Source organism: Nocardioides sp. (genome assembly GCF_036493135.1).
Lineage (GTDB): Bacteria > Actinomycetota > Actinomycetes > Propionibacteriales > Nocardioidaceae > Nocardioides.
Genome location: NZ_DASXQG010000001.1, coordinates 1 through 55595, shown reverse-complemented (window position 1 = coordinate 55595; position 55595 = coordinate 1). Strand labels below are relative to the sequence as shown.

The 55595-nt window shown below is 70.8% G+C and carries 61 protein-coding genes, 2 tRNA genes and 2 pseudogenes (1 of these 65 running past the window's edge); 55 read left to right on the top strand and 10 right to left on the bottom strand.

Annotated features, from left to right (window positions below; genetic code table 11):
• Positions 1–83 carry the 5' portion of a pentapeptide repeat-containing protein gene (locus tag VGJ24_RS00325; protein ID WP_331498432.1) on the bottom strand. Its footprint begins 532 nt before the window's first position, so the window shows 83 of its 615 coding nt (coding positions 1–83); its start codon is at positions 81–83; the stop codon falls past the left edge of the window.
• 62 nt (positions 84–145) lie between these two features.
• Between VGJ24_RS00325 and VGJ24_RS00320 the strand changes: the two genes are divergently transcribed.
• From VGJ24_RS00320 to VGJ24_RS00270, 11 genes and pseudogenes are all read left to right on the top strand, one after another.
• Positions 146–955, top strand: a complete 810-nt coding sequence (locus tag VGJ24_RS00320; protein WP_331498431.1) for a fumarylacetoacetate hydrolase family protein — start codon at positions 146–148, stop codon at positions 953–955.
• Positions 952–2430 carry a glutamate--tRNA ligase gene (gene gltX / locus VGJ24_RS00315; protein WP_331498430.1) on the top strand — a complete coding sequence of 493 codons (1479 nt, stop codon included), beginning with the start codon at positions 952–954 and terminating at the stop codon, positions 2428–2430. Before VGJ24_RS00320 ends, gltX begins: the two co-directional genes overlap by 4 nt.
• Positions 2427–3398 carry a CPBP family intramembrane glutamic endopeptidase gene (locus VGJ24_RS00310; RefSeq protein WP_331498429.1) on the top strand — a complete coding sequence of 324 codons (972 nt, stop codon included), beginning with the start codon at positions 2427–2429 and terminating at the stop codon, positions 3396–3398. Before gltX ends, VGJ24_RS00310 begins: the two co-directional genes overlap by 4 nt.
• A 77-nt stretch (positions 3399–3475) precedes the next feature.
• Positions 3476–3547, top strand: a tRNA-Gln gene (locus tag VGJ24_RS00305).
• Between the two features lie 78 nt (positions 3548–3625).
• A tRNA-Glu gene (locus VGJ24_RS00300) sits at positions 3626–3698 on the top strand.
• A 48-nt stretch (positions 3699–3746) separates the two neighbouring features.
• A pseudogene (locus VGJ24_RS00295) lies at positions 3747–3970 on the top strand (integrase core domain-containing protein); the annotation flags it as partial.
• 170 nt (positions 3971–4140) lie between these two features.
• Positions 4141–5094, top strand: coding sequence for an alkaline phosphatase family protein (locus tag VGJ24_RS00290; RefSeq protein WP_331498428.1), 954 nt, complete (start codon positions 4141–4143; stop codon positions 5092–5094).
• A gap of 59 nt (positions 5095–5153) precedes the next feature.
• On the top strand, positions 5154–5750 hold the full coding sequence (locus tag VGJ24_RS00285) for a biotin transporter BioY (RefSeq protein WP_331498427.1): 597 nt from the start codon (positions 5154–5156) through the stop codon (positions 5748–5750).
• Between the two features lie 72 nt (positions 5751–5822).
• Positions 5823–7316: an AlkA N-terminal domain-containing protein gene (locus tag VGJ24_RS00280; protein WP_331498426.1), complete on the top strand. Its 1494-nt coding sequence runs from the start codon at positions 5823–5825 to the stop codon at positions 7314–7316.
• A gap of 1 nt (position 7317) precedes the next feature.
• A complete protein-coding gene (locus VGJ24_RS00275) occupies positions 7318–7797 on the top strand; it encodes a methylated-DNA--[protein]-cysteine S-methyltransferase (RefSeq protein ID WP_331498425.1) in 480 nt (159 codons plus the stop codon).
• Positions 7798–7824: 27 nt separating this feature from the next.
• On the top strand, positions 7825–8214 hold the full coding sequence (locus VGJ24_RS00270; protein WP_331498424.1) for a VOC family protein: 390 nt from the start codon (positions 7825–7827) through the stop codon (positions 8212–8214).
• A 127-nt stretch (positions 8215–8341) separates the two neighbouring features.
• Here VGJ24_RS00270 and VGJ24_RS00265 read toward each other — a convergent pair whose 3' ends face one another.
• Positions 8342–9064: an IclR family transcriptional regulator gene (locus tag VGJ24_RS00265; protein ID WP_331498423.1), complete on the bottom strand. Its 723-nt coding sequence runs from the start codon at positions 9062–9064 to the stop codon at positions 8342–8344.
• 78 nt (positions 9065–9142) lie between these two features.
• Here VGJ24_RS00265 and leuC point away from each other — a divergent pair, with 78 nt between their 5' ends.
• The 3 genes from leuC (at position 9143) to VGJ24_RS00250 (ending at position 12224) form a co-directional block, all read left to right on the top strand.
• Complete coding sequence (gene leuC, locus VGJ24_RS00260; protein ID WP_331498422.1) at positions 9143–10549, top strand: 3-isopropylmalate dehydratase large subunit; 1407 nt, start codon at positions 9143–9145, stop codon at positions 10547–10549.
• Positions 10549–11148: a 3-isopropylmalate dehydratase small subunit gene (leuD, locus tag VGJ24_RS00255; RefSeq protein WP_331498421.1), complete on the top strand. Its 600-nt coding sequence runs from the start codon at positions 10549–10551 to the stop codon at positions 11146–11148. The genes leuC and leuD overlap by 1 nt, the downstream gene beginning before the upstream one ends.
• A gap of 281 nt (positions 11149–11429) precedes the next feature.
• Complete coding sequence (locus tag VGJ24_RS00250; RefSeq protein ID WP_331498420.1) at positions 11430–12224, top strand: HU family DNA-binding protein; 795 nt, start codon at positions 11430–11432, stop codon at positions 12222–12224.
• 64 nt (positions 12225–12288) lie between these two features.
• Here VGJ24_RS00250 and cofC read toward each other — a convergent pair whose 3' ends face one another.
• Positions 12289–12897 carry a 2-phospho-L-lactate guanylyltransferase gene (gene cofC / locus VGJ24_RS00245; protein ID WP_331498419.1) on the bottom strand — a complete coding sequence of 203 codons (609 nt, stop codon included), beginning with the start codon at positions 12895–12897 and terminating at the stop codon, positions 12289–12291.
• 116 nt (positions 12898–13013) lie between these two features.
• Here cofC and VGJ24_RS00240 point away from each other — a divergent pair, with 116 nt between their 5' ends.
• Together VGJ24_RS00240 and VGJ24_RS00235 are read left to right on the top strand one after the other, a co-directional pair.
• Positions 13014–13814, top strand: coding sequence for a lysophospholipid acyltransferase family protein (locus tag VGJ24_RS00240; protein WP_331498418.1), 801 nt, complete (start codon positions 13014–13016; stop codon positions 13812–13814).
• Complete coding sequence (locus VGJ24_RS00235) at positions 13811–14812, top strand: NAD(P)H-dependent glycerol-3-phosphate dehydrogenase (protein ID WP_331498417.1); 1002 nt, start codon at positions 13811–13813, stop codon at positions 14810–14812. The genes VGJ24_RS00240 and VGJ24_RS00235 overlap by 4 nt, the downstream gene beginning before the upstream one ends.
• 53 nt (positions 14813–14865) lie before the next feature.
• On the opposite strand, the gene VGJ24_RS00230 is transcribed toward VGJ24_RS00235, so the two are convergent.
• Complete coding sequence (locus VGJ24_RS00230) at positions 14866–15933, bottom strand: trans-sulfuration enzyme family protein (protein WP_331498416.1); 1068 nt, start codon at positions 15931–15933, stop codon at positions 14866–14868.
• A 60-nt stretch (positions 15934–15993) separates the two neighbouring features.
• Here VGJ24_RS00230 and VGJ24_RS00225 point away from each other — a divergent pair, with 60 nt between their 5' ends.
• Positions 15994–17124, top strand: coding sequence for a D-alanine--D-alanine ligase family protein (locus tag VGJ24_RS00225; RefSeq protein ID WP_331498415.1), 1131 nt, complete (start codon positions 15994–15996; stop codon positions 17122–17124).
• A gap of 11 nt (positions 17125–17135) precedes the next feature.
• Here VGJ24_RS00225 and VGJ24_RS00220 read toward each other — a convergent pair whose 3' ends face one another.
• Positions 17136–17624, bottom strand: coding sequence for a DUF3515 domain-containing protein (locus VGJ24_RS00220; RefSeq protein WP_331498414.1), 489 nt, complete (start codon positions 17622–17624; stop codon positions 17136–17138).
• 44 nt (positions 17625–17668) lie between these two features.
• Positions 17669–17905 (bottom strand): Lrp/AsnC ligand binding domain-containing protein, encoded by a 237-nt coding sequence (locus VGJ24_RS00215; protein WP_331498413.1) that lies wholly within the window; start codon positions 17903–17905, stop codon positions 17669–17671.
• A gap of 144 nt (positions 17906–18049) precedes the next feature.
• Between VGJ24_RS00215 and VGJ24_RS00210 the strand changes: the two genes are divergently transcribed.
• Positions 18050–19000 (top strand): thiamine-phosphate kinase, encoded by a 951-nt coding sequence (locus VGJ24_RS00210; RefSeq protein ID WP_331498412.1) that lies wholly within the window; start codon positions 18050–18052, stop codon positions 18998–19000.
• A 63-nt stretch (positions 19001–19063) separates the two neighbouring features.
• On the opposite strand, the gene rpmB is transcribed toward VGJ24_RS00210, so the two are convergent.
• Positions 19064–19249 (bottom strand): 50S ribosomal protein L28, encoded by a 186-nt coding sequence (gene rpmB, locus VGJ24_RS00205; RefSeq protein ID WP_331498411.1) that lies wholly within the window; start codon positions 19247–19249, stop codon positions 19064–19066.
• A gap of 196 nt (positions 19250–19445) precedes the next feature.
• Here rpmB and VGJ24_RS00200 point away from each other — a divergent pair, with 196 nt between their 5' ends.
• The 23 genes from VGJ24_RS00200 (at position 19446) to VGJ24_RS00090 (ending at position 44027) form a co-directional block, all read left to right on the top strand.
• On the top strand, positions 19446–21080 hold the full coding sequence (locus tag VGJ24_RS00200) for a DAK2 domain-containing protein (RefSeq protein ID WP_331498410.1): 1635 nt from the start codon (positions 19446–19448) through the stop codon (positions 21078–21080).
• A gap of 12 nt (positions 21081–21092) precedes the next feature.
• Positions 21093–23339: an ATP-dependent DNA helicase RecG gene (locus VGJ24_RS00195; RefSeq protein WP_331498409.1), complete on the top strand. Its 2247-nt coding sequence runs from the start codon at positions 21093–21095 to the stop codon at positions 23337–23339.
• Between the two features lie 37 nt (positions 23340–23376).
• On the top strand, positions 23377–23952 hold the full coding sequence (gene rsmD / locus VGJ24_RS00190) for a 16S rRNA (guanine(966)-N(2))-methyltransferase RsmD (RefSeq protein WP_331498408.1): 576 nt from the start codon (positions 23377–23379) through the stop codon (positions 23950–23952).
• 24 nt (positions 23953–23976) lie between these two features.
• Positions 23977–24450 (top strand): pantetheine-phosphate adenylyltransferase, encoded by a 474-nt coding sequence (coaD, locus tag VGJ24_RS00185; RefSeq protein ID WP_331498407.1) that lies wholly within the window; start codon positions 23977–23979, stop codon positions 24448–24450.
• Between the two features lie 173 nt (positions 24451–24623).
• On the top strand, positions 24624–25148 hold the full coding sequence (locus VGJ24_RS00180; RefSeq protein WP_331498406.1) for a DUF177 domain-containing protein: 525 nt from the start codon (positions 24624–24626) through the stop codon (positions 25146–25148).
• A gap of 61 nt (positions 25149–25209) precedes the next feature.
• On the top strand, positions 25210–25395 hold the full coding sequence (gene rpmF, locus VGJ24_RS00175; RefSeq protein WP_329650805.1) for a 50S ribosomal protein L32: 186 nt from the start codon (positions 25210–25212) through the stop codon (positions 25393–25395).
• A gap of 16 nt (positions 25396–25411) precedes the next feature.
• Positions 25412–26143: a ribonuclease III gene (gene rnc / locus VGJ24_RS00170; RefSeq protein WP_331498454.1), complete on the top strand. Its 732-nt coding sequence runs from the start codon at positions 25412–25414 to the stop codon at positions 26141–26143.
• Between the two features lie 12 nt (positions 26144–26155).
• Entirely contained in the window at positions 26156–27016 is an 861-nt protein-coding gene (mutM, locus tag VGJ24_RS00165; RefSeq protein WP_331498405.1) for a bifunctional DNA-formamidopyrimidine glycosylase/DNA-(apurinic or apyrimidinic site) lyase, read from the top strand.
• Between the two features lie 90 nt (positions 27017–27106).
• Positions 27107–27313, top strand: coding sequence for a hypothetical protein (locus VGJ24_RS00160; RefSeq protein ID WP_331498404.1), 207 nt, complete (start codon positions 27107–27109; stop codon positions 27311–27313).
• A 220-nt stretch (positions 27314–27533) separates the two neighbouring features.
• On the top strand, positions 27534–28784 hold the full coding sequence (locus VGJ24_RS00155; protein ID WP_331498453.1) for an MFS transporter: 1251 nt from the start codon (positions 27534–27536) through the stop codon (positions 28782–28784).
• 2 nt (positions 28785–28786) lie between these two features.
• Positions 28787–29656: a DUF6576 domain-containing protein gene (locus VGJ24_RS00150; RefSeq protein WP_331498452.1), complete on the top strand. Its 870-nt coding sequence runs from the start codon at positions 28787–28789 to the stop codon at positions 29654–29656.
• A gap of 158 nt (positions 29657–29814) precedes the next feature.
• Entirely contained in the window at positions 29815–33363 is a 3549-nt protein-coding gene (smc, locus tag VGJ24_RS00145; protein ID WP_331498403.1) for a chromosome segregation protein SMC, read from the top strand.
• Between the two features lie 88 nt (positions 33364–33451).
• Positions 33452–33892: an acyl-CoA thioesterase gene (locus VGJ24_RS00140; protein WP_331498402.1), complete on the top strand. Its 441-nt coding sequence runs from the start codon at positions 33452–33454 to the stop codon at positions 33890–33892.
• Positions 33889–34287, top strand: coding sequence for a DUF1801 domain-containing protein (locus VGJ24_RS00135; RefSeq protein WP_331498401.1), 399 nt, complete (start codon positions 33889–33891; stop codon positions 34285–34287). The genes VGJ24_RS00140 and VGJ24_RS00135 overlap by 4 nt, the downstream gene beginning before the upstream one ends.
• 68 nt (positions 34288–34355) lie before the next feature.
• Positions 34356–34625: a hypothetical protein gene (locus VGJ24_RS00130; RefSeq protein WP_331498400.1), complete on the top strand. Its 270-nt coding sequence runs from the start codon at positions 34356–34358 to the stop codon at positions 34623–34625.
• A gap of 178 nt (positions 34626–34803) precedes the next feature.
• A complete protein-coding gene (gene ftsY, locus VGJ24_RS00125; RefSeq protein WP_331498399.1) occupies positions 34804–35931 on the top strand; it encodes a signal recognition particle-docking protein FtsY in 1128 nt (375 codons plus the stop codon).
• Entirely contained in the window at positions 35928–36731 is an 804-nt protein-coding gene (locus VGJ24_RS00120) for a hypothetical protein (protein ID WP_331498398.1), read from the top strand. The genes ftsY and VGJ24_RS00120 overlap by 4 nt, the downstream gene beginning before the upstream one ends.
• Before the next feature lie 56 nt (positions 36732–36787).
• Positions 36788–37765 (top strand): hypothetical protein, encoded by a 978-nt coding sequence (locus VGJ24_RS00115; protein WP_331498397.1) that lies wholly within the window; start codon positions 36788–36790, stop codon positions 37763–37765.
• 147 nt (positions 37766–37912) lie between these two features.
• A complete protein-coding gene (locus VGJ24_RS00110; RefSeq protein WP_331498396.1) occupies positions 37913–39223 on the top strand; it encodes an ammonium transporter in 1311 nt (436 codons plus the stop codon).
• Positions 39220–39558: a P-II family nitrogen regulator gene (locus tag VGJ24_RS00105; RefSeq protein ID WP_331498395.1), complete on the top strand. Its 339-nt coding sequence runs from the start codon at positions 39220–39222 to the stop codon at positions 39556–39558. Before VGJ24_RS00110 ends, VGJ24_RS00105 begins: the two co-directional genes overlap by 4 nt.
• Complete coding sequence (locus VGJ24_RS00100) at positions 39542–41764, top strand: [protein-PII] uridylyltransferase (protein WP_331498394.1); 2223 nt, start codon at positions 39542–39544, stop codon at positions 41762–41764. The genes VGJ24_RS00105 and VGJ24_RS00100 overlap by 17 nt, the downstream gene beginning before the upstream one ends.
• 137 nt (positions 41765–41901) lie before the next feature.
• Positions 41902–43470, top strand: coding sequence for a signal recognition particle protein (gene ffh, locus VGJ24_RS00095; RefSeq protein WP_331498393.1), 1569 nt, complete (start codon positions 41902–41904; stop codon positions 43468–43470).
• A 197-nt stretch (positions 43471–43667) separates the two neighbouring features.
• Positions 43668–44027, top strand: a complete 360-nt coding sequence (locus VGJ24_RS00090) for a hypothetical protein (protein ID WP_331498392.1) — start codon at positions 43668–43670, stop codon at positions 44025–44027.
• A gap of 27 nt (positions 44028–44054) precedes the next feature.
• On the opposite strand, the gene VGJ24_RS00085 is transcribed toward VGJ24_RS00090, so the two are convergent.
• Positions 44055–45221: an ROK family protein gene (locus VGJ24_RS00085; protein WP_331498391.1), complete on the bottom strand. Its 1167-nt coding sequence runs from the start codon at positions 45219–45221 to the stop codon at positions 44055–44057.
• Positions 45222–45288: 67 nt separating this feature from the next.
• Between VGJ24_RS00085 and VGJ24_RS00080 the strand changes: the two genes are divergently transcribed.
• Positions 45289–45486, top strand: a complete 198-nt coding sequence (locus VGJ24_RS00080) for a glycoside hydrolase family 3 C-terminal domain-containing protein (protein WP_331498390.1) — start codon at positions 45289–45291, stop codon at positions 45484–45486.
• A gap of 18 nt (positions 45487–45504) precedes the next feature.
• Here the strand turns inward: VGJ24_RS00080 and VGJ24_RS00075 are convergent, their stop codons facing one another.
• Positions 45505–46104, bottom strand: coding sequence for a GtrA family protein (locus VGJ24_RS00075; protein WP_331498451.1), 600 nt, complete (start codon positions 46102–46104; stop codon positions 45505–45507).
• Positions 46105–46166: 62 nt separating this feature from the next.
• Between VGJ24_RS00075 and VGJ24_RS00070 the strand changes: the two genes are divergently transcribed.
• From VGJ24_RS00070 to VGJ24_RS00020, 11 genes and pseudogenes are all read left to right on the top strand, one after another.
• Positions 46167–47237: an amidohydrolase family protein gene (locus tag VGJ24_RS00070; RefSeq protein WP_331498389.1), complete on the top strand. Its 1071-nt coding sequence runs from the start codon at positions 46167–46169 to the stop codon at positions 47235–47237.
• Positions 47234–47989, top strand: a complete 756-nt coding sequence (locus VGJ24_RS00065; protein WP_331498388.1) for a putative protein N(5)-glutamine methyltransferase — start codon at positions 47234–47236, stop codon at positions 47987–47989. Before VGJ24_RS00070 ends, VGJ24_RS00065 begins: the two co-directional genes overlap by 4 nt.
• Before the next feature lie 191 nt (positions 47990–48180).
• The gene (gene rpsP, locus VGJ24_RS00060; protein ID WP_331498387.1) at positions 48181–48777 is read left to right on the top strand and encodes a 30S ribosomal protein S16; all 597 of its coding nucleotides are present in this window, start codon (positions 48181–48183) and stop codon (positions 48775–48777) included.
• Between the two features lie 2 nt (positions 48778–48779).
• Positions 48780–49022, top strand: a complete 243-nt coding sequence (locus tag VGJ24_RS00055) for an RNA-binding protein (protein ID WP_331498386.1) — start codon at positions 48780–48782, stop codon at positions 49020–49022.
• Positions 49023–49186: 164 nt separating this feature from the next.
• A complete protein-coding gene (gene rimM, locus VGJ24_RS00050; RefSeq protein ID WP_331498385.1) occupies positions 49187–49744 on the top strand; it encodes a ribosome maturation factor RimM in 558 nt (185 codons plus the stop codon).
• Positions 49745–49762: 18 nt separating this feature from the next.
• Positions 49763–50434: pseudogene (trmD, locus tag VGJ24_RS00045) on the top strand (tRNA (guanosine(37)-N1)-methyltransferase TrmD); the annotation flags it as partial.
• A 132-nt stretch (positions 50435–50566) separates the two neighbouring features.
• Positions 50567–50932: a GNAT family N-acetyltransferase gene (locus tag VGJ24_RS00040; protein WP_331498450.1), complete on the top strand. Its 366-nt coding sequence runs from the start codon at positions 50567–50569 to the stop codon at positions 50930–50932.
• Positions 50933–51135: 203 nt separating this feature from the next.
• Positions 51136–51486, top strand: coding sequence for a 50S ribosomal protein L19 (rplS, locus tag VGJ24_RS00035; RefSeq protein WP_331498384.1), 351 nt, complete (start codon positions 51136–51138; stop codon positions 51484–51486).
• 45 nt (positions 51487–51531) lie between these two features.
• Positions 51532–52329, top strand: coding sequence for a signal peptidase I (gene lepB, locus VGJ24_RS00030; protein ID WP_331498383.1), 798 nt, complete (start codon positions 51532–51534; stop codon positions 52327–52329).
• Positions 52326–53099, top strand: coding sequence for a ribonuclease HII (locus VGJ24_RS00025; protein ID WP_331498382.1), 774 nt, complete (start codon positions 52326–52328; stop codon positions 53097–53099). Before lepB ends, VGJ24_RS00025 begins: the two co-directional genes overlap by 4 nt.
• Positions 53096–53404 carry a DUF2469 domain-containing protein gene (locus VGJ24_RS00020; RefSeq protein ID WP_331498381.1) on the top strand — a complete coding sequence of 103 codons (309 nt, stop codon included), beginning with the start codon at positions 53096–53098 and terminating at the stop codon, positions 53402–53404. The genes VGJ24_RS00025 and VGJ24_RS00020 overlap by 4 nt, the downstream gene beginning before the upstream one ends.
• Before the next feature lie 6 nt (positions 53405–53410).
• On the opposite strand, the gene VGJ24_RS00015 is transcribed toward VGJ24_RS00020, so the two are convergent.
• A complete protein-coding gene (locus tag VGJ24_RS00015; RefSeq protein ID WP_331498380.1) occupies positions 53411–54349 on the bottom strand; it encodes a hypothetical protein in 939 nt (312 codons plus the stop codon).
• A 210-nt stretch (positions 54350–54559) separates the two neighbouring features.
• On the opposite strand from VGJ24_RS00015, the gene VGJ24_RS00010 reads away from it, so the two are divergent.
• Both VGJ24_RS00010 and VGJ24_RS00005 read left to right on the top strand, forming a co-directional pair.
• Complete coding sequence (locus tag VGJ24_RS00010; protein WP_331498379.1) at positions 54560–55057, top strand: TadE/TadG family type IV pilus assembly protein; 498 nt, start codon at positions 54560–54562, stop codon at positions 55055–55057.
• Positions 55054–55595, top strand: a 542-nt coding sequence (locus VGJ24_RS00005; RefSeq protein ID WP_331498378.1) for a TadE/TadG family type IV pilus assembly protein, incomplete at its 3' end; no start/stop codon positions are given. The genes VGJ24_RS00010 and VGJ24_RS00005, both read left to right, overlap by 4 nt.

Sequence of the window (55595 nt, the reverse complement as noted above, 5' to 3'; positions counted from 1 at the left end):
CGCACCGCGCCGATCTCCGCGCCGTACCAGTCCTCGTCGCGGATGCTCTCGCCCTCCGCGCCCCGCTCCAGCACGTCGCTCATGCCCATCAGGGTAAGCCGGTCGGATGAGGGTCCGAACGGTCCCGATGGATAGGCTCGGGTCCGTGCGTATCGCGAGGTTCACCACGGGCGAAGACCCGGCGTACGGCGTGGTCAGCGGCGACCTGGACGAGTTCGGCCAGCCCGCCGGGGACAGCGTCGTCGTCGAGCTGTCCGGGGACCCGCTGTACGCCGGCATCCAGCCGACCCAGACCGAGCACCTCCTCTCGGACGTCCGTCTGCTCGCGCCGGTGATCCCCCGCAGCAAGGTCGTGGCGATCGGCCGCAACTACGGGGGCCACGCCGCCGAGCTCGGCAACGAGGTGCCCGATGAGCCGCTGATGTTCCTCAAGCCCAACACCTCGGTGGTGGGTCCGGGCGACCAGGTCCGCTACCCGCCGCAGAGCGAGCGGGTCGACTACGAAGGCGAGCTCGCGGTCGTCGTCGGTCGCATCTGCCGGGACGTCCCGCCGGAGCAGGCGACCGACGTGATCTTCGGCTACACCATCGCCAACGACGTGACGGCTCGCGACCTGCAGAAGAAGGATGGCCAGTTCACGCGCGCCAAGGGCTTCGACACGTTCTGCCCGCTCGGGCCGTGGATCGAGACCGACCTCGATCCGCAGGACTTCATGGACGGCGTCGGCATCCAGACCCATCTCAACGGCGACCTGGTGCAGGACGGCTCGACCAAGGACATGGTCTTCGACATCCCGACCCTGGTCGCCCACATCACCAGCGTGATGACGCTGCTTCCGGGTGACGTGATCCTGACCGGTACGCCCGAAGGCATCGGCCCGATGCAGCCCGGCGACGAGGTCGAGGTGTCGATCGCCGGGCTCGGCGCCTTGACCAACACGGTGGTGAAGCGATGAGTGACCCCGTCCTCGGCGACACGCAGCCGTCGGATGTCCGCGTCCGGTTCCCACCCAGCCCGACCGGCAACCTCCACGTCGGCAACGTGCGCAGCGCGTTGTTCAACTGGGCCTTCGCCCGCCACTACGGCGGCACCCTCGTGCTGCGCATCGAGGACACCGACCTGGCCCGCAACACCGTCGAGGGCTACCGCTCGATCATCGACTCGCTGAACTGGCTCGGCATCGACTGGGACGAGGGACCGGAGGTCGGCGGCGACAACGGCCCCTATCGTCAGTCCGAGCGATTTCCGATCTATGCCGAGGTCGCGCAGGCGCTCCGCGAGGAGAGCCTGGCCTACGACTGCTACTGCAAGAACGACGAGGTCGACGCGCGACGCAAGGCCAGCGGCTCCAAGAACCAGGGATACGACGGATTCTGTCGCGAGCTCGACCCCGACCAGCTGGCCGTGTGGCAGGCCGAGGGGCGGATGCCGGTGCTGCGTTTCCGGATGCCGTCCGAGCCGATCGTGTTCGACGACCTGGTGCGTGGCGAGGTGGGGTTCCTGCCGGAGAACGTGCCGGACTTCGCGATCCTGCGCGCCAACGGTGACCCCTTGTACACGCTCGTCAACCCGCTCGACGACGCGATGATGGGGATCACCCACGTGCTCCGCGGTGAGGACCTGCTCTCGTCGACCCCGCGGCAGATCCCGCTCTACGAAACGCTGCACCGGCTCGGCGTCGGGAACGGTCCGCCGCGCTTCGGACACCTGCCGATGGTGATGGGCGAGGGCAACCGCAAGCTGTCCAAGCGCGACCCGGGGTCCGGTCTGCTGGAGTACGTCGACCGTGGCTTCCTGCCCGAGGGGCTGCTGAACTACCTCGCGCTGCTCGGCTGGGGCATCGCCGAGGACCGCGACATCTTCACGATGCAGGAGATGGCCGAGGCGTTCGACATCCAGCGGGTCAACCCGAACCCCGCGCGCTTCGACATGAAGAAGCTCGCGGCGGTCAACAGCGCTCACATGCGGCGGATCTCCCTGCCCGACATGACCGAGCGGGTGATCCCGTTCCTGGCCGAGGCCGAGCTCGTCGACGAGCCGATCACCCCCGACCAGCGCCGGTTGCTCGACGCCGCGATGCCGTTGGTGCACGAGCGCATCAACACGCTGTCGGAGTCGGTGCCGATGCTCGGGTTCCTCTTCGTGGACGAGGACTCGTTCAGCCGGACCGACGAGATCGACGACGCCGGCCGCGACGTGGTTCGCGCGGCGTACGACGCACTGTCCGGGCTCGGCGAGTGGACCACGGCCGCGATCGAGGGCGGACTGCGTGCGGCGCTGGTCGAGGGGTTGGGACTCAAGCCGCGCAACGCCTTCGGCCCGGTCCGCGTCGCGGTCACCGGGAGCCGGGTCAGCCCTCCGCTCTTCGAGTCACTCGAGCTGCTCGGCCGCGAACGCTCGCTCAAACGCCTGCAGTCGGCGCTGACATGACTCTTCCCGGGTCGACCTGGCTCCGGGGCCCGGTCGCCCCGGACGGTCTGGCGTACCACCGGATCCAGGAGGCGGGCCGCCCCGGCGTGTGGCGGCCACTCGTCGGCATCGTGCTGATGTTCCTCGGGTTCGTCCTGTTCGGCGCGGTGATCGCGACGATCGTCTTCCAGGCCGTCTACCTGGTCACCGGTCAGGGCGCCGTCGACGTGGCCCGGCTCGCAGACCTGACGAAGCCGACCCCGGCGGGGCTGGCGTTCCTCAACGTCGCGCTCGCGACGTTCATCCCGCTGGCCATGCTGACCACCAGATTCGTGCACGGCATCGCGCCACGATGGCTGGCCTCGGTCCGGCCCCGCATCCGGTGGCGCTACCTGTTCGCCTGCCTCGCCGTCTCGGTCGTCGCGCTGATCGCGACACTGGTCGTCGGCGCGGTGCTGCCCGGCCAGGACGGCGACGTGAGCGGGCACGCCAACAGCTTCACCACGACGACGTTCCACTACGTGCTGGTGATCCTGCTGCTGACGCCGTTCCAGGCGGCCGGCGAGGAGTACGTCTTCCGTGGCTACCTCACCCAGGCGTTCGGCGGGATGTTCCACTCGGCCTGGGTGGCGGTCCTGCTCCCGGCGTTCCTGTTCGGACTCGCCCATGGTCTCGGCCAGAGCCCACCGGTCTTCTTCGACCGGTTCGCGTTCGGGGTCGTCGCCGGGATCCTCGTGATCCGCACCGGCGGACTCGAGGCCGGCATCGCGATGCACGTGCTCAACAACTTCCTGGCCTACGGCATCGCACTCACCTACAGCGACATGGCCTCGACCCTGAACCCTTCCGGTGGGAGCTGGTGGAGCATCCCGGTGACCCTCACCCAGTCACTGGTCTACCTCGTGCTGGCGGTCGCCGTGAGTCGCCGGATGGGACTGGCGACCACCACCAGCGCGCGCGTTTTGGAGGCCCCACGGAGCCGCGTGTAAGGTTTCCCGGCGGTCGACCGAGCACCCCGCGACCCGCTCTCCAGGGGGCGGCTGAGGCGCGAAAGCCGGTCAATCATTGGGGTATGGTGTAATTGGCAGCACGGCTGATTCTGGTTCAGTTAGTCTAGGTTCGAGTCCTAGTACCCCAGCGAAATTCCCGGCCCAGGCCGGGATTTTGAACGTCCGGGGGCCTTCGATACAGTCACTCGTCGCGTCTTCGCGCGCTTGCCCCCGTTGTGTAGTGGCCTAGCACGCCGCCCTCTCAAGGCGGTAGCGCCGGTTCGAATCCGGTCGGGGGTACAAGTCGGAAAAGCGTGTCCTGACAGCGGAAACGCTGGGCGGGGCCGCGATCACGGGTCCAGTACTTGTCCGTGGCCTAACTCCGGGCACCTCGCGACAGCGGCCATCAAACCCTCGACCGGTGCCGTCGGGTCCTCGCACGACAACGCGCTCGCAGAGTCGGTGATCGGGCTCTACAAGCCGAGCTGATCAAGCCGAGGCGGCCGTGGAAGGGCGTCGATGACCTCGAGGTCGTCACCGCCCAATGGGTCGATCGGTTCAACCACCGCCGTCGCGAGGTGCCGGTGCCTCGGCACATCCGGCGTCGTTCGTGATGACTTTGAACCCGACCGAAGCGGAATGACTCGCCCGGCGCCTGGTCGGCTGATCGTCACGCACGCTGCACTGTGATGGCCGGTCGATGCGACCTGCCGTTTTGGTCTTCGCGGGTACCGTCCCGCGCATGACGCTGGGTCGGGCTCCGGTGCTCGCGGTCGTGCTGGGGTTCGTGCTCGCCGGCTGCGGCGGCGCGCACAGCTCGAGCGTCGCGTCGACGGACTTTCCGTCCCCGACCCACCACTCGCCGGGGTCAACCGGTACGCCGACGCCATCCAGTCCGACCACGCACGCGGCATCGGCGGGGGCCACCAAGCTCCTCGTGTTCATGATCGAGAACAGCTCGCTCTCCGAGATGCAGTCGCAGATGCCGTGGACCTCCCAGTTGGGCACGACGTACGGCTATGCGACCGACTTCCACGCGATGACCCACCCGTCGCTGCCGAACTACCTCGCCATCGCAGGCGGATCGACGTTCGGCGTCCAGGACGACCTCAGCCCGCCGGACCACCCGCTCAGCGGTGCCTCTGTCTTCGGCGAAGCGCTCGCCCACGGACTCACCGCGCGCGTGTACGCCGACGACATGCCGGCCCCCTGCACCCTCACGAACGCAGGGCAGTACGCCGTGCGGCACAACCCCTGGACCTACTTCACCTCCGAGCGCGGCGAGTGCCAGACCTTCGACACCAGCCTCGACCGCTTCCCCCACGACGTACGCACCGGTCATCTGCCCGACGCCGGGATGGTGGTGCCCGACCTCTGCGACGACGCGCACAACTGTTCGCTGGCGACCGCCGATGCGTTCATCCGCCAAGGGGTCGGGCTCGCGATGTCGGGGCCGGACTTCCGCTCCGGTCGGCTCGCCATCGTCGTCACGGCCGACGAGGACGACCACACGCAGGGCAACGTCATCCTCACGATCCTGGTTCACCCGAGCGTGCGCGGTGTCGTCGCGAAGAGCCCGCTCTCCCACCTGTCGCTGTCGCGGCTCTACAGCCAGGTCCTCGGTCTGCCGCCCCTGCGGCAGGCGGCCACCGCTCCGTCGATGGCGAAGGCGTTCGGGCTCGCCCTCGGGCGTTGAGGCGTCCGTCCGTCGGGCCCCGGGTGACCGACGAAGCCCGGGTTCCCTAGGATCCGACCATGTCCTCCACCGCGCTCGTCCCGTCGCTCGTCCGCCCCAGCAGTCGTGCCGTCAGCCTCGTCGCCGACGCGGTGCTCGTCGCGATCGGCGTGGCCCTGATCGGGCTGTCGGCACAGGTCACCTTCCACCTGCCGAACACACCGGTCCCGTTCACCGGCCAGACGTTCGCGGTCCTGCTCGTCGGAGGGGCGTACGGCGCAACCCGCGGCTTCGCCACGATGGCGGCGTACCTGGTCGTCGGTGGCCTCGGGTACGGCGTCTTCGCCCAGCACGCGTCCGGGTGGGACGTCCTCAAGTTCACCTCGGCCACCGGCGGCTACCTGGTCGGCATGCTGGTGGCGGCCACCCTCGTCGGCTGGCTGGCCGACCGCGGTTGGGACCGCAGGGCGATGCGTTCGCTGCCGGCGATGATCCTCGGCAACGTCGTGATCTACGCCTTCGGCTTCTTCTGGCTCAAGCACGCCCTGGACGTGACCGCGAGCCAGGCCTGGACCCTCGGCGTCCGGCCCTTCCTGCCCGGCGACGCGGTCAAGATCCTGCTGGCCGCCGGTCTGCTCCCGGCCGGCTGGAAGCTCGTCGACGCGGTACGCCGCTGAGTCGGCACCGGCTGCGGCGGTCGTGTCCGATTCCCGCCAGAGACTGTCGGTGCCATCGGCCATGATGGGGGCATGACCCCGACGACCTCGCCGATGCACCAGGACTTCGAGTCCTGCTACCGCGCGGTGAAGAGCCGCGACCGCAGGTTCGACGGTGTGTTCTACACCGCGGTCCGCACGACCGGCATCTACTGCCGGCCGTCCTGCCCCGCGCGCACCCCGGCGTTCCACAACGTCACGTTCCACCCGACCGCCGCGGCCGCTCAGGCCGCCGGCTTCCGCGCCTGCAAGCGGTGCCTCCCCGATGCCACCCCTGGCAGCCCCGACTGGGACGTCGCCGCCGACGCCGCCGGCCGTGCGATGCGGTTGATCGGTGACGGCGTGGTCGACCGCGAGGGCGTCGACGGCCTCGCCCGCCACATCGGGTACACGCCCCGTCACCTCTCGCGGCTCCTCACCCAGGAGCTCGGCGCCGGCCCGCTCGCGTTGGCCCGGGCCAAGCGCGCCCAGACCGCACGCGTGCTGCTCGAGACCACCGACCTCGGGGCGGCCGATGTCGCCTTCGCATCCGGGTTCAGCAGCGTCAGGCAGTTCAACGAGACGGTCCGCGAGGTCTACGCCGCGACGCCGACCCAGCTCCGTGGCGGCCGCGGCAAGAACACCCAGAGTGGCGCCCTCCAGCTCCGGCTCGCCGTACGCACGCCGTTCGCGGGTCGCGCGCTGCACGAGTTCCTGGCCACGCGTGCCGTCTCGGGCGTCGAGGTGACCAGGGACACGACGTACTCCCGCACCCTCCGGCTCCCGCACGGCATCGGCACCGTCGAGCTCGAGCTCGCCGACCACGACGAGGACGGGTCGACAGCGTTCGTGCCCGCGACCTTCCGGCTGTCCGACCTGCGCGACCTCACCGCCGCCGTCGAGCGGGTACGCCGCCTGGTCGACGCCGACTGCGACCCGGTCGCGATTAGTGACGCGTTCGCGGGCGACCCGGTGCTCGGTCCGCTGGTGCGTCGGCGGCCCGGCCTGCGGGTGCCCGGTCACGTCGACGGAGACGAGCTCGCGGTGCGGGCCGTGGTCGGCCAGCAGGTCACGGTCGCGGCCGCACGCACCGCGGCCGGCCGCCTCACCGAGCAGTACGGCGAGCGTCTCGCGTCTCCGGTCGACGGGCTGACCCATCTCTTCCCCGCGGCCGCGCGGCTGGCCGAGCTCGAGCCCGAGTCCTTGCCGATGCCGCGGGCACGCGGTCGGGCGCTCATCGCGGTGTGCCGCGCGCTGACCGACGGCGTGCTGCGTCTCGACCGCGGCGCCGACCGCGACGACGTACGCCGTCAGCTGCTGGAGGTGCCCGGCATCGGGCCCTGGACCGCCGACTACATCGCGCTCCGTGCCCTCGGCCACCCCGACGTCTTCCTGCCCACCGACATCGGCATCCGCGACGCGCTCCGCCTGCTCGGACGCGACCCTGCGGAGGCCGACGACCTCGCCGAGCGATGGCGGCCATGGCGCTCGTACGCGCAGCTCCATCTCTGGCACACGCTCACTTCGAGCACAACGAAAGGACACTGACATGTGGACCGTCATGAACTCGCCCGTGGGCGACCTGCGCATCGTCGAGCACGACGGGGCGATCACCGCCATCGAGTTCTCGCCGTTCCGTGACCACGACGGGCGGCCGCGCGGTGACCGCGACGACACCAACGCGGTGCTCGTCGAGACGGTGCGCCAGCTCCGCGCCTACTTCGACCGCGACCTCAAGGAGTTCGACCTGCCGCTCGACCCGGGCGGCAGCGAGTTCCAGCGATCGGTGTGGACGCAGCTGCTCGAGATCGGGTACGGCGACACCGCGTCGTACGGCCAGATCGCCAAGCGCCTCGGCAAGTCCAACGCCGCCTCACGCGCGGTCGGCCTGGCCAACGGCAGCAACCCGATCCCGATCGTCATCCCGTGCCACCGGGTGATCGGGGCCGACGGAACCCTGACCGGGTACGCCGGAGGCATCGAGCGCAAGCAGGCCCTGCTGGAGATCGAGCAGGACGCGCTCTTCTGACGGCAGGTGGTCTGTCACGATGACCCGATGACGTTCTCGAGCCCGATGGTCAACATCTACACCCGCGATCTCCCGGCGGCCCTCGCCTTCTACGGCGGGCCGCTGGGGTTCGCGGAGACCTTTCGTGCTCCCGACAGCGACGCGCCGGACCACGTCGAGCTACGGCTCGACGGAGTCATGATCGCGATCTCGAGCGCGGAGGCCGCGATGCGCGTGCACGGCATCGACGCGTCCCCCGGGAGCGGCGGGTTCCAGCTCGTCCTCTGGAGCGACGACGTCGACGCGTCGTACGACGAGCTGGTCGCGGCCGGCACTCCGTCGGTCACGCCGCCCCATGACACGGGGAACAACAACCGCAACGCCGTGGTCGCCGACCCCGACGGGAACCTCGTCGAGCTGGTGTCGAAGCGGCTCTGAGCCGAAGTGGGGCTTGTCCGCCGTCGAAGTGGGCTCTCTCCGGCGGCGAGGTGGGACCACACAACCTTGATCCCCCACTTGGGCGCGGGAGAGCTCCCACTTGGGCGCGGGAGAACTCCCACTTCGGCTACTCGGCGGCAGCGCGCCGCAACGACTCGGACAACCGTTCCGCAGCGGCCACGACCGCCGGCGCATGCATCCGGCCCGGCTGTCGGGACAGGCGCTCGAGAGGCCCGCTGACGGACACCGCCGCCACGATCTTCCCCGAGGGGGAGCGGACCGGGGCGGACACCGAGGCGACACCCTGCTCCCGCTCGCCGACCGACTGCGCCCAGCCGCGCCGGCGAATGCCCGACAGAGCAGCGGCCGAGAACGCGGCGTTCTGCAGACCGCGGTGGATGCGCTCGGCGTCCTCCCACGCCAGCAGCACCTGGGCGGCGGAGCCGGCACGCATCGTCAGCTGCGAGCCGACCGGGATGGTGTCGCGCAGACCCGACGGGCGCTCGGCGGCCGCGACGCAGACGCGGTAGTCGCCTTGGCGGCGCCAGAGCTGCGACGACTCTCCGGTGATGTCGCGCAGTCGCGCCAGGACGGGGCCCGCCGTCGCGAGCAGCCGGTCCTCGCCGGCGGCGACGGAGAGCTCCGCCAGCCGCGGGCCGAGCACGAACCGCCCCTGGAGGTCGCGTGCGACCAGACGGTGGTGCTCCAGGGCGACCGCGAGGCGGTGCGCAGTCGGCCGGGCGAGGCCGGTGGCGGTGACCAGCCCGGCCAGGGTGGCCGGTCCGGACTCGAGAGCGGTGAGCACGAGGGCGGCCTTGTCGAGCACGCCCACGCCGCTGGTTGTGTCCATATGGCAATATTGCCGTCTCAGATCATGGGACGCAAGTTGTAGGGTCGAGGTCGATTCGAGGAGCACGGAGGAGGAGAGATGGGCAGGACCCTGGCCGAGAAGGTCTGGGACGAGCACGTGGTCCGGTCCACCGAGGGCGAGCCAGATCTGCTCTACATCGACCTCCATCTGATCCACGAGGTGACCTCACCCCAGGCGTTCGACGGACTCCGCCTCGCGGGCCGCCCGGTACGTCGTCCGGACTTGACCCTGGCGACCGAGGACCACAACGTCCCGACTCTCGAGTGGGACCAGCCGATCAAGGACCCGGTCAGCCGCACCCAGGTCGAGACGCTGCGAAGGAACGCCGAGGAGTTCGGCGTCCGGCTCCACCCGCTCGGCGACCTCGACCAGGGGATCGTGCACATCATCGGGCCCCAGCTCGGGCTCACACAGCCCGGTATGACCATCGTCTGCGGCGACTCCCACACCTCGACGCACGGCGCGTTCGGGGCGCTCGCGTTCGGCATCGGGACCTCCGAGGTGGAGCACGTGCTCGCCACGCAGACCCTGCCCCAGGCGCGCCCGAAGACGATGGCGGTCACCGTGACCGGTCAGCTGCCAGCCGGCGTCACCGCCAAGGACCTCGTCCTCACCCTGATCGCCCACACCGGCACCGGCGGCGGCCAGGGGTACGTCGTGGAGTACCGCGGTCCGGCCATCGAGGCGCTGTCGATGGAGGCCCGGATGACGGTCTGCAACATGAGCATCGAGTGGGGTGCCAAGGCCGGGCTGATCGGCCCCGACGAGACGACGTTCGGCTATCTGATGGGCCGGCCCGAGGCGCCGACGGGGGCCGACTGGGATGCCGCGGTCGAGCACTGGAAGACCCTGGTCACCGATGAGGACGCCGGGTTCGACCAGGAGATCGAGCTCGACGCGAGCACCATGACGCCGTTCGTCACCTGGGGCACCAACCCGGGTCACGGCGTACCGCTCGCGGGCTCGGTGCCCGACCCGGAGAGCTACGACAAGGAGAGCGACCGGGTCGGTGCCCGCAAGGCCCTGGAGTACATGGGGCTCGAGGCCGGTACGCCGATGCGTGAGATCCGGGTCGACACCGTGTTCGTCGGCTCGTGCACCAACGGCCGGATCGAGGACCTCCGCACCGCTGCCGGGATCATCAAGGGCCGCAAGGTCGCCGACGACATCCGCCTGCTCGTCGTCCCCGGCTCCGTTCGCGTCCGGTTGCAGGCCGAGGACGAAGGTCTCGACGTCGTCTTCAAGGAGGCCGGTGCCGAGTGGCGGGGTGCCGGTTGCTCGATGTGCCTCGGCATGAACCCCGACCAGCTCGCTCCCCAGGAGCGGAGCGCCTCGACGTCCAACCGCAACTTCGAGGGCCGGCAGGGCAAGGGCGGGCGCACCCATCTCGTCTCGGTCCCCGTCGCCGCTGCCACGGCGATCCGCGGCACGCTGAGCTCGCCCGCCGATCTGGAGCAGATCTGATGGAGGCGTTCACCAGCCACACCGGCATCGGCGTCCCACTGCGTCGCAGCAACGTCGACACCGACCAGATCATCCCGGCGGTCTACCTCAAGCGCGTCACCCGCACCGGTTTCGAGGACGGACTGTTCGCGGCCTGGCGCAACGACCCGTCGTTCGTGCTCAACCAGAAGCCGTACGACGTGGGCACCGTGCTCGTCGCCGGCCCGGACTTCGGCACCGGCTCGTCTCGCGAACATGCCGTGTGGGCGTTGCAGAACTACGGCTTCAAGGTCGTGCTGTCGCCGCGCTTCGGTGACATCTTTCGCGGCAACGCCGGCAAGGCCGGGCTGTTGGCAGCACAGGTCGACGACAAGGTCGTGCTCCGACTCTGGGACCTGCTCGAGGCCGAGCCCGGGACGACGATCAGCGTCGACCTCGACGAGCGCACCGTGCGCGCCGGCGACGGACCCGATGCGATCGAGGACTCTTTCGACATCGACGAGTACACGCGATGGCGACTGCTCGAAGGGCTCGACGACATCTCGCTGACGCTCGCCCACGAGGACGACATCGCGACGTACGAATCGGGACGTCCGAGCTGGAAGCCCGCAACGCTCTGACACGGAATCGCGCGAATCCCGCTCAACAGAAGGGATTTCGCAGACCCGATGCGGGGCCGCCGCAACGGAACGTCTACGACAATCGGGCGAGAGTCGGATGTTCGGAGCAACCGACGCCACGGTCGCAGTTCGCCGAAAAGGGCGCAGTTGAGCCGGAAACGCAACGGAAAAAACCTTCGACAGACCCGGCGTGGTGATTGTGACGAACGCCGCGAGTACCTAGCGTTCGTCGAGAAGCCGGGCAAAAGGGCCGGCCACAATCGTTCATTGGAAGGGAAGCCGTGAACAAGTCACAGCTCATCGACGCACTCGCCGCGCGTTACGAGGGGAACCGCAAGCAGGCGCAGCACGCTCTGGACTCTGTCCTGGACACGATCACGCGCGAGGTGGCCAGGGGAGAGAAGGTCGCGATCACGGGATTCGGCTCGTTCAAGAAGATCGAGCGGAAGGCTCGCATGGTCCGTAATCCGCGGACCGGTGCTCAGATCATGGCCAAAGAGACGTCGGTGCCGAAGTTCACCGCCGGGGCCGAGCTGAAGAACGTCGTCTCTGGTGCCAAGAAGCTGCCGAAGCTGACGTTGGCCGCGTCGACGTCGACGGCGAAGAAGGCGACGGCCTCGGCGAAGAAGGCCGCGGCCAAGAAGGCCACCGCGAAGAAGACGACGGCGAAGAAGACGACGGCGAAGAAGACCGCCAAGAAGGCCGCACCGGCCAAGAAGGCGGCTGCCAAGAGGACGACGGCCAAGAAGGCTCCGGCCAAGAAGACCGCCGCCAAGAAGACCGCCGCCAAGAAGACGGCCGCCAAGAGGACCACTGCCAAGAGGACCGCCGCCAAGAGGACGACGGCGAAGAAGACGACGGCCAGGAAGACGACGGCGAAGAAGGCTCCGGCCAAGAAGACGGCCGCCAAGAGGACGGCTGCGAAGAGGACGACGGCGAAGAAGGCTCCCGCCAAGAAGACCGCCGCCAAGAAGACGGCCGCCAAGAGGACCACGGCCAAGAGGACGACGGCGAAGAAGGCTCCGGCCAGGAAGACCGCCAAGAAGGCGGCCAAGCGGACCGCGAAGAAGCGCTGACGCACCACGTCGAGGAGGGGCCACCGGTGATCCGGTGGCCCCTACGTCGTGTCCGGGCCAGGGTCTATCCGAGCAACGCGAGCCGGGTGTGTGCACCGAGTCCGAGCGTCGTCGCCGCAGCGAGGCCTGCCGCGTCGTCGACGTCGCGGCGGAGCGACCACAGGTCGCCGGTGATCTCGCGGGCGCCGATGTCGAGGTGGGCCTGCCGCGAACGGTGGCCGAATCTTGGCGTGAACAGGTCGTACGGCGCGGTGTACAGCGTCGTGCCCACCTCGTCCTGGTCGGCGACGAACGCCATCCCGTCCGCGGTGTCGAGAGCCGCGTCGAGATCCGCGGGTAGTAAGGCCGGAAGGTCGGCGCACACCGCCACGGGTGTCGCCTCCGGCCAGCGTCGGCGGGCCTCGGCCGCGGCGAGGCGGAGCGTCTCGTTGAGGTTGCCGGCGACCCCGTCCGGGATCGTCTCGCAGCCGACCGTCCGCAGCTGGTCGGCGAACCGCGCGTCGTCGGTGACCGCGAGCACGGCCGTCACCGAGCCGGCGGCGAGACAGGCGCGGGCCGTGTCCAAGGCGAACGCCGCCGCCAGTGCACGACGGCGAGCAGGGTCGCCCTCGAGCCTCGACTTGCCTTGTGCGGGCGGCTTCACCGGCAGCAGGACGACGTACGACGCACTCATCGAGGCGATCCTGTCAGGCGGCCGGCGACGCTCGTCGACCGAGTAGCCTGACCCGGACACCGGCGCTGCTGCCGGGCCGACCGCATTGTTCGGGTGCCACGACGGGAGGGACGCAGGTGGGTCTGCGACCGGTGCGACCGCTGCAGCGGAAGCGCGGCTGGGCGTTCAACCTCGCCGTACCCGTCCTCAAGCCGGTGCTGCTCGCCACCACGAAGCGCACCTGGATCGACGGCGAGAAGATCCCGGCGACCGGTGGCTGCATCTTGGTCTTCAACCACGTGTCCCATGTGGACCCGTTGACGGCCGCGCACATCGTCTACGACCACGGCCGGATGCCCCGCTACCTCGCGAAGTCGGGGCTCTTCAAGAACCCCGCACTGTCCTACTTCCTCACGGCCGCGGGGCAGATCCCCGTCGAACGGCTCACCAGGAACGCGAAGGGCGCGTTCGACGCCGCCGTCGCCGCCGTACGTGCGGGTGAGTGCGTGGTCGTGTATCCCGAGGGCACGCTCACCCGCGACCCCGACCTGTGGCCGATGGCCGGCAAGTCCGGGGCCGCGCGGATCGCGCTCGAGACCGGCTGCCCGGTGATCCCGATCGGCCAGTGGGGCGTGCACAACCTGCTCTACCCCTATGCCAAGAAGCCGCACCTCTTCCCCCGCACCCGGATCACGATGAAGGTCGGCGACCCGGTCCCGCTGGACGACCTGCAGGCCCAGCCGCACACGACCCAGACGATCAACGAGGCGACGCGACGGATCATGGCGGCGCTCACCGCCCTCGTCGCGGAGGTGCGCGGCGAGGAGGCACCGGCCGAACGCTTCGACCCGCGCAAGTCCGGAGTGCGACCGACCGGCAACCCGAAGAGGTCCGAGCAGCAGCCGGCGAAGGGCGAGCGGAAGTCGACGGGCACATGACGCAGGTCTCCGTCCTCGGGGCAGGCTCGTGGGGTACGGCGTTCTCCCTCGTGCTCGCGGACGCCGGGAACGACGTCACCTTGTGGGCGCGGCGGGAAGAGGTCTGCGAGACCATCAACCAGCGCCGCGAGAACACCGACTACCTCCCAGGCGTCGAGCTGCCTCCCTCCGTCGTCGCCACCCACGACACCGAGAAGGCGGTGGCCCACGCCGAGGTCGTGGTCTTCGCGGTGCCGTCGCAGACGTTCCGCGTCAACCTCGAGCTGTGGGCGCCGTACCTCCCGTCCTCGGCGGTGATGGTCTCGCTGATGAAGGGCGTCGAGCTGGGCACCCTCAAGCGCATGAGCGAAGTGGTCGCCGAGGTCACCGATGCCGGTTCGGAGCGCATCGCCGTCGTGAGCGGGCCCAACCTGTCTCACGAGATCGCGCAGCGCGAACCCGCGGCGTCGGTGGTCGCGTGCGCCGACGAGGACGTCGCCAAGCAGGTGCAGCACCTCGTCCATGGTCCGGCGTTCCGCCCCTACACCAGCGTCGACGTCGTCGGCTGCGAGCTCGGTGGCGCGTACAAGAACGTCGTGGCTCTCTCGGTCGGCATGGCCGTCGGGCTGGGCTTCGGTGACAACACGACCGCGTCGGTGATCACGCGCGGGCTGGCGGAGACGGCGCGGCTAGCGATGGCGATGGACGCCAACCCGCTGACCCTGATGGGGCTCGCCGGCCTGGGCGACCTGGTCGCGACCTGCTCGTCGCCGCTGTCCCGCAACCGGACGTTCGGGGAGAAGCTCGGCCTCGGCATGACCACCGAGGAGATCGTGGCCTCGACCCGGCAGGTCGCCGAGGGCACGAAGTCCTGCTCGTCCCTGCTGGAGCTCGCACGCAAGGTCGGCGTCGACGCACCGATCGCCGAGCACGTCGAAGCGGTCGTCGACGGCCGGATGACCGCACCGGAGATGATGGAGTCCTTCCAGGCACGTGAGACGAAGGCGGAGACGGACTGAGGATTGGGTGCGGTCCTCGGAGTCCAGCTGGGCCCGTCAGATCTCCCCGCAGATCACGCCGGCCCGGAAAGCGCGTGAGACAGGTCCGACCACAGATCGTCCACGTCCTCGACACCGACGCTGAGACGCACCAGCGCGTCCGGGATGGTGTCCGGCTCGGACTTCCAGCGACGTCGTCGTTCGAACGTCGACTCCACACCGCCCAGCGAGGTGGCGTGCACCCACAGCGACGTCGACCGCACGAGCCGGTCGGCCGCGTCCGGGCCGCCGGCGAGCACGATCGAGACGATCCCGCCGAAGCCGGGGTAGCGCACCCCCTGGACCGCGCGGTGGGCGCGCAGGCGGTCGGCGAGGTCGCGGGCATTGCTCTCGGCCCGGTCGACCCGCAGGTGCAGCGTGCGCAGACCCCGCAGCGCGAGCCAGGCCTCGAGCGTGCCCGGGATCGCGCCGACCAGGTCCCGCCGGCCCTTCAGTACGTCGTACAGCTGGTCGTCGGTGGTGACCAGCGCGCCGAGCATCGCGTCGCCGTGGCCGGAGAGGTACTTGGTCGCCGAGTGCACGACGATGTCAGCACCCATGGTCAGCGGTCGCTGACGCAGTGGGGTGGCGAAGGTGTTGTCGACGACGACGTAGGCGCCGGCGTCGTGGGCGACCCGGGTGATGGTCTCGATCTCGGCAAGCTCCAGCGCGGGGTTGGTCGGCGCCTCGAGCCACACCAGTGCCGCGTCCTCGCTGGCCGTCGTCACTGCGGCAGTGTCGGTGATATCGACCAGCCGAGCCGTCAGCCGGCCGCGGGCCTCGAGGTCGGCCAACTGCATCACCGTGCCGTTGTAGGCGTGCCGCGGTGCGACGACCGTCGCGCCCTGACCCACCAGGTCCAGCACGGTCGCCACCGTCGCGAGCCCCGAGGAGAACGCGAGACAACGCCCACCCTCGAGGGCACCCAGCGCCTCCTCGAACGCCGCCCAGGTGGGGTTGCCGTAACGGCCGTACTCCAGGTCGCCGGTCGCGCCGTACGTCGACGCCATCGTGATCGGATGGTTGAGCGGCTGGTCCGGCTCGTGTGGCGGGCGCCCCGCGGTGACGGCGGTGGTGGCGAGGGACCAGGTGTCGTCTGGCATGCCGCGAGCGTACGGCGAGGTGGTCGGGGTGCGCCGCGACCCCCGGATAGGGTCCTTCCGATGAGCGAGCACCCGGGTCGGACCCGCAAGCCCCGTGTCGCGATCGTCTTCGGCGGCCGGTCGAGTGAGCACGCGATCAGCTGCGTCACCGCCGGCAGCGTGCTCGAGGCGATCGACCGCACGGCGTACGACGTCGTGCCGATCGGGATCGCTCCCGACGGCCGATGGGTGCTCGAGTCCGGCGACCCCGATCACCTCCAGATCAAGGGACCCGACCACCTGCCCAAGGTCGACGGGGACCGCGCCTCGATCACGCTGCTGCGCGAGGCCGGCGGCACCGATCTGGTCGTCCACGAGCCGGCCCAGCCGCCGGAGACGCTCGGCGAGGTGGACGTGGTGTTCCCGCTGCTGCACGGGCCATGGGGCGAGGACGGCACGATCCAGGGGATGTTCGAGATGGCCGGGGTCCGCTACGTCGGGGCGGGCGTGCTCGCGAGTGCAGTCGGCATGGACAAGGCGTACGCCAAGATCGTGCTCCGGGCAGCCGGACTGCCGGTGCTGCCGTCGGTGACGGTGACGGCGCGCGAGTGGTACCGCGACCCCGACGGTGTTCGCTACCGAGTCGCCGACCTCGGCTTCCCCCTGTTCGTGAAACCGTCCCGGGCCGGGTCGAGCATGGGGATCTCGAAGGTCCACGACGCTTCCGAGCTCGACGGCGCGATCGAGGAGGCCCACCGCCACGACCCCAAGGCGCTGGTCGAGCAGGCAGCGGTCGGCGCGCGCGAGGTGGAGTGCGGAGTGCTCGAGGCGCTCGACGGAACCCCCGAGACCAGCGTGCCGGCCGAGATCGTCGTGGGCGGGGAGCACGAGTTCTACGACTTCGCGGCCAAGTACCTCCCTGAGGAGCACACCGAGCTCGACGTACCGGCGGACCTGCCGGAGGCGACCTCCGCCGAGGTGCGTGAGCTCGCCGTGCGCGCGTTCGAGGCGATCGGCTGCGAGGGACTGGCGCGGGTCGACTTCTTCGTGATGCCCGACGGGTCGTTGGTCGTCAACGAGATCAACACGATGCCCGGGTTCACGCCAACCTCGATGTACCCGCGGATGTGGGCCGCCAGCGGGCTCGACTACCCGGCCCTGGTCGACCGGTTGATCCAGCTCGCCCTGCGTCGCTCCACCGGCCTGCGGTAGGCGTCCGGCACTCAGTGGCAGGGTTTGACGAGCTTCGTGTACTGCTTGACCATCGGCGCCAGCTCGACCATCGCGGCCGCGAGCCCGTTCGGCCGGTACCTCGCGGGCACGGTCACCTGGAGGATCGGCCGGTAGCCGACCGTCGAGATCACGATGTCCGACGAGTTGTCGCGGAACTGGTCGTCCGGCAGGTACCACCCCACGCCGTCCGCGGTCGTGCAGCCGGCGGTGCGGGTGAAGCCCGCGGGCACCGGAACGCCGCACTGGGCCACGATCGCCGGGTCACCCCACGCTCCTCCGAGTGCGGCCGCCGGTTGGGTCTTGCGACGTGACTGGTCGGCGACATGGTCGGGCAGGGCGTTCACGAGGCGCTGGCAGACCGCCTGGTCGGCGGCCGAGAGGCGCAGGGTCGGGATGCTGACCGGCTCCTTGCCGCAGGCCACGAGCACCAGCCCGAGACACGCGACGCCCGCGGACAGGCGCGCGCCCCGGGTCCGCACGAGCGGCTCGGGGCGCGGCGAGGTTCGGGCCAAGTCAGTCCGGATCAGATGTGGACGACCGGGCAGGTGAGGGTGCGGGTGATGCCGTCGAGGTTCTGTACCTTGGACACGACCAGCTTGCCCAGCTCGTCGACGTTGCGGGCCTCGGCGCGCACGATCACGTCGTACGGACCGGTGACGTCCTCGGCCAGAGTCACGCCCTTCACCTGGGCGATCGCGCGGGCCACCTCGGCGGCCTTGCCGACGTCGGTCTGGATGAGGATGTACGCCTGGACGACCATGGGTTGTCTCCTCCGCGAGCACGATGGGGATCGGCGGCCTGCCGGGTGCTACCGGGGCACAACCTACCGTGCAGTATGTCGCGCCCGACAGGTCGCCCGGCGGGTGCGGGACGCGACAGCGCCCCGATCTGGTGGGATGGGCGCATGTCGTTCCCCGCTGACGCGACCGTCTCGGAGGCCGGAGAGTTCCCGCTGATCGATCGCCTCCGCGACGTGTTCGCGCAGGGCGAGCAGGTGCTGGTCGGGCCGGGCGACGACGCCGCCGTGCTGCGCATCCGCGACGGCCACGTGCTGGTCTCCACCGACGTGCTCGTCGAGGGCCGGCACTTCCGCCGCGACTGGGCCTCGGCGGCCGACATCGGGCACCGGGCCGCGGCCGCGAACCTCTCCGACATCAACGCGATGGGAGGCCGCGCGCACTCGCTGACCATCGGCCTCGCGGCGCCGCGTGACCTGCCTGTCCAGTGGGCGCTGGACTTCGCCCATGGATTCGCCGAGGAATGCGGGCTGGTCGGCGCCTCGGTGGTCGGGGGAGACCTCACCGCGGCCGACGGCCTGGTGATCGCGGTGACCGTGCTCGGCTCGTGCACGCAGTCGCCGGTGCTGCGGTCGGGCGCCGAGCCCGGCGACGTCCTGTCCCTGTGCGGACGCCAGGGCTGGGCGGCGGCCGGGCTCGCCGTACTCGGACGCGGTTTCCGCTCGCCCCGGGTGCTGGTCGAGGCCTACCGCCGCCCCGAGCCGCCGTACGACGCGGGACGGGTCGCCGCGGAAGCCGGCGCCACGGCGATGATCGACATCTCGGACGGCCTGCTCGCCGAGGCGCGCCACCTCTCCGAGGACTCCGGCGTGGCGATCGACGTACGCCGCGACGCCTTCGACATCCCCGAGCCCCTCCACGCCGTCGCCGCCGCGACCGGTGCGGACCCGTTGAGCTTCATCCTCGGCGGGGGGGACGACCACGCGCTGCTCGCGACGTACGCCTCCGCAGACGACGTGCCCGACGGCTGGACGGTGGTCGGGTCGGTCGCCGAAGGATCCGGGGTCACCGTCGACGACGGCGACTACGACGGCCCCACCGGGTGGACCCACTTCTGAACCCGCCCCGACAAGCACGTTGCCCCGGACCACAGGCCCGGGGCAACGCATGAGCTCAGGAGGTCAGCGAGTGACCTTGCCGGCCTTGAGGCAGCCGGTGCAGACGTTGAGACGCGTACGGGTGCCGTTCACCGTGGCGCGCACGCGCTGGATGTTGGGGTCGAAGCGCCGCTTGGTGATCTTCTTCGACCACGGCCGGTTGTTGCCGAAGCCCGGCTTCTTGGCGCAGATGTCGCAGACGGCAGCCACGGGAGTCACTCCTGGTTGAGAGCTGGAACGGGGCCCGCGCGGAGCGGGCAACCGGGAAAGAATATCTGACGCACCCGCACGCGGACGAATCAACGACCCGGACCACGGCTGCCCCTCGAACACCTTCCGTCGAGGAGCACTAACCTGGCAGCCGCCCGAGCCTCTCGGGCCCGACCTGAGGAGCGCACGACAGACGATGGAAGCACCTACCGGCGGCGGGATCGAGCTCGCGGTCGTCCGGCGCTTCGTCGACGTCGCGGTCGACGCCCTGGCGGCGGCCCGCGAGGAGATCGACGCCCTCAACGTCTACCCGGTGCCGGACGGCGACACCGGCACCAACATGTACCTCACGATGAGCGCAGCCCGCGACGCGATCCACCAGGCCGCCGCCGACGATGCCGACCTCCTCACCGCCCTCGCCGCGTTCCGCCGTGCCGCGCTGCTCGGCGCCCGGGGCAACAGCGGCGTGATCCTCAGCCAGCTGCTCGGGGCACTGGTCGCGCGGATCGGCAGGGCGAGGCACGGCGAACCCAACGCGACGATCATGGCCGAGGCGATGGCCGAGGCCACCGAGGCGGCGTACGCCGCGGTCGGGACGCCCGTGGAGGGCACGATCCTGACCGTCGCCAGGGCCGCCTCCGACGCCGCCGTACGACGAGCCGCGGACGAGCGCGCCCGGGCGCGCGACGTGTTCGCCGCGGCCGCCGGGGCCGCGCGCGAAGCCCTCGCCCACACCCCGGAGCAGCTCGAGCAGCTCCGTGCGGCCGGTGTCGTCGACGCGGGCGGTCGCGGGCTGAGCGTCATCCTCGACGCGGCCGAGACGGTGCTCACCGGGCGTCACCCGATCGAGACGCCACTGCCTCTCGGCGCGCGAGCGATCCCGGTGACCACGGGCGTCGCCGACCTGAGCGAGGCCGGTCCGTCGTACGAGGTGATGTACCTCCTCGACGCCGAGGACGACGCCGTGCCGGCGCTGCGCGAGGCCCTCGCGCCACTCGGCGACTCCCTCGTCGTGGTCGGGGGAGAGGGGCTGTGGAACGTCCACGTCCACGTCGACGACGTCGGTGCCGCGATCGAGGCGGGCATCGCCGCCGGTCATCCGCACCGGGTCCGGGTCACGCACTTCGCGGAGCAGGTCGCCGCCGCGGCGCGCCGTAGCCAGGCCCGCGCCGGCCGCCGCATCGTCGCGGTGTCCGCCGGTCCCGGTCTGGCCCGGCTGTTCGGCGAAGCGGGTGCGATCGTGATCGAGGGCGGTCCCGGCAACCGGCCCTCGACGGGGATGATCCTGGACGCGATCGCCGAGTCCGGCGCTGCCGAGGTCGTGATCCTGCCCAACGACCACGACTCGGTGCGTGCCGCGCGCATCGCCGCGCGGACCGCCGAGGAGGACCTCGACGTCCGGGTGGCGGTGATCCCGACCGAGGCGCAGGTCCAGGGGCTCGCGGCCCTGGCGGTCCACGAGCCGGCCCGCGGGTTCGACGCCGACGTCCTCGAGATGACCGCCACCGCCCGGCACACCCGCCACGGTGCGGTCACCATCGCCGCCCGGCAGGCGATCACGATGGCCGGTCCCTGCGAGCCCGGCGACGTCCTCGGCGTGATCGAGGGCGACTTCGCGGTGGTCGGTCACGACCTGACCGCGGTCGCGACGGAGATCCTCGAGCGGATGCTCGGCGGAGGCGGCGAGCTGGTCACCCTCGTCAGCGGCGCCGATGCGAACGGACTGACCCAGCAGTGCGAGGAGTACGTCGCCGACCGTCACGCGCATGTCGACGTCATGGTGTACGACGGGGGGCAGGACCGTTACCCGCTGCTGATGTCCGTCGAGTGACTGGAGGGCCTGGTGATCGACCTCGACTCGCCCGTGGCATCGGTGCTCGGCGCCCAGACCAAGAAGGGCAAGGCCAAGAAGATCACCGACGGCCTCGGCCTGCGCACGGTCGGCGACCTGCTGTTCCACTTCCCTCGGCGCTACGTCCGCACCGGCGAGCTGACCAAGGTCACCGACCTGCGCAGCGGGGAGATGCTCACGGTGGTCGGTGAGATCGTCGAGAGCACCGTCAACACCTACCTCGACCGCCGCTCACGGCGCACGGCGTACCGGCTCGACACGACGCTGCAGACCGACGGCCCGGCGCTGCGGATGTCGTTCTTCGCCAAGTCGAAGCACGTGAGCGAGTGGCACGCGGGTCGGCTCTCGGTCGGGCGACGGGGCGTGTTCATCGGCAAGGTCGGCACCTTCCGCGGGCAGTGGCAGCTGACCAACCCGACCATGGTGCTGTTCGGTCTTCCCGACGAGGACGACGACGAGGACGAGACCGCCGGTGCCGCGGTCGCCTCGATCAAGGCGCTGTTCCCGCTCTACCCGCTGACCAAGGGCGTCCACTCGTGGGACCTCCAGCGCGCGATCGCGTTCGCCCTGACCGTCATCGACGACCTGCCCGACCCGCTGCCCGACGACGTACGCCGCGGCCACGAGCTGCCCGACCTGTCGACCGCGCTGCGTCACATCCACTCGCCCGACTCGTGGCCCGAGCTGCAGCAGGCCCAACGCCGGTTCCGCTTCGACGAGGCGCTGGTGACCCAGCTCGTGATGGCGCGCCGCCGGGCCGCACTGGCCGGGCTCGGGGGCCAGGCCCGGGCCGGCGGCGGCGGCCTGCTCGCGGCGTTCGACGAGCGGTTGCCGTTCACGCTCACCGGCGGCCAAGAGGTGGTCTCGGCCGAGATCATGGCCGAGCTCGCGCGGCCCCACCCGATGAACCGGCTGCTGCAGGGCGAGGTCGGCTCCGGCAAGACGCTGGTGGCGCTGCGGGCGATGCTCCGTGTCGTCGACTCCGGTGGCCAGGCGGCCCTGCTGGCCCCGACCGAGGTCCTGGCCCAGCAACACCTCCGCTCGATCACGGCGATGCTCGGCGACCTCGCCCAGGGGGGGATGCTCGGTGGCGCCGCCGAGGCGACCACCGTCGCCCTGCTCACCGGCTCGATGCCCAGGTCCGCCCGCGCGGAGGCCCTCCTGCGTGCCGCCAGCGGTGAGGCCGGGATCGTGGTCGGCACCCATGCCTTGCTGCAGGAGCACGTGCAGTTCGCCGACCTCGGGCTCGTCGTGGTCGACGAGCAGCACCGCTTCGGGGTCGAGCAGCGCGCGGCGCTCACGGACAAGGCGGGCACGCCCCCCCAGGTGCTGGTGATGACCGCGACGCCGATCCCGCGCACGGTCGCGATGACAGTCTTCGGCGACCTCGAGGTCTCGACGCTCACCGAGCTCCCCGCCGGCCGCGCGGCGATCCAGACGAACGTCGTACCCCTCGCCGAGCAGCCGGCCTGGATCGAACGCGTCTGGACACGGGTGCGCGAGGAGGTCGAGAAGGGCCACCAGGTGTACGTCGTGTGCCCGCGCATCACCGGCGACGAGCTCGAGCAGGGTGAGTCCGACGTGCCGGCCCTCGACGACGACGGCGAGCCGGTGGCGGCAGCCCATGCCCTGAGCGCTGCCGAGGAGGTCGTCGAGTCGCTGCGCGGCGGGGCCCTCAGCGGGCTCCGGCTCGACCTGCTCCACGGCCGCCTGCCACCCGACGACAAGGACCGCGCGATGCGCGCCTTCGCCGCGGGGACGACCGACGTGCTCGTCGCGACCACGGTGATCGAGGTCGGTGTCGACGTCGCGAACGCGACCGCGATGGTGCTGCTCGACGCCGACCGCTTCGGCATCTCCCAGCTCCACCAGCTGCGCGGCCGCGTGGGCCGTGGCGGTTTTCCCGGGCTGTGCCTCCTGGTCACGCACGCCGAAGCAGGCAGCCCCGCCCGCGAGCGCCTCGACGCCGTGGCCGGCACCACCGACGGCTTCGAGCTCAGCCGGGTCGACCTCGAGCAGCGTCGTGAGGGCGACGTGCTCGGCCGGTCGCAGTCCGGGTTCCACAGCTCGCTGCAGCAGCTGCGTGTCCTCCGCGACGAGGACACGATCCTCGAGGCCCGCGCGGCCGCGACCGCACTGCTGGCCGACGATCCCGAGCTCGTACGCACACCCGACCTCCGGCTGCTCGTGACAGAACTGGAGCATTCACGGCAGTCTGAGTTCATGGAGAAGTCATGACCGCGCCGTGCGGGTTCACCGGGAGACCGGCACGGCCATGACTCGCATCATCGGGGGACGAGTGGGCGGCCGTCGCATCGCCACGCCACGGGGGGTCAGCACCCGTCCGACCAGCGACCGCGTGCGCGAGGCGCTCTTCTCCGCCATCGAGTCGTGGTGCGGGTCGCTCGCCGGGCTCCGCTTCCTCGACCTGTACGCCGGGTCGGGTGCGGTCGGGCTGGAGGCCTGGTCGCGCGGAGCCGGCGTGGTCACGCTGGTCGAGCAGGACCGGCGTACCGCCTCGATGATCAGTGCGAACGCCCACGACCTCGGCTTCAACAAGGCACAGGTCGTGACCGGACCGGTGGCCGGCGCGTTGTCCCGGCCGCCGACCGCGCCGTACGACGTCGCGTTCCTCGACCCGCCGTACGCCCACGCCGAGGACGACCTGGCCGCCGACCTGATCGCCCTCGTCGACCAGGACTGGCTCGTGCCCGGCGCGATGGTGGTCGTCGAGCGAGGCACGCGGGGCGGTGAGCCCGCCTGGCCGGACGGCTTCGGCGCGAGCCGGGAGAAGAAGTACGGCGAGACGGTGCTCTGGTACGTTCACGCCGCCGCGTCCAGCACCGCCTAGCCGAACCGGACTCCAGGAGGCCCCTTGCGCCGCGCCGTCTGCCCCGGGTCGTTCGACCCGGCCACGTTCGGGCACGTCGACATCGTGCGCCGCGCCTCGCGGCTGTTCGACGAGGTGATCGTCGCGGTGGGCACCAACGTCAGCAAGAACCGGCTGTTCGACGCCGACGAGCGGATCACGATGATGCGGCGCGCCTGCGCCGACCTCTCCAACGTTTCGGTGGAGGGCTTCACCGGCCTGGTCACGACGTTCTGCGCCGAGCGCGACGTCGACGCCATCGTGAAGGGGCTGCGAGCTGCCAGCGACTTCGACTACGAGCTCCAGATGGCGCAGATGAACTCCTCCCTCACCGGCGTCGAGACGGTGTTCATCCCGACCAGCCCTGAACGCGGCTTCGTCTCCTCGTCGCTGGTCAAGGAGGTCGCGGGCTTCGGTGGCGACGTCTCGTCGTTCGTCCCGGGGTTCGTCCACGACCTGCTGAAGGAACGCCTGGCCTGACGCCGACCCGGCGCCGAGCGCACCGAAAACACGCCGAGTCGGCACGCGACGACTCGGCGAGATGGGGCCGCTGGTTTTGCGCCCCTGACCTGGCCGGATACGATACGAGGCGATCTGTTGTGGCCAGAAGAAGAAGTGAACCCCTGAGCAAACTGGACCCGAGAGCGCCGCTCGTGCTCGATACTCGCGAGCTCGGTCGCCGCCCGGGGTCCCAGCGCGAGGTGTCACGGACGGTTCCGGCACCGGCAGATCTGGGCATCGAGGTCCTCGGCGTCACCGAAGGCTCTCCGGTCGATCTCGACCTGAGGTTGGAGGCGGTCATGGAGGGCGTCCTGGTCACCGCGACGGCGTCAGTCGCCGTCGTCGGCGAGTGCGCACGGTGCCTGGAGCCGATCTCCGACGACGTCGAGGTGAGGTTCCAGGAGCTGTTCGTGTACGACGACCAGAGCGTCGATCCGGACGAGGAGCTCGAGGTCAGCACGCTCCAGGACGACCTGGTCGACCTGGAGCCGCTGCTGCGGGACGCGGTGGTGCTCGCACTGCCGTTCCAGCCGTTGTGCCAGGACGACTGTCCCGGACTGTGCGTCGAGTGCGGCGCCCGGCTCGCGGATGATCCGGACCACGGGCACGACGCGCCGGTCGACCCGCGGTGGACGGCGCTGAGCGCGCTGGTCGAGCCCGAGCAGGCAGAAGACTAGGTAGTCCGGCAACGCACGATGACCCACCGGGACCGGTGGGCCCACGACGTAGGAGAGAACAGTGGCAGTCCCGAAGCGGAAGATGTCGCGCAGCAACACCCGCCATCGGCGCTCGCAGTGGAAGGCCGTGGCGCCGACGCTGGTGACCTGCGCCAACCCCGCGTGCGGTGCCAAGCACCTGCCGCACCGTGCCTGCGGCACCTGCGGCCAGTACGGCGCGCGCGGCGCCCGTCGCCAGGTCCTCTGAGACCGGGTCCAGGACCCTGAACTACGCCTCGCTGCGTACGTCGCTCGGCGAACCCACCCTGGACGCCGAGCTGCTGGAGCGTGCACTCACGCACCGGTCGTACGCCTATGAGCACGGCGGCCTGCCGACCAACGAACGGCTGGAGTTCCTCGGTGACTCCGTGCTCGGCGTGGTCGTCACCGAGACGCTGTACCGCACCCACCCGGACCTCTCCGAAGGCCACCTCGCCAAGCTCCGCGCCGCCGTGGTCAACGCCCGCGCCCTGGCCGTCGTCGGCCGCAACATCGAGCTGGGCGGCTACATCAAGCTCGGCCGCGGCGAGGACACCACCGGAGGTCGCGACAAGGCCTCGATCCTGTCCGACACCGTCGAGGCGGTGATCGGCGCGGTCCACCTCTCCGGCGGGCTCGAGAGCTCCGCCGAGGTCGTCCATCTGCTCTTCGACCCGCTGATCGATGCGGCCTCGGCCCTGGGCGCGGGGCTCGACTGGAAGACCTCGCTCCAGGAGCTCTCCGCCGAGCACGGCCTCGGCGTTCCGGAGTACCTCATCGCCGACGAGGGCCCCGACCACATGAAGACCTTCACCGCGCAGGTCCGGGTCGGCGAGCAGCGCTACGGCAATGGGGTCGGCCGCTCCAAGAAGGAGGCCGAGCAGGCCGCCGCGGAGACGGCGTACGGCGAGCTTGCGGCGTCGTTGGGTGTCTCCGACCCCGTGATCGACGCGGTCGTCGAGGCGACCGACGACTGACCAGCCACCACTGTGCCCGAGCTTCCCGAGGTCGAGACCGTCCGCGACGGCCTCGCTCGCCACGTCGTCGGCCGCACCATCGGCTCGGTCACCGTCCTCCATCCCCGTCCGGTACGCCGTGACCATCGCGGGCCTGCGGGCTTCGCCGCCGCACTGACCGGCCGCCGCTTCGAGGCGGCCCGTCGCCGCGGCAAGTACCTCTGGCTGCCCCTCGACAACGGCGACGCTCTCCTCGGCCACCTCGGGATGAGCGGTCAGCTCCTCGTGCAGGACCCCCGCCACCCCGACGAGCGCCACCTGCGGGTGCGCTTCGACCTCGGCGACCGCGAGCTCCGCTTCGTCGACCAGCGGATGTTCGGTGGCCTGGCGGTCTCCGACGGCGGCGCCGAGGTGCCACCCGAGATCGCACACATCGCCCGCGACCCCTTCGACCCCGAGTTCGACGACGACCTCTTCGTGGGCAAGGTCCGCCGGCGTAGGGCGGGCATCAAGCGCCTGCTGCTCGACCAGACGCTCGTCTCGGGCATCGGGAACATCTATGCCGACGAGGCGCTGTGGCATGCGCAGGTCCACAGCGACCGGCCGGGGGAGCGGCTCCGGCCCGTCGACCTACGCCGCGTGCTCGCCGAGGCCCGGGCGGTGATGGGCGCGGCTCTCGTGGAGGGCGGCACCAGCTTCGACGCGCTCTATGTCAACGTGAACGGCCAGTCCGGCTACTTCGACCGCTCCCTGCACGCCTACGGCCGCGAGGGCGAGCCGTGTGACCGCTGCGGCACCCCGATCCGTCGGGTCGAGTTCATGAACCGCTCGTCGTACTTCTGCCCCCGCTGCCAGCCGGTGCCGCGGGCGCGAAGGACCCCCGTTCGGGGGTGACCCGACATTGACCGATTCCCACCGAGGTGTCACCCTTGAAGACGGCCCCCCGGTCACGGCGGGTCTCCCACGTCGGAAGGCTCATCACACATGGCCAAGGCTCTGATCGGCCATCTGCAGCAGGACCGCGGCCTCCCCCTCCGGCTGGCCGCCGAGAACCGTCAGCTGCGGATCAGGATCGCCGAGCTGGAGGCGCTGGTCACCCGGTTGATGGAGGAGAACGACCGCCTCGCCGTCGCTTCGGCGGCCCAGGCTCTCGACCTCGATCCCGAGCACCTGGAGATGCAGCCGGCCTGACCCTCGCGGGTCCCGGCTCACCCCACCAGCGACACCCAGCGACCACGGCTCCCAGCAGGTCGCGACGCCGTACCCACGGCTCCGCACAGCGAGCGCACCAGCCCCGCTGAGCGGGCCTGGTGCGCTCTTCTCGCGCGCCTCCCGCGTACGCCGACGGGCGCGTGGAAATTGCAAGCCTCCGCACCCTCCGGCCGTCTAGGCTCTCGTCCTCGTGACCGGGATGGCGCAGGTGATCGGGGACCGCGTTGCGCCACCCCGGCTCGGCGGCAGCTTCCGATGGCTGCTCGCGTCGTCCTGGACGTCCAACCTCGGCGACGGCCTGGCCCTGGCGGCCGGACCGCTGCTGGTCGCCTCGCAGACCCACGAGCCGTTCCTCGTCGCGCTCGCCGCGCTCCTGCAGCGCCTGCCCTGGCTGCTGTTCGGCCTGTACGCCGGTGCGCTCGCCGACCGCGTTGACCGGCGCCGGATGGTCATGGTCTGCGACGCGCTGCGCGTGGTCGTGCTCGCGGTCCTCGCGCTCGCCATCGGGGCCGGCGACGTGGACATCCGCGTCGTCCTCGTCGCGATGCTCCTGATCGGCCTGACCGAGCTGTTCTCCGACAGCGCGGCGCGCACCCTGCTCCCGATGCTGGTACGGCGCGAGGACCTCGGGATCGGCAACGCCCGGCTGATGACCGGCACCATCGCGCTCAACCAGCTGGCCGGGCCCCCGCTGGGCGCGTTCCTGTTCGCGGCCGGCATGGCGCTCCCGTTCGTGACCCAGGCCGTCTGCGTCGGGCTGGGGGTCGTGCTCATCGCCAAGGTCGCCACCCCGCCGGGCGCGGTCCGCGACCTCGAGGGGACCCACGTCCGCCAGGACATCGTCGACGGCATCCGATGGCTGATGGGGCACTCCGCGGTGCGCACCCTCGCGCTGGTGATCCTCACCTTCAACGTCACCTGGGCCGCGGCATGGGCCGTGCTGGTGCTCTACTCGACCCAGGTGCTGGGCATGGGCCCGGTCGGCTTCGGCTTGTTGACCACCGCGGCCGCCGTCGGTGGCCTGGTCTCCACAACCTGCTACGGCTGGCTGGAGCAGCACATCGGGCTGGCGACCCTGATGCGCGGCTGTCTCACGCTCGAGGTGCTCATGCACCTGGCCTTCGCCGTGAACCGCTCCCCGGTGATCGCGTTCGTCATCATGTTCGGGTTCGGGTCCTACGCGTTCGTGTGGGCGACCGTCAGCCAGACCGTGCGCCAGCGGGTGGTGCCGACGGAGTACCAAGGCCGGGTGGGGTCGGTGTACAGCGTCGGCCTGTACGGCGGCATCGTCATCGGCCAGGCGCTCGGGGGCGCGATCGCCGGCCGCTGGGGCCTGACCGCGCCGTTCTGGTTCGCGTTCGTAGGCTCCGGCATCACCCTGATCCTGATCTGGCGGGCTCTGGCCTACATCGCCCACGCCGACGTGCCGCCGGATAGCGTGACCCCGTGAGCATGCGATGGGGGATCGGCCGGCCGGGAGGCGGGTCCGACGACGGCTGGTTCCACCTGGGCAGGATCGAGGTCACCACGACCGTCCTCGTCGTCGTCCTCGCGATCGCCTCCGTCATCGAGTGGGCCTTCGAAGGCAACCTCGGCCCGGTGCAGTCCCACCTGTACCTCGACCCCGACTCGGTGGTGTCCGGTCAGGTCTGGAGAGTGCTCACCTGGCCGATCGCCTATCCCGGCGGGATCGGGCTCCTGGACGCGTTCGCGATCTTCATCTTCTGGTACTTCGGCACCGAGATCGAGAGCCTGCTCGGCAAGAAGAAGATGGCCTGGTTCCTCGGCCTGATCACCGTGGGCCTCGGAGTGCTCTGGGTGGCCGTGGTCCAGCTGAGCACGCTGTACGGCACGCTGTCGTCGGTCAACCAGCTCGAGCTGATGGTGCTGCTGGTCTTCATCGCCGAGTACCCCCACCGGCGCTTCTTCTTCAACATCCCCGGCTGGGTGATCGGGGCGATCATCATCGGCATCTCGGTGCTCAGCTACGTCGGCAACCGGCAGTGGCTGCTCCTGCTGAACTTCGCGCTGGGGCTGCTCCTGACCGCGGTCGTCGCTCGGTCGATGGGCCTGATGTCGGAGTGGCGCGGGGTGCCCAACCTCAAGCTCCGTCGCAAGCCGAAGGCCAAACGGCAGCGGCGTACGTCGGGACCGACGGTGGTCCAGGGGCCCTGGCAGCCATCCGGGGCACCACCCGTCTCGCGCGACCAGGCCGCCCTCGACGCGCTGCTGGACAAGATCAGCGCCGGCGGGATGGACTCGCTGACCGACCAGGAGCGGGAGCAGCTGATGATCCTGCGCGACCGCCTGCGCCGCCGCTGAGCGCCGACTCTGACCCGTCCGACACCGCCCCGGATGCCCGGGATCGCCGATCACCCTGGGTAGGGTGAGCACCGCTGCACTTCCCCCGCTCGTCCTCCGCGCGCCTGCAGTCAGATCGACAACCCCGGTCGCCGCGCCGTTGAGGTCAAGGAGCCACGTTGTACCTGAAGAGCCTGACCCTCAAGGGGTTCAAGTCCTTCGCTTCGTCGACGACGCTTCAGCTCGAGCCGGGCATCACCTGCGTCGTCGGCCCCAACGGCTCCGGCAAGTCCAACGTCGTGGACGCCCTGGCCTGGGTGATGGGTGAGCAGGGCGCCAAGAGCCTGCGCGGCGGCAAGATGGAGGACGTCATCTTCGCCGGCACCGCCGGCCGCCCGCCGCTGGGGCGCGCCGAGGTGCTGCTGACCATCGACAACGCCGACGGCGCCCTGCCGATCGAGTACTCCGAGGTCACGATCGGCCGGACCATGTTCCGGTCGGGCGGGTCGGAGTACGCGATCAACGGCACGCCGTGCCGCTTGCTCGACGTGCAGGAGCTGCTCAGCGACTCCGGCATCGGCCGCGAGATGCACGTGATCGTCGGACAGGGCCAGCTCGACTCGATCCTGCACGCGACCCCCGAGGACCGGCGCGGGTTCATCGAGGAGGCCGCCGGCGTCCTCAAGCACCGCAAGCGCAAGGAGAAGGCGCTCCGCAAGCTCGACTCCACCGACGGCAACCTGACGCGTCTGAGCGATCTGCTCAGCGAGATCCGGCGGCAGCTCAAGCCGCTCGGGCGGCAGGCCGAGGTCGCCCGCAAGGCGGCCGTCGTGCAGGCCGACGCGCGCGACGCCCGGGCCCGGATCATGGCCGACGACCTGATGGTCGCGCGCACCGCGCTGGAGCAGGAGCTCGCCGACGAGACGATCCTGGTCGAGCGGCGCGAGGAGGTCGAGGCCGCGATCACCGCGGCCCGGGAGGCCGAGGGTCGCCTCGAGGAGGCGCTCCGTGGAGACCTGCCCGCGCTGGCCCGGGCCCAGGAGACCTGGTTCGGACTCTCCGGCCTGCGCGAGCGGCTGCGCGGTACGGCTTCACTCGCCGCCGAGCGGGTGCGCAACGCCGCTGGTTCCGAACAGGAGTCGCTGGACTTCGGCCGCGACCCGGGCGAGCTCGAGGCGGAGTCCGAGCGGGTGCGGGCCCAGGAGTCCGAGATCGCGACCGAGGTCGACCTGCACAGGTCCGCGCTCGAGCAGGCGGTGACCGACCGTCGTACGGCGGAGGAGGCGGCAGCCGACGAGGACCGCCGCGTCGCCGGCCTGGTGCGCGCCGCGGCCGACCGTCGCGAGGGACTGGCCCGGCTCGCCGGACAGGTGAACGCCCTGAAGTCGCGCGCCGCTGCCGCCGACGAGGAGCTCGGCCGGCTGGAGTCCTCGCGGGCCGCGGCGGCCGCGCGGGCCGAGCGGGCGCAGCACGACTTCACGGCGCTCGAGACCCGGATCGCCGGCCTCGACGCTGGAGAGGAGGGCCTGGATGCCGAGCACGAGTCGGCCGTCGCCGTGCTCGACGACCTCACCGATCGCTTGGCGAAGACCCGCGAGGAGGCCGCGCAGGCCGACCGCGACCGGTCCTCGCTGAACGCCCGCAAGGACGCCCTCGCGCTCGGCTTGAACCGCAAGGACGGTGCGGGTGCGCTTCTCGCCGCCTCCGGCTCGGTGTCCGGGCTGCTGGGCTCGGTGGCCGCCGTGCTGACCGTGCAGACCGGCTACGAGACCGCGGTGGCCGCCGCGCTCGGCTCGGCCGCCGACGCCGTGGCCGTCGCCGACGGTGACGCCGCGGTCGCGGCGCTCGACCACCTCAAGGTCGCCGACCTCGGTCGCGCCGGACTCCTGCTCGGCGGCGGACCGGTCCCCGACCACGCTCCGTGGCCCGCCCTCCCGGACGGCGCGGCGTACGCCCTCGACGTCGTGCAGTGTCCGGACACCTTGCGGCCGTCCCTGGCCCGCCTGCTCTTCAAGACCGCCGTCGTCGCGGACCTCGACGCGGCCCGCGCCCTCGTGGCCGACCTGCCCGACCTCACCGCGGTGACCGGCGACGGCGACGTGTACGGCGCCCACTTCGCCTCCGGTGGCTCGCAGAGCCAGCCGAGCCTGCTCGAGATCCAGGCGGCGTACGACGACGCGTCGGCCGCGCTGGCCGACGCCGTGGCCGCCTCCGAGCGACTCGGGTTCGACATCTCGCGCCTGGAGTCCGAGCGGCAGGACGCCCAGAGCCGGGTCGACGTCGCGCTGGCCAAGCTGCACGAGTCCGACGCCACGCTCGCCGCCGTCGCCGAGGAGCTCGGGCACCACGGCTCGCAGGCGCGTGCCGCCCGCTCCGAGGCCGAGCGCATCTCCCAGGCGATGGCCACCGCGCAGGAGGCCCGCGAGCAGGACCTCGCCGGGCTGGCCGAGCTCGAGGGCCGTCTCGCGGCAGCGCAGGACGCCACCGACGAAGAGCCCGAGACCGCCGAGCGCGAGCGGCTCGCCGACGCGGCGCGGGCAGCCCGCCAGGCCGAGACGGACGCCCGCCTGGCCCTCCGTACCAGCGAGGAACGGGCCCGGGCCCTGCACGGCCGTGCCGACTCGTTGGTCCGCGCCGCCGAGGCGGAGCGCGAAGCCAGGGCGCGTGCGATCGAGCGCCGCGAGCGGCTGATCCGCGAGGGCCGCGCGGCCCAGGCTGTCGGGGTCGCCGTCGGCGTCGTGCTGGCCAAACTCGAGCTGTCGATCCACCTCGCCGCCGAGGCCCGGGCTGCCGTGGAGGCCTCCCGCAGCGATCGCGAGCAGGAGCTGCTCACCGTCCGCGCCTCCCTGCGCGACCTGGACCGCGAGCACGACGAGCTGGTCAACTCCGTCCACCGCGACGAGATGGCTCGTACCCAGCAGCGCATGCGCATCGAGCAGCTCGCCGAGCGGGCACTGGAGGAGCTGGGGCTCGACGAAGACTCGCTGGTCTCCGACTACGGCCCCGACAACCTCGTGCCGTTCTCGGGCGAGGTGGCCGAGGGCGAGCCGGCGCCGGACCCCACGCCGTACGACCGCGAGGAGCAGACCAAGCGCTTCCGTACCGCCGAGCGTGCGCTGGCGATGCTCGGCAGGGTCAACCCGCTCGCGCTGGAGGAGTTCTCCGCGCTCGAGGAACGGCACAAGTACCTCACCGAGCAGCTCGAGGACCTCAAGGCCACCCGCAAGGACCTGCTCGACATCGTCCGTGAGGTGGACGCACGGGTCGAGCAGGTGTTCACCGAGGCGTACGCCGATGTGTCGGTGGCGTTCGAGCAGACCTTCTCCCGGCTGTTCCCCGGTGGCGAGGGCCGGCTGGTCCTCACCGACCCGTCCGACATGCTGGCGACCGGCGTCGAGGTCGAGGCGCGACCGCCCGGCAAGAAGGTCAAGCGGCTGTCGCTGCTCTCCGGCGGCGAGCGGTCGCTGGTGGCGGTCGCGTTCCTGGTCGCGCTGTTCAAGGCCCGACCGTCGCCGTTCTACATTCTCGACGAGGTCGAGGCCGCGCTCGACGACACCAACCTCGGCCGTCTGCTGGAGATCTACGAGGAGCTGCGGGAGAGCAGCCAGCTGCTCGTGATCACCCACCAGAAGCGCACGATGGAGGTCGGCGACGCGCTGTACGGCGTCACCATGCGAGGCGACGGCGTCTCGACGGTGATCAGCCAGCGCCTCCGCGAGTCCGCCTGAGCCCCACCCCCGTGTCACGCGGGGTCATCACCGCAGAAGTGCACACCCCCAGTGGCCAGAGCACCGCGGAAGTCGATACAAACGGAGCATGAACGAGCGAGCCCCGCGTCCCTCGCGTCGAGACTTCGTGCACTGGTCGACCGCCACTACGCGCTGGGCCGACATGGACGGATTCGGCCACATGAACAACGCCCGCTACTTCGAGCTGATCGACACCGCGATCGACGTCCACCTGCAGGCGACGATCGGCGACGCCGTCGACGACCCGGACACCATCGGGGTCTTCGCCGAGGCGTCGTGCCGGTTCTTCCAGGAGATCGCCTATCCCGCACCGATCGACCTGGGCGTCGTGGTCGACCGGGTCGGCCGGTCGTCGATCGTCTACCGAGTAGGCCTGTTCCAAGGGGACGACGCGGCGGCCGCCGAGGGGCGGGTCGTCGTGGTGTACGTCGACAACACCGACCCGGCGCGACCGGCCATGTCGATCCCCGAGCCCGTACGTGCTGCCGCGGAAGGGATCCTCCGATGAGCATCCGCGACCCCCGTGTCGACGCCTACCTCGCGCCACTCCCGGACTGGCAACGGGCCACGTTCGAGCGGGTGCGCGAGGTGCTGCACCGAGCCGACCCGGAGATGGCCGAGACGATCAAGCGCACAGTGCAGCCGTACTTCGTCTGCGAGGGGAACGTCGCGGCGTTCCTGGCCGCGAAGGACCACGTGAACGTCTTCGTCTACGACGGCGGGATCGTGCCGGATCCCCACGGGCTGATCACCGCCGGCCACGACAACAAGACCGCCCGCACCATCGGCTTCCACGAGGGCGACGACGTACCCTCCGGCGCCCTCCTGGAGTTCTTCCGGCAGCTCGTGGCCGACAACCGTTCCGGCGGCTGGCGAAAGCTGAAGGATCGCCCGCGCGAGTGAGCCGGCTGCGCCGCGCGGAGAGGCCCGGGATTTGGTGAACCTTCAGGCGGGTCTGCGAAGGTGAAGACATGATGTTCCTGGTGGTCGCCATGCTCGTGATCCTGGTGCTCGCCGGGTTGGTGGTGCTGTACGTCGCCTTCCCGCACCGTGGCGAGGACGTCCCCCACGTGCGGTGGCTGGGTCGCCTCCTGCGCAAGGGCGTCGACAACGTGCCGACCCTCGACAACACCGCCGAGGAAGGGTCCGAGCCCGAGCCGGATCCCGACGCCCGGTCGCTCGCGCTCGACCTGACGAGCCTCGACCACGGTCGTCCCGGGGGTCACCGCCGGGCTGAGTGAGGACGGTCGCGAGGACGAAGTCCGCGCGACCACCGCAGCGAACGCCGCAGCGAGCTCGCTCGCCAGGCGCTCAGACCACCTCGCGGACGAAGTCCGCGCGACCACCGCAGCGAACGCCGCAGCGAGCTCGCTCGCCAGGCGCTCAGACCATCCCCCTGGCCAATGATTGGATGACGGTATGACCGTGCTGTACCTCGTCCTCGGCATCCTGGTCCTCGCCGCGGTGATCGTCATCGGCCTGGTGACCACCGGTCGCCGCCGGGGCACGACCGCTCCGCCGCCCGTCGACGCCGACGCTCCGGCGCGCGGCGTACCGGCTCCTGCCGACGAGCAGGCGGCCGCCGAGCCCGAGGCGCCGTCGGCACCCGTCACCACCGTCGAGCGGCCGGAAGGTACGGCGTCGCGGCTGGTCCGGCTGCGGCAGCGACTGGCTGGTTCACAGGGCGGGCTGGGGCGTGGACTCCTCTCCCTCCTGTCGCGCGACCGCCTCGACGAGGACACCTGGGAGGCGATCGAGGACACCCTGCTCACCGCCGACGTCGGCGTCGCGCCGACTCAGCAGCTGGTCGACAACCTGCGCGCGAGACTTCGGGTGGGCGGCAAGGAGGCGGGTGACCCGCGCGCCGTCCTGCGCGACGAGCTGCTCCAGCTGGTCGGCCCGGACATGGACCGTCGCCTGCAGGTGTCCGGAGCCGACGGCAAGCCCGGGGTGGTGCTCGTGGTCGGCGTGAACGGCACCGGCAAGACGACGACCGTCGGCAAGCTCGCCCGGATCCTGGTGGCGGAGGACCGTTCCGTGGTGCTCGGCGCGGCCGACACGTTCCGTGCGGCGGCCGTCGACCAGCTGGCCACGTGGGGCGAGCGGGTGGGCGTCGACGTGGTGCGCGGACCCGAGGGCTCCGACCCGGCGAGCGTCGCCTTCCAGGCCGTGCAGGAGGGCATCGACCGTGGGGTCGACACCGTGCTCGTGGACACCGCCGGACGCCTTCAGAACAAGGCGGGCTTGATGGACGAGCTCGGCAAGGTCAAGCGGGTCATCGAGAAGCAGGCACCGGTGTCCGAGGTGCTGCTGGTCCTCGACGCGTCGACCGGGCAGAACGGCCTGGTCCAGGCGCGGGTCTTCTCCGAGATCGTCGACGTCACCGGGATCGCGCTGACCAAGCTCGACGGCTCGGCCAAGGGCGGGATCGTGGTCGCCGTGCAGCGAGAGCTCGGCGTACCGGTGAAGCTGGTCGGCCTCGGCGAAGGTCCCGACGACCTGGCTCCGTTCGACCCGGGCGCGTTCGTCGACGCCTTGCTCGGATGACCGGCCGGCACCGCTCCGTCGTACGCCGTGCGGCCGGGCGGGTACGGCGGACGTTGCGGGACGCGAAGGCGGCGCGTCACCCCTACCGCCGGATGGACCTGACGCAGCTCGCGCAGGAGTTCGGCAGCGACAAGTGGGGCACCCACCGATACACGCCGCACTACCAGCGCCACTTCGCCCATCTGCGCGACCGCGAGATGCTCGTCCTCGAGCTGGGCATCGGAGGGTACGCCCGTGAGGCTCAGGGTGGGTCCTCGCTGAAGATGTGGAAGTGGTTCTTCCCCCGGGCGCAGATCGTGGGGGTCGACATCCAGGACAAGTCCTTCGTCAACGAGCCGCGGATCCATGCGTTCCGGGGCTCGCAGACCAACCGGGCGCTGATGCGGCGGATCGTGAAGCGGTACGGCGCCCCCACGATCGTGATCGACGACGGAAGCCACCGACCGCCGCACGTGATCAAGAGCTTCGCGGTCCTGTTCCCGATGCTTGAGGACGGCGGGCTCTACGTGATCGAGGACATCCAGACCAGCTACTGGCCGGACTGGAAGGGCAGTCTCGACCTCGACGACCCGAACACCTCCATGGCGATGGTGAAGCGGCTGCTCGACGGGCTCAACCACGAGGAGTTCCTCGACGAGAGCTACCGGGCGACGTACACCGACCGTCACGTAGTCGCCGTGCACTGCTACCACAACCTCGTGGTCATCGAGAAGGGTGACAACCGCGAGGGAACCAACAAGCGCCAGGTGAACCGTCGGTGGTACCAGCAGATGGCACAGGCGGCCGGTCGCACCGGTTAGGGCCGGCGACACCGGGAACGGATCCCCGTGGGTGGGGAGCACTTCACGCTCCGGAATTGAGAACGATGATCGGGAACGCCAGCACCGGCGTGGTCGTGCTCAACTACGGACATCCAGGAGATACCTGGACCTGTCTTGACTCCCTGGAGATGTCCCGCGAGCTCGACCTCGAGATCGTCGTCGTCGACAACGCACCCGAAGGTGCCGACCACGACCGGCCACGAGAGGGTGTCGGGCGGCGCGCAGAGGTCGTGGCATCGGGAGCCAACCTGGGATACGCCGGCGGCAACAACCTCGGGATCGCCCGGCTCCTCGATCGGGGGGTCGACGACGTGCTTGTGCTGAACCCGACACCCGATCGAGCCGCACTCGCTGACCCGCCTTCGGCGCGTGCTCGACAACCGTCCGAGGTGTGGCGTCGTCGGTCCGAGCCGCCTGGTGACGCTGGTCACCCTCGGTGCCGTGGAGAGCCGGGCGGCCTGCTCTTCCGACTCGGGCCGGCGTCGCAGCGAGCCGGCCACCAGGATCCGCAGGTGCGGGAGGCAAGGACGGCCGGCGAAGTCGAGCAGTCGGTCGAGCCCGTCGCCGGGCGGGATCCGCCCGAGCGCGAGCACCACGCTCTCGTCCAGCGCCACCCCCGAGCCGACCCCCGTGCCCCGGCGCCACTCACCCAGTCCGGCCTGAGGGACGACGAGATCCAGGTGTGGATGGTGCCGCCGACATCGCCGTCCAGCCTCCTCGCGCAGGTTGAGCTCCGCGGGGTGCCTGCTGGCGGAGTCTTCGATCTCCCCGTGGTGGCGCCCCGCACCGGAGCCCTTGTCGAGCGGGAGGCAGATCCCCACGTCCGGCTGTTCGACGAGGACGACTTCGAGGGCGTGCTCTCGGCCGCCGTCAGCGACCTCGTCGCGGACGGCGACGGGGCGGCCGTTGCCCGCGCCTCGGCCGAGCGTGCGGCCCGGTCGCGACCCGTGGGCGAGGTGGCGGCACGCTTCGCCGACGCCGTCGCGCCGCTCCTGTCGTTCACACAGTCGTAACACGGCCTCCCGCGAACGTTGCACGACCGCAACACACGACGCCGTACGGCGAAACACCCCGACCCCACGCTGGGCGCATCGAGGTGAGCCGACGCGGCCGAAGGCGTCCGTGGGGGCCCACCGTCCCGCACCACACGTGGAGGTTCCATGGACGGCTACTACGCCTGGATGATCGTGGCCACGGCTCTCGTCCTGATGATGACCACGCCGGCGCTCGCCCTGTTCTACGGCGGCATGACCCGGTCGAAGTCCGTGCTCAACATGATGATGATGTCGTACGTCGCGATGGCCGTGGTCGGCATCGTCTACGTGCTCTGGGGCTGGTCGGAGTCCTTCGGCCCGAAGAGCCTCGCGGGCGGCCTGTTCGCCGACCCGTTCACCCTGTTCGGCCTCAAGGACGTCGAGTGGGGCTCGTACGTCGCGGTCTGCTTCCAGCTCACCTTCGCGGTGATCACGGCAGCGCTGATCTCCGGCGCCATCGCCGACCGGGTGAAGCTGTCGTCGTGGGTGGTGTTCCTGCCGCTCTGGGTCACCCTGTGCTACTTCCCGCTCGCCCACATGGTCTGGGGCGGGGGCTGGATCTCCACGCACCTCGCGGCGCAGGACTACGCGGGCGGCACGGTGGTGCACATCAACGCCGGTGTCGCGGGAGGCGTGCTCGCGCTGATCATCGGCCGCCGGATCGGGTTCGGGCGCGACCCGATGAAGCCGCACAACCTGACCCTGACGATGATCGGCGCCGGCCTGCTGTGGTTCGGCTGGTACGGCTTCAACGTCGGCTCGATCGTGCTCACCGGCGACACCGCGGCCGCGAACACCCGCCAGTTCATGACCGAGACCGGGGTGACCTTCCTCAACACCACCGTCGCCACGATGGCCGCGATGCTGGCCTGGCTGGCGATGGAGCGAGTCATGCATGGCAAGGCCACCTCGCTCGGCGCGGCCTCGGGCATCGTCGCCGGCCTGGTCGCGATCACGCCGTCCTGCGGTGCGGTGAACGTCGTGGGCGCCATCGCGATCGGCGCGGTCGCCGGACTCGCCTGTGCGTATGCCGTCGGCCTGAAGTTCAGGCTCGACCTCGACGACTCGCTCGACGTCGTCGGCGTACACCTCGTGGGCGGCGTCGTCGGCACCGTGCTGATCGGCTTCCTGTCCACGTCGGCAGCGCCCGGGGGCATCGACGGCCTGTTCTACGGCGGCGGGCTCACCTCGCTCGGCCATCAGGCGGGCGCGGCCGGGATCTCGATCGTCTGGACAGGTGTGTTCACGACGGTGATCGGGTTCGCGATCAAGTACACGATCGGGTGGCGGGTCGCCGAGGACGACGAGGTCGACGGCATCGACTTCGCCGAGCACGGCGAGTCGGCGTACGACCTCGACGGGCGCTCGGGTGGCGTCCGAACGCCGGTCCCCACCGCGCACGTGAAGACCCCCGCCCCGGAAGGAGCGCTGGCATGAAGCTCGTCACCGCGGTGATCAAGCCGCACAAGTGGGAAGAGGTCCGCGAGGCGCTGGAGACCTTCGGGGTCACCGGGATGACCGTCTCGGAGGTCAGCGGTTACGGACGGCAGAAGGGGCACACCGAGGTGTACCGCGGGGCGGAGTACGACATCGCCCTGGTCCCCAAGATCCGGATCGAGATCGTCGCGGACGACGGCGACGCCGACGACGTCGTCGGGATCATCGCGAAGACCGCGCAGACCGGGAGGATCGGTGACGGCAAGGTCTGGGTCACGCCGGTGGAGACGGTGGTCCGGGTCCGCACCGGCGATCGGGATGCCGCTGCTCTCTGACGGCCCCGGCGACCGCCGAGGGCGTGCCGACGCTGCGGACGCGTTGTGCGTCGGTGCGTTCGACGCGGCCGACGCGCCGGAGTCCGGGTGCGCGCTGGTCGCGGTCGGGGGGTACGGGCGCCGCGAGCTGGCGCCGTACTCCGACCTGGACGTCGTCCTGGTCCACGAGGACGACGTCGAGATGGGGGAGGCGGGGGAGCGGGTCTGGTACCCGATCTGGGACTCCGGAGTGCGGCTCGACCACTCCGTCCGCACCGTGTCCCAGATGCTCGAGCAGGCCGGTGCCGACCTCCGGGTCGCGCTCGGCCTGCTCGACCTCCGTCACCTCGCCGGCGACCCGAACCTCACGTTGCGGCTCCGCTCCGACGTCCTCGCGCACTGGCGGCGTACGGCGCGCGAACGGCTCCCCGCGCTGCGCGAGCTGGTCCGCAAGCGGCATGACGTGGTCGGCGAGCTGGCGCATCTGTCGGTGCCCGATCTGAAGGAGGCAGAGGGCGGGCTGCGCGACGCGACCGTGCTCACCGCGTTGGTCGCAACGTGGCTGGTTGACGTGCCGCACGTCGACCTCGAGCGCTCGCGCCTCGCCCTGCTCGACGTGCGCGACGCCCTCCACGACGTCGCCGGCCGGGCGACCGACCGCGTCGCGCCCGAGCTCTGGGATGACCTCGCCGAGCGGCTCGCGCTGGACGACGACGGGGCCGCCCAACGTCAGGTGCGGGAGCTCGGGCGCCGGATCACCCATCTCTCGCGGCTGACCTGGCGGCGGGTGGACGGGGTCCTGGACCGGCCCGCGTCCGCGCGCGCCGTACGCCGGCCGGAGCTGGTGCCGGTCGAGACGGGGATCGCGCTGGCGGGTGCCGAGGTCGTGCTCACCCGCGAGGCGAGGCCGGGCGCCGATCCCACGCTGCTCCTCCGAGCCGCGCGCGTCGCCGCGGAGCGGGACGTCGAGCTGGCACCCGCCACCGCGGCCCGCCTGGTCGCCGACAGCGCCGAGCTGCCCGACCCGTGGCCGACTGCCGCTCGGCAGGCGATGGTCCGGCTGCTCGCCGCCGGGCCGGGGCTGTTGCCGGTCTGGGAGACCCTGGAGGAGACCGGAGCGCTGTCGACGTTCCTGCCTGAGTGGGAACGCATCAGGCTGCTGCCGCACGCCTCCGGGATCCACCGGTTCACCGTCGATCGGCACGTCGTCGAGACCTGCCGGGAGGCATCGAGGCTGATCCGGGACGTCGCGCGTCCCGACGTCCTGCTCGTGGCCGCGCTCCTGCACGACATCGGCAAGGGCGGTCTGACCGAGCACAGCATCGCTGGCGAGCCCCTGGCCCGGTCGATCGCGTGCCGGATGGGCTTCGACGAGGCGGCGGTCGAGCTGGTCGGCGTGCTGGTACGCCGCCACCTCCTGCTCTCCGAGACGGCGACGACGCGTGACCCGGAGGACCCGGCCACCGCGGCGTACCTCGCGGAGCAGGTCGGCTCTGCCGAGGCGCTGGCCCTCCTCCTGGCACTCACCGAGGCGGACGCGCGGGCGACGTCGCCGAAGGCGTGGTCGTCGTGGCGGGCCGGGCTCGTCCGGACGGTCGCGGCACGGACGGCGGCGGTTCTGGGCGAGGCGGCGGCGGTCGAGCAGGTGCCCGAACAGGTGAGCGTCCCGCGTGAGGTACGCCGCGGCGGGACGGCCATCGCGGTGCTGGCGGACGAGGGGGGATCGCGGGTGACCGTGCTGGCCCCCGATCGGGTCGGGCTGCTCGCGGACGCGGCCGCCCTGTTCGCGATGCAGCGCACGTCGATCCGGTCCGCCCGGGCGTGGGCCCAGGACCAGGTCGGGATCTCGGTATGGGAGGTGGCCGAGGAGGATCTCGACGAGAAGGTGCTGCGCCAGCGGTTCGACGCGATCGTTGCGGGCCGGGTCGACCCGTCCGCTCGGCTCACCCGGGACCCGGACCGCGCCGCCCCGTCGGTCGTCGTACACCCGGAGGCATCGGCGCGCTCCACGGTGCTCGAGGTCCGGGCCGCCGACCGGCCGGGCGTCGTCCACCTCGTCTGCGCAGCCCTGGCAGCTCTCGACCTGACCGTCCGCTCCGCCCACGTCGACACCCTCGGCCCCCAGGCGGTCGACGTCTTCTACGTCCAGGAGCAGTCCGCCGGCGCCCTCACCGACACGCGCGCCGCCGAGGCCGCCCACGCCGTACGGGCCGCCTTGAGCGGATAGTCCCTGACATTTCCGTTCGAAATGTTGGTCCAGCCGAACGGAAACGTCAGGGACTACCCCGCCACGACCGGGAAGTCGGACCCACGGGGGAGGCCCGGTTAGGCTGGAAGCCCGCACCAACCCTGACGAGGACTGACTTGTTCGCCACGCTTTCCGACCGGCTCGCCGAGACCTTCAAGAACCTCCGCGGCAAGGGCCGTCTCTCCGAGTCCGACATCGACGCCACCGCGCGCGAGATCCGGATCGCCCTGCTCGAGGCGGACGTCGCGCTGCCGGTGGTGCGCGAGTTCGTGGACGCCGTGAAGGAGCGGGCGCGCGGTGAGGAGGTCAGCCAGGCGCTGAACCCGGCCCAACAGGTCGTCAAGATCGTCAACGAGGAGCTCGTCGCCATCCTCGGCGGCGAGACCCGGCGCCTGCGCTACGCCAAGAACCCGCCGACGGTGATCATGCTGGCTGGCCTCCAGGGTTCCGGCAAGACCACGCTGGCGGCGAAGCTCGCGCTCTGGCTCAAGGAGCAGGGCAAGCAGCCGGTGCTGGTCGCCGCGGACCTCCAGCGCCCGAACGCCGTCAACCAGCTCCAGGTGAACGGCGAGCGCGCCGGCGTACCCGTCTACGCGCCGGAGCCCGGCAACGGAGTCGGCGACCCGGTGGAGGTCGCCCGCAGCTCCATCGACGAGGCCCGCCGCAAGTTGTACGACGTCGTCATCGTCGACACCGCGGGCCGCCTCGGCGTCGACGCCGAGATGATGCAGCAGGCCGCGGACATCCGCGACGCGGTCAGCCCCGACGAGATCCTCTTCGTCGTCGACGCGATGATCGGTCAGGACGCCGTCACCACGGCACAGGCGTTCCTCGACGGCGTGGGGTACGACGGCGTCGTCCTCACCAAGCTCGACGGCGACGCCCGCGGTGGCGCGGCGTTGTCGATCCGCGGCATCACCGGAAAGCCCGTCATGTTCGCCTCCGCCGGTGAGAAGCTGACCGACTTCGACGTCTTCCACCCCGACCGGATGGCCTCGCGCATCCTCGACATGGGCGACGTGATGACCCTGATCGAGCAGGCCGAGAAGACCTTCGACCAGGACCAGGCCCTCAAGGCGGCCGAGAAGCTCACCACCGGCGGCGACTTCACCCTCGACGACTTCCTCGAGCAGATGCAACAGGTCCGCAAGCTCGGCTCCATGTCGAAGATCATGGGCATGCTGCCGGGAATGGGGCAGTTCCGCGACCAGCTGGAGAACTTCGACGAGCGCGAGATCGACCGGATCCAGGCGATCATCCAGTCGATGACGCCCGCGGAGCGCGCCAACCCCAAGATGATCGACGGCTCTCGTCGGGCCCGCATCGCCAAGGGCGCGGGCCGCCAGGTCTCCGACGTGAACAGCCTGGTCGACCGGTTCTTCGAGGCGCGCAAGATGATGCAGTCCTTTGCCAAGGGCGGCGGGATGCCCGGCGTTCCCGGCATGCCCGGCATGGCCTCGGGCGGCAAGCGCGGTCGCGCCAAGCAGGCCGCCAAGAACAAGTCCGGCAAGGGCCGTCGCGTCAGCGGCAACCCCGCCAAGGCCGCTGCCCAGGCCAAGGCGGCCGGGGAGAAGGCGACCTCAGAGGGCAACCCGTTCGGCAACCCCGACGGCGAGGAGATCGACTACGAGAAGGCGGCAGCGGCTCTCGACCTGCCCAAGGACTTCTCCAAGTACCTCAAGTAGCCGCCGAAGGGGGACCTCTCCGCAACCCAGGTGGGAGCTCTCCGCAGACGAGGGAGGAGTCCTCCGCTGCCGAGACGGCGGTTCTCCACGGTGGGAGGCGGGACAAGCCCCACCTCGGCCGGGACAAGCCCCACCTCGGCCCAGGACAAACCCCACCTCGGCCCGGGACAAGCCCCACCTCGGCGTAGGGTCGGTTCGTGGTCCTGGTCGTCGACGGCGCGAACGTCGTCGGGGCGCGCCCGGACGGGTGGTGGAAGGACCGCGCCGGTGCTGCGCAACGGCTGCACGAGCGGCTGGTCACCGCCGACCTGGACGGCGACATCGTGCTGGTCCTCGAGGGCGCGGCGAAGGCCGGTGTGCCCGTCGGTCGTGACGGGCATGTCACGGTCGTCCACGCCCCGAAGGACGGCGACGCCGAGATCGTCCGACAGGCCCACCGAGCCGCCGACGCCGGGAACGACGTGACCGTCGTGACCGCCGATCGGCTGCTGGCCGCCCGGGTCGCGAAGGCCGGCGCGATCGTGGGCCCGACCTGGCTGCTCGACCGACTCGGGTAGAAGCCGCGGCTGAAGGCCCAGTCGGCGTCAGGCGACCTCGACGGCCCGGCTGATCGCCAGGGCCAGCGAACCGATCAGCTCGGCCCGACCACCGAACTTTCCGGACACCACCTCGCACCTTGCGGCGGCCTCGGGGTGGGCGTACCGGTCGACGCCGTCGCGGATCGCGGCCACCAGCGTCGGCGAGGCGCCGAGCGAGCCGCCGACCACGACCCTGGCCGGGTTCAGCGTGGTGCAGACGCCGGCGAGCACCCGACCGACCGTGTGCCCTGCGTCGGTCAGCACTCGACGTACGGCCGTCTCCCCGACGGCGTCCAGCCTCAGCAGCCCCGGGAGATCGAGGTCCGCGGCGTACACCGGCCGCAGGGTCTCCAGCAGCCGCCGCGTCGAGACCTCGGTCTCCAGGCAGCCGCGGCTCCCGCAGCGGCAGACGTCGCCACCCTCACGCGCGAGCACGTGCCCGACCTCGCCGGCCAGACCAGTGGCGCCGCGATGCAGGCGCCCCCCGAGCACGAGTCCGGCGCCGACGCCGCTGGCCAGCTTGACGTAGAGCAGGTCGGCGACGCCGCGACCGGCCCCGTGCTGATGCTCGGCCATGGCGCCGAGGTTGGCGTCGTTGTCGACGACCACGGGCAGGCCGATCCGGGTGGCCAGCTCGTCGGCCGGCGCCAGCTCGTGCCATCCGGGCAGTACGGCGTGGTCGACCCGCGCCGAGCGGCGGTCGATGGGCGCGGGCACGCAGAGCCCGACCATGAGCAGCTCGGTGGCCGGGACGCCCGCCTCGTCGGCCGCACGGCGTACCAGGTCGGCGGCGATGTCGAGCGTCGCGTTGCCGTGCGGGTCGGCGTCGGTCTGGGTCTCGACCTCGGCCAGGATCTTCGCGCTCCGGTCGGACACGGCGACCCGCACGTGCCGGTGTCCGATGTCGACCCCGGCCACCCCGCCGGGCCGGATCGCCAGCGCCACCAGCAGCGGTGGCCGCCCGCTCCCGCCCTTGTACGGCGTGCCGCGGTCCTCGGTCTCGACGACGCGGCCGTTCGCGAGCAGCTCGGTCACCAGGCTTGAGACCGTGGTCCTCGACAGTCCGGACCCGCGGGCGAGGTCGGCGCGACTCTGCGGACCACCCGAACCGAGCAGGGCCGTGATCGCGCGGAGGTTCGAGCCGCGCAACTGGGCCAGGGAATGTCCGGGCACCGGGGCAGCCTAGACCGATTCGTCCCGGAAACGGACTAATCACCGACCTGGGGACTCCGGTAACGCATTGACTCTGACAAAAGTCGAGGCCTGGCTCCCGGACAGCGAGGGTGAGGGTGTCTCGGACACGGTGTTCGGGCGCGCGCCGTACACCGGCAAGCTCCCTGTCACCTGGCCGAAGACCCTCGGCCAGGAGCCGATCAACATCGGCGACGCCCGCTACCACCCGCTCTACCTGTCCGGCTGGGGGCTGCGCACGAGATAAGGACGAGGGAGATCTGCCTCAGACGACGTCTGTCTCGTCCACCCCGAGGTTCTCCAGCTCTCTCTCGGCCGCGGGGTGCGACGGGACGGCGTCGAGGTGGTGGGTGCGCACGGCAGCGAAGGTCCACAGCTTGTTCAGCACGAAAGAGAGCGGCGTGACGACCGCGATCACGATCAGCTGTGCCCAGTAGAGCCGGGTACGGAAGCCGCTGGAGTCGTCGAGCACCCCCGTGGGGAGCGAGATCGGCGAGCCGCGGTGCATGAGCAGGGTGAGCAGGACCAGCCCGATCGCCTGGCCCAGCATGCCGACGGCGAGGAACGGCCAGTACTCCCGCCACCACCCGGAGTGCTTGGAGCTGCGGAAGGTCCACCACCGGTTCAGCTGGAAGTTCCACAGGTTGGCGACCAGGAACGCGATGGTCGAGTACAGGTGGTACCAGCGGACGTGGAACGCCGTCGGGTTGAGCGCGAAGATCGCGGCCTCCGGCTGCGGGCCGAGCCGCTTGACGATGATCAGCACGACCAGGTTGACGACCACGCCCGTGCCACCGACGAGGGCGAACCGCCCGAACTGCAGCGCGTTACGCCCGTGCCTGCGCAGCGCGTCGGTCCGGGTCATGCTCACGTCGCGTGAGCGTAGGCCACGTCTCCCAATCCGACGCTGCCGGTAGCGTCCCGACCATGTCCACACTGCGGTTCCGCGGCCCGGTCCTGCCCGACGGCGAGGCGCGCGACCTGTACGTCGTCGACGGCCGGATCACGCTCGAACCGGTCGCCGGTGCCGAGACGGCAGCCGAGGGCTGGATCATCCCGGGACTGGTCGACGCCCACTGTCACCTCGGGCTCGACGCGCACGGTGCCGTCGACGAGGAGACCACCGAGCAGCAGGCGCTGGCGGACCGCGACGCCGGCTCGCTCCTGCTGCGCGACTGCGGATCGCCCGCCGACACCCGGTGGGTCCACGATCGCGACGACCTGCCGCGGCTGATCCGCTGCGGCCGGCACATCGCGCGCACGCGCCGTTACATCCGCAACTTCGCTCACGAGATCGAGCCCGGCGACCTCACGACGTACGTCGCACAGGAGGCGCGTGCGGGCGACGGGTGGGTCAAGCTGGTCGGCGACTGGATCTCCCGGGAGGAGGGCGACCTTTCGCCGTCGTTCCCCGCCGACGCGTTCGCCGCGGCGATCGCGACCGCGCACGACCACGGGGCCCGGGTCACCGCCCACTGCTTCGGGGAGACGGTGCTCCCAGGGCTGGTCGAGGCGGGCATCGACTGCATCGAGCACGGCACCGGCCTGACCACCGACCTGGTCGAGACCATGGCTGCGCGAGGCACGGCGCTGGTGCCGACGGCCCACCAGCTGAACAACTTCCCGATGTACGCGGAGCAGGGTGCCGAGAGGTTCCCGGCTTACGCCGACCACATGCTCGACCTGCACGCGCGACGACGCGAGACCATCATGGCGGCCTACGAGGCGGGGGTCGCGATCTTCGCCGGCACCGACGCCGGGGGCGTGCTGCCCCACGGACTGATCGCCGACGAGGTGGCCGAGCTCGCGTCGTACGGCATGCCGACGGAGTACGCCCTCGGCGCCGCCAGCTGGCGTGCGCGCGAGTGGCTCGGGTGGAACGCCGGCCTCGAGGAGGGCGCCCCCGCGGACTTCGTGGTCTACCCCCGCGACCCACGCGCGGACCTCTCGGTGCTCCGGGAGCCGACGGCCGTCGTCCTCCGCGGGCAGGTCGTGTGAACGGGCCCCAGCTCGTCGCCGCCCTGCGTTCGGCGGGGTGCGTGTTCGCCGAGGACGAGGCGCGGGTGCTGATCGACGAGGCGACGTCACCGGCCGAGCTGATGGCGTGGACGGCGAGACGGATGGCGGGGGAGCCGCTCGAGCAGGTCGTCGGCTGGGCGTCGTTCGCGGGGTTGCGCATCGCCGTCGACCCCGGTGTGTTCGTGCCTCGGCGGCGCAGCGAGCTGCTCGTGTCGGTGGCGAGCCGTGAGCCGGCCGGCGTCGTGGTCGACCTCTGCTGCGGGACGGGCGCCCTCGGGGCGGCTCTGTCGGCGCGGTGGCCGGAGGCAGAGGTGCACGCCGCCGACAGCGATCCGGCCGCGGTCGCCTGCGCCCGCCGTAACCTGCCGGCCGAGCGGGTCCATGAGGGCGACCTGTATGACGCGCTCCCGGACGACCTGCGCGGGCGCGTGGACCTGCTGGTGGTCAACGCGCCCTACGTCCCGACCGAGGCGATCGCGACGATGCCGCGCGAGGCCCGCGACCACGAGCACCGTGTCGCACTGGACGGGGGAGCCGACGGGCTCGACGTCCAGCGTCGGGTGGTCGCCGCAGTAGCCGCGTGGCTACGCCCCGGTGGGCGAGTGCTGATCGAGACCAACCGCGCTCAGGCGGACCGGACGGCGGCGCTGCTGAGCTCGGCCGGGCTCTCCCCGTCGGTCGAGACCGACGACGACATCGACGGCACCGTGGTGCTCGGCCGTTGCTGCTAGGAGGGCAGCACGCGTGGACTGTCACGATGCACGATTTCGGTGGATCCGGCAGGGTCTGGCAGAATCGGCGGCTGAGTCTGTCCGGCGCGGTCCCTCTCAACCGCCGCTCGACAGCCCCGAGGCAGGTGCCCGTGTCCCCACGCGGCGTCGACCCTCACCACACACAACGTTTCCGAGGAGACACCACAACCGTGGCCGTCAAGATCCGTCTGAAGCGCATGGGCAAGGTCCGTGCGCCGCACTACCGCATCGTCGTCGTCGACTCCCGCAAGAAGCGCGACGGCAAGGTGCTCGAGGAGATCGGGCTGTACCACCCGAAGGAGGACCCGTCGTACATCCGCGTCGTGTCCGACCGGGCGCAGTACTGGCTCGGCGTCGGCGCCCAGCCCTCCGAGGCCGTCGCCCAGATCCTCAAGATCACCGGCGACTGGCAGAAGTTCAAGGGCTACAAGGTCACCGAGGGCACCCTCAAGGTGGCCGAGCCGAAGCGGGACAAGCTGGAGGTCTTCAACGAGGCCCTCAAGGACGCCGCCAAGGAGCCCAAGGGCGAGGCCGTGACCCGGCGTACGGCGAAGAAGACCGCCGCCAAGAAGGCCGACGCGGCCCCGGCGGAGGAGCCCGCTGCCGAGGCTGCTCCGACGGTCGAGGCTGCCGAGACCCCGGCCACGGCGCAGGCTGAGGAGCCCGCTCCGGTGCCCGCCGACGAGACGCCGGAGGGTGCCGCCGACGCCGCCGAGACGGCCGAGACCGCCGAGGTGGACGCCGACGCCAAGAGCGACGAGGCCTGATCGTGCTGGCCGACGCGCTGGAGCACCTGGTGCGCGGGGTCGTCGACCACCCGGACGACGTCTCCGTGCGCGACAAGCAGACGCGGCGCGGACCGCTGCTCGAGGTCCGGGTGCACCCCGACGACCTCGGCAAGGTGATCGGTCGCAACGGCCGTACCGCCACGGCGTTCCGTACCGTGATCTCGGCCTTGGCCGGCACGGGCGGCTCCAGGATCGACTTCGTCGACGTCGACAAGGGTCGCTGAGCACGTCATTCCGGGTCGTCCGCTTGAGCGGGTGCTAGAGCATCCATTGGCGCGGACGACCCGGAATGCGTTTCCGGTCGTCCGCTTGGGCGGGTGCTAGAGCACCCTGTGAAGCGGACGACCCGCGTCGGGCGCACGCCGTACGTCGCCACTAGCCTGAGGCGGTGGACGAGGCGGAGTCGATCGAGGTCGTGATCGGGCGCATCGGCAAGCCCCACGGCCTCCGCGGCGAGCTGACCGTCGAGGTCCGCACCGACGAGCCGGAGCGCCGCTTCGCCGTGGGTACGACGGTCCGCGCCGAGCGGCCGGGTGGTGCGGCCACCCCCTGGCCCGCGCTCACCGTGACGGCCACCCGATGGCACCAGTCCACCCTGCTGGTGCGCTTCGACGAGGTCCACGACCGCACCGCCGCGGAGTCCGCACGCGGCCTCCTGCTCCACGCGACCGTGCCACCCGACGAGTCACCCGACGATCCCGAGGAGTTCTACGACCACCAGCTGGTCGGTCTGCGCGCGGAGGACCTCGACGGGAGCAGCCTCGGCGAGGTGACGGCGGTCCTGCACGGCGCCCAGGACCTCCTGCAGATCCGCACGCCCGACGGCCGCGACGCGCTCGTCCCCTTTGTCGCCGCGCTGGTGCCGGAGGTCGACCTGGCCGCCGGACGCGTCGTCGTCGCCGACCGGCCCGGCCTGGTCACCGCGTTCCCCGAGGACCTGTCATGAGGCGAGCGTGAGACCGGCATGAGGATCGACGTCGTCACGATCTTCCCCGCCTGGTTCGACTCCCTCGACCTCTCCCTGACCGGCAGGGCCCGCGCGTCGGGGCTGCTCGAGATCGCCGTGCACGACCTCCGCGACTGGACCCACGACCGCCACCGGACGGTCGATGACACCCCGTACGGCGGTGGGGCCGGCATGGTGATGAAGCCGGAGCCGTGGGGCGAGGCCCTGGACCAGGTCCGGGGCGACGGCCGCTCGACCCTGGTCGTGCCGACCCCGAGCGGGACGCCGTTCACCCAGGCGATCGCCCGCGAGCTCGCCGGAGTTGACCACCTGGTGCTCGCGTGCGGTCGGTATGAGGGGATCGACCAGCGCGTGATCGACGACGCGGCCACGACGTACGACGTGCGCGAGCTGTCGCTCGGCGACTTCGTGCTCAACGGGGGAGAGGTGGCCGCGGCGGCGTTCATCGAGGCGGTCGTGCGGCTGCTGCCCGGCTTCATGGGCAACCCGGAGTCGCTCGCCGAGGAGTCCCACGAGGACGGCCTCCTGGAGCACCCCGTCTACACCAAGCCCGCCTCGTGGCGCGGCCGCGACGTACCGGAGGTGCTGCTGTCCGGTGACCATGCCGCCATCGCCGCCTGGCGGCACGCCGAGTCCGTACGCCGTACGGTCGCCCGCCGCCCGGACCTCGCACACCCGGCCGCGTCGGTCGGCCTGGGCGGGCTCGACCTCGAGATCCGGCTCGCGACCCGAGCCGACGCGGGCGAGCTGTTCACGCTGACCCGCGCCTGCTGGCTACAGGAGCTCTGGGCCAACCCGGGGGTGGTCATCCCGGCGCTGGAGGAGTCGTTCGAGGCTGCCGTCCGGGGTGTCGACGAGTGGACGACGTACGTCGCGGTCGCCGGCGGCCGGATCGTCGGATCGACCCGCGGACGGCCGGCCGGCGACGGCACCGTCTGGGACGTCGGGCGGGTGATGGTGGCGCCGGACCTCCAGGGTCGCGGACTCGGCCGTCACCTGCTCGCGCTGGTCGAGGACGCGGCACCCGACGAGGTCACGTCGTACGAGCTCCGGACCGGCGCCCTGAGCGTCGACAACATCCGGATGTACAAGAAGGCCGGGTACCGGCTCCAGGGCCCGGCGCCGGGCCCACCGGGCGCCGTGGTGATGACCAAGCCGCGCCGCTGATTTCCCGGTGCCCGGTGCCGTCTGGCAGACTTGACCCTCGGTCCGTCCGGCCAAACAGGGAGCGCCCCCGTCCTCATCGATCGGTTGCTCCGCACCGGCTCCTGCCACAGGGGGAGCGCGGCGCCGCCGGCCACACGGGTGGACCACCAACTGGAGACACTTTTCCCCACCACGGCTGACCTGTGGCACTCGTGAGGAGAGACATGAGCAACCTCATCACCGACCTCGGTAACGCCGCGAAGCGCGACGACCTCCCGGACTTCCGCGCCGGCGACACCGTCAAGGTCCACGTCAAGGTCACCGAGGGCACTCGCTCCCGCGTCCAGATCTTCCAGGGTGTGGTGATCCGCATCCAGGGTGCCGGCATCGGCCGCACCTTCACTGTCCGCAAGGTCTCCTTCGGCGTCGGTGTCGAGCGCACCTTCCCGCTCCACTCGCCGATCTTCGAGCAGATCGAGATCGTGACCCGCGGTGACGTCCGCCGGGCGAAGCTGTACTACCTGCGCAACCTGCGTGGAAAGGCCGCCAAGATCAAGGAGCGGCGCGAGGCCTGAGCGGGACGCCGGAACCGGGACCACCCACTCGTTAGGCTCACGATCGTGACCGACAACCGCTCCGCCTCCCTCGACGAGTCCGAGCGGGAACCCCTGGAGCCCCCGACGAAGAAGCATCTTCCGCTCTGGCAGGAGACGATCCTCCTGCTCACGATCGCGGTCCTGCTCGCGATCGTGATCAAGGCGTTCTTCGTCCAGGCGTTCTACATCCCGTCGGAGTCCATGGAGCCCGGGCTCGTCAAGAACGACCGGATCCTGGTCGAGAAGACGTCGTACTGGTTCGGCGGTACGCCGCAGCGTGGCGACGTCGTGGTGTTCAAGGACCCCGGCGGCTGGCTCAGCGAGGAGGAGGACGCCGGGCCCGCCAACCCGATCGGCAAGGTGATGGCGAAGATCGGGCTCTACCCGTCGGGCGGTCACCTCGTGAAGCGCGTCATCGGCGTCGCCGGCGACACCATCCACTGCTGTGACAAGAAGGGCCGGATCCTCGTCAACGGCCACCCGCTCGACGAGGACTCCTACATCAAGAACACCCCGGGCATGCCGTGCAACGGCCCGATGACGACCACCTGCAACTGGACCGCCGGTCCGGTGCCCGAGGGCACGGTGTTCGTCATGGGCGACAACCGGGACAACTCCGACGACTCGACCATGCACCTGTGCCAGGGGACCACCAAGGGACCCGACTGCACCGCCGATCCCTTCGTGCCGGTCGACGACGTCGTCGGGAAGGTGTTCGTGCTGCTCTGGCCGCACAGCCGGTTCCACGTGCTGCACCGGCCAGGGGACTTCGCCGGCATTCCCGCACCCACCGCGCCCAGCTCCGGCACCAGCGGACAGTGACCCGCCTGCCCCTGGGAGCAACGGTCCGGCGCGACGCCGGTCTCTACGGCTACGAGCGCGCGCTGCGGCGAGCCGGCATCGAGGTCGTCGCGGGCGTCGACGAGGCGGGCCGTGGCGCGTGCGCCGGGCCGCTGGTCGCCGGGGCGGCGATCCTCAAGCCGGGCAGGTCGGGTGAGATCCCGGGGCTCGCGGACTCCAAGCTGCTCACCGAGAAGGCCAGGGAGCGGTGCTACGCCCACGTGCTCAAGAAGGCGGTCTCCTGGTCGGTCGTGGTGATCGAGTCCGACGAGTGCGACCGGCTCGGCATGCACGTGGCCAACGTCGAGGCGCTCCGCCGCGCGGTCGCCCTGCTCGACGTGCCGCCCGAGTACGTCCTCACCGACGGCTTCCCCGTCGACGGGCTCGGTGTGCCCGGGCTCGCGATGTGGAAGGGCGACCGGGTGGCGGCGTGCATCAGCGCCGCGTCGGTCCTGGCGAAGGTGACCCGCGACCGGATCATGGTGGAGCTCGACCGCGAGCACCCGACGTACGACTTCAAGACGCACAAGGGCTACATCACCGACGTCCACGCCGAGGCGCTCACGACGTATGGACCCTGCCCGCAGCACCGGATGCGGTTCGTGAACGTGCGCCGCGCCGCCGGGCTCGAACCGCTGCCCGACGCTTCGCCGGAAGAGAGCGTTCCCTCCGTGGCTGAGCTGGTCGAGACCACTAGTGTCGGGAGCGCATCGCAGCACGGTCGACGGGGTGAACGAGGAGAGTCAGCATGAGCGCCGAGGATCTCGAGAAGTACGAGACCGAGATGGAGCTGACCCTCTATCGGGAGTATCGCGACGTCGTCGGCATCTTCAAGTACGTCGTGGAGACCGACCGCCGCTTCTACCTGTGCAACCAGGTCGACGTGAAGGCACGGACCGAGTCCGGAGATGTCTTCTTCGAGGTCTCGATGACCGACGCCTGGGTGTGGGACATGTACCGGCCCGCCCGTTTCGCCAAGAACGTCAAGGTGCTGACCTTCAAGGACGTCAACGTCGAAGAGCTCAGCCAGCAGGAGATCGACCCGCCGAAGGCGTGATCACTACTACTTGATGAGTCGGATGAGGTCACCGTCGACGCTGGCCGTCCACGTCGTGGTGTCGTTGACCCCGCCCGGGAACTGCACCTGTAGCCGCCACCAGCAGCCGCCGGCCGGCGGATAGGTGCAGGTGTAGTTGCCCGGGATCGAGATCTTGAGATTCTCGTACTGGCCGTTCCAGCCACTACCGCTGCTCACGTTGGTCAGCTTGCAGCCTGGGATCGCGCCGTTCACCACTCCAGCGCCGGTACAGGTGGCGATCGACGAGCCCAGGTTGGAGTCCAGCGGCGGCAGCACCGTCACCGTGCCTGGCTGGCTGGCGTCACCCACGTCGTAGAAGCCGATGTCGAGCGTCTTGGCGGCGGCCGCCGGGATCACGCGCACGAGGTTGAACGTGGTGTTCGCGCCTGTGTGGTTGGCGTAGATGGACATCGCCTGGAAGCCCGAGATGGACACTGCACCGCGCTGCGTGCCGGTTGCCCGGAGCGCGAAGCGGTTGTTGCCGCTGCCCGCCACCGAGGGGTTGTCGCCGGTCTGGGTGTAGACCTGGTTGTTGTTCTGGTAGCCACCTTGTCCGTCGGACGTTCCTCCGAGCGCGACGTTCGTACGGATCTGCAGGTAGTAGTCCCCGGCCGCAGGCGGGGTGAACGTGCACATGGTCACCCACTGGTGGAAGACCTGCGCGAGGGCGTTGTTGTACGCCGGATCGGTCTTGCGGAGTGCCGCGGCCGTGACCTGGTTCTTCGTGTACCCCGGGTACTGCTTCTCGCAGCCCGAAACCGGGGTGGCGACCTTCGGGTTGTACCTATCCGTCGGATTCCGCAGGGCGTAGGACGTGGTGATGAGCGGAGTGGGGGTGGACGTCGCGTTGTTGACGTCCCGGTGCAGAAGTTGTTGGGAGACGCCGAGATGGGTCCGGAGACCAACACGTACCCGGGCGACCACTACCAGACCCTGGCCTGCGCCAGGAACAACGCCGACGCCCTCAGCGCCAACAAGGCGACCGAGAACGCGCCCAACGGCGGGTCCTTGGCGGAGCCCGGTACATGGGGTAAAGATTCGCCGTTTCGGCAACATGGACTAGTGCACTCGCCTACTCTCAGCCACGCACAGTGACGTGAACTGTGCCCGAGTCCGCACGACGGGCACGGCCCGATGGAGGGGCGGAGTCTACCGATGAGCATGGTGGCCAGGGTGCGGCAACGACGCGACGAGCGGGGTGCCTCGGCTGTCGAGTTCGGCCTCGTCCTCTTCCCGATGCTGTACCTGATCTTCGCCCTCATCCAGTACGGCTGGTACTTCTACGCGATGCAGTCGGGCAGCTCCGCGGTGGGCGACGCCGCGCGGCGGATCGCCGTGGGGAACTGCCAGACGACGAGCCAGGTGCAGGGCGTCATCTATGACCACTTGGGGGCTGCTACCACCGCGTCGTCTGCGGGCGGCATCGCGACCACCATCACCTATGACAAGGCGGATGGGTCTGGGCCGGCGACTTCTCCCGGTGAGATCGGCGGCTCTGTCACGGTGACCGCAACATTCCCGACGTTGAACATGCACTTTCCCTTCATCCCCGTCCCGGGCGGCGGTGACGTGACCCGCACCAACGTCGCACGGATCGAAGACCTCGACTCGGCCCAGGGGACGTGTTCATGACCCGACGGCATCGCGACGAGCGTGGAGCCGTCGCCATCATGGTGGGTCTGTTGTCGGTGGTGCTCTTGTCGATCGCGGCGTTGGGCGTCGACCTCGGGAACGCCTGGGCGCAGAAGCGTCAGGTCCAGGTCGGCAGCGACCTGGCCGCGGAGGCGGGGGCGGGCATCAAGGGTGCGAACCTCCCGGCGTCCAGCACGGTGCACAGCTGCTCCTACGGCGCGGCCGGAGCGCTCCCGACCGACCAGTCGGTCAAGGACATCGCGTCCTATCTGGCGAGCCAGGCGTACCCGGACAACACCGGCGCTGTCTACTCGAGCATGCTCACGACCCTGCCGGCGCAGCTGACCGACTGCAACATGGCCAACGGCGAAGTGGTGTACGGCAACCCGAACTTCAGTGCCGGCGCTTGGCACGTCACCTTCAACAAGAACCAGCTCTCGCTGGTCAGCCCACCCAAGACCGTTGACTTCGGGCTCGCCGGGATCATGGGCTTCCACAGCACGAACGTGGCCGGCGTATCCACGGTCGAGATCAAGTC

What these genes read in the sequence shown, in the direction of transcription:
- VGJ24_RS00285 (WP_331498427.1), top strand. Translation starts at nt 5,154, where the DNA reads ATGTCCTCCACCGCGCTCGTCCCGTCGCTCGTCCGCCCCAGCAGTCGT.
- VGJ24_RS00100 (WP_331498394.1), top strand. Translation starts at nt 39,542, where the DNA reads ATGCCGCTGCTCTCTGACGGCCCCGGCGACCGCCGAGGGCGTGCCGAC.
- VGJ24_RS00310 (WP_331498429.1), top strand. Translation starts at nt 2,427, where the DNA reads ATGACTCTTCCCGGGTCGACCTGGCTCCGGGGCCCGGTCGCCCCGGAC.
- VGJ24_RS00110 (WP_331498396.1), top strand. Translation starts at nt 37,913, where the DNA reads ATGGACGGCTACTACGCCTGGATGATCGTGGCCACGGCTCTCGTCCTG.
- VGJ24_RS00230 (WP_331498416.1), bottom strand. Translation starts at nt 15,933, where the DNA reads ATGCCAGACGACACCTGGTCCCTCGCCACCACCGCCGTCACCGCGGGG.
- VGJ24_RS00210 (WP_331498412.1), top strand. Translation starts at nt 18,050, where the DNA reads ATGTCGTTCCCCGCTGACGCGACCGTCTCGGAGGCCGGAGAGTTCCCG.
- VGJ24_RS00010 (WP_331498379.1), top strand. Translation starts at nt 54,560, where the DNA reads ATGGAGGGGCGGAGTCTACCGATGAGCATGGTGGCCAGGGTGCGGCAA.
- leuC (WP_331498422.1), top strand. Translation starts at nt 9,143, where the DNA reads ATGGGCAGGACCCTGGCCGAGAAGGTCTGGGACGAGCACGTGGTCCGG.
- VGJ24_RS00155 (WP_331498453.1), top strand. Translation starts at nt 27,534, where the DNA reads ATGGCGCAGGTGATCGGGGACCGCGTTGCGCCACCCCGGCTCGGCGGC.
- VGJ24_RS00120 (WP_331498398.1), top strand. Translation starts at nt 35,928, where the DNA reads ATGACCGGCCGGCACCGCTCCGTCGTACGCCGTGCGGCCGGGCGGGTA.
- VGJ24_RS00160 (WP_331498404.1), top strand. Translation starts at nt 27,107, where the DNA reads ATGGCCAAGGCTCTGATCGGCCATCTGCAGCAGGACCGCGGCCTCCCC.
- VGJ24_RS00280 (WP_331498426.1), top strand. Translation starts at nt 5,823, where the DNA reads ATGACCCCGACGACCTCGCCGATGCACCAGGACTTCGAGTCCTGCTAC.
- gltX (WP_331498430.1), top strand. Translation starts at nt 952, where the DNA reads ATGAGTGACCCCGTCCTCGGCGACACGCAGCCGTCGGATGTCCGCGTC.
- VGJ24_RS00270 (WP_331498424.1), top strand. Translation starts at nt 7,825, where the DNA reads ATGACGTTCTCGAGCCCGATGGTCAACATCTACACCCGCGATCTCCCG.
- VGJ24_RS00020 (WP_331498381.1), top strand. Translation starts at nt 53,096, where the DNA reads ATGAGCGCCGAGGATCTCGAGAAGTACGAGACCGAGATGGAGCTGACC.
- VGJ24_RS00130 (WP_331498400.1), top strand. Translation starts at nt 34,356, where the DNA reads ATGATGTTCCTGGTGGTCGCCATGCTCGTGATCCTGGTGCTCGCCGGG.
- VGJ24_RS00105 (WP_331498395.1), top strand. Translation starts at nt 39,220, where the DNA reads ATGAAGCTCGTCACCGCGGTGATCAAGCCGCACAAGTGGGAAGAGGTC.
- VGJ24_RS00235 (WP_331498417.1), top strand. Translation starts at nt 13,811, where the DNA reads ATGACGCAGGTCTCCGTCCTCGGGGCAGGCTCGTGGGGTACGGCGTTC.
- cofC (WP_331498419.1), bottom strand. Translation starts at nt 12,897, where the DNA reads ATGAGTGCGTCGTACGTCGTCCTGCTGCCGGTGAAGCCGCCCGCACAA.
- leuD (WP_331498421.1), top strand. Translation starts at nt 10,549, where the DNA reads ATGGAGGCGTTCACCAGCCACACCGGCATCGGCGTCCCACTGCGTCGC.
- VGJ24_RS00225 (WP_331498415.1), top strand. Translation starts at nt 15,994, where the DNA reads ATGAGCGAGCACCCGGGTCGGACCCGCAAGCCCCGTGTCGCGATCGTC.
- rplS (WP_331498384.1), top strand. Translation starts at nt 51,136, where the DNA reads ATGAGCAACCTCATCACCGACCTCGGTAACGCCGCGAAGCGCGACGAC.
- VGJ24_RS00135 (WP_331498401.1), top strand. Translation starts at nt 33,889, where the DNA reads ATGAGCATCCGCGACCCCCGTGTCGACGCCTACCTCGCGCCACTCCCG.
- VGJ24_RS00150 (WP_331498452.1), top strand. Translation starts at nt 28,787, where the DNA reads ATGCGATGGGGGATCGGCCGGCCGGGAGGCGGGTCCGACGACGGCTGG.
- rsmD (WP_331498408.1), top strand. Translation starts at nt 23,377, where the DNA reads ATGACTCGCATCATCGGGGGACGAGTGGGCGGCCGTCGCATCGCCACG.
- VGJ24_RS00290 (WP_331498428.1), top strand. Translation starts at nt 4,141, where the DNA reads ATGACGCTGGGTCGGGCTCCGGTGCTCGCGGTCGTGCTGGGGTTCGTG.
- VGJ24_RS00275 (WP_331498425.1), top strand. Translation starts at nt 7,318, where the DNA reads ATGTGGACCGTCATGAACTCGCCCGTGGGCGACCTGCGCATCGTCGAG.
- ftsY (WP_331498399.1), top strand. Translation starts at nt 34,804, where the DNA reads ATGACCGTGCTGTACCTCGTCCTCGGCATCCTGGTCCTCGCCGCGGTG.
- VGJ24_RS00140 (WP_331498402.1), top strand. Translation starts at nt 33,452, where the DNA reads ATGAACGAGCGAGCCCCGCGTCCCTCGCGTCGAGACTTCGTGCACTGG.
- VGJ24_RS00265 (WP_331498423.1), bottom strand. Translation starts at nt 9,064, where the DNA reads ATGGACACAACCAGCGGCGTGGGCGTGCTCGACAAGGCCGCCCTCGTG.
- VGJ24_RS00075 (WP_331498451.1), bottom strand. Translation starts at nt 46,104, where the DNA reads ATGACCCGGACCGACGCGCTGCGCAGGCACGGGCGTAACGCGCTGCAG.
- VGJ24_RS00070 (WP_331498389.1), top strand. Translation starts at nt 46,167, where the DNA reads ATGTCCACACTGCGGTTCCGCGGCCCGGTCCTGCCCGACGGCGAGGCG.
- VGJ24_RS00200 (WP_331498410.1), top strand. Translation starts at nt 19,446, where the DNA reads ATGGAAGCACCTACCGGCGGCGGGATCGAGCTCGCGGTCGTCCGGCGC.
- VGJ24_RS00215 (WP_331498413.1), bottom strand. Translation starts at nt 17,905, where the DNA reads ATGGTCGTCCAGGCGTACATCCTCATCCAGACCGACGTCGGCAAGGCC.